The organism is Streptomyces sp. NPDC043685 (assembly GCF_056436585.1).
In genome coordinates, this window is the sequence record NZ_JBWKCH010000010.1 from 167,659 (window position 1) to 224,199 (window position 56,541).

Genomic DNA, 56,541 nt, shown 5'->3' on the forward strand with positions numbered 1-56,541 from the left:
GCGCAGCGGGCGTGAGCGCCATCGTGCCCGGCAGCTCGCGCCCGGTGACGTTCGGCGGGCGCCCGGGCATCACCGTCGCCAAGGGCGCGCAGGCGGTCAGCGATCCGCTGGACTTCGAGATCCGACCGGGCAGCAACCTGACCGTCACGCTCTACCTCGCCGACGGCCAGGCCTCCAGCTCCATCACGTCGCACCCCGGCTCGCGCACGACCTCCCACATGCTGGCCGGTGATCACCTCGACGACACCGATCTGCCGGGTGCCACGCGGGTCGATCACTGGTACTTCCTCAGCGGCGTGGAGGCATGGTCCACACGCAGCACCGCCGCGGCCGTGATGCTGGGTGACTCCCTCACCGACGGACGCGGCTCCACCACCAACCGGAACGACCGGTGGCCCGACCAGCTCCTGAACCGGCTCCAGTCACGGCCCGCCACCGCCGACGTCGCGATCCTCAACCAGGCGGCCGGAGGCAACCGGATCCTCCACGACGGCCTGGGCCCCAACGCCCTGGCGCGCCTCGACCGTGACGTCCTGGCCCAGAGCGGCGTCAGCTGGCTGCTCGTCTTCCACGGCATCAACGACATCCCCGGCGGCACCTCGGAGGCCTCCGCGCAGCAGGTGACGGCCGATCTGATCAACGCCTACCGGCAGATCATCACCCGAGCGCACGCACAGGGCATCCGCGTCTACGGAGCCACGCTCACGCCCTTCGGGGGAAACGGTTACGACGACGCCGCCGGCCTCCACGAGTCCTCCCGCCAAGCCGTCAACGCCTGGATCCGCACCAGCGGCCGCTTCGACGCCGTCATCGACTTCGACCGGGCGGTCCGCGACCCCCAGAACCCCCGCCGCCTCTCCCCCGCCTACGACGTCGGCGACCACCTGCACCTGAACCCGGCCGGCTACCGGGCCCTCGCCGACGCCGTCCCCACCACGCTCTTCCAGCAGACCCCGCCCCCCGCGGGCTTCCCTCTGCCCGAAGGCCGATGAGCACCGCTCGGCGGCGTGCGAAAACCAGTGGGACAGCGGACCCGTGCGCCCTTACCGTGTCCCACGACCGAGTCGTCTGAGCCAGGACGTGCCGTTGTACACCGTGTGAGACCTCCCAAGCGCTGATCTGTCGCGCGTCGCGCCTGCGCGCCGCGCTGCTTTTCGCTGCGGTCTTCTCACTGGAACCGGTGTACTTCTGTGCTCGAAAACTGGATGGTCATACCCACCTGCCTGCCGCTCGTTCGGCGCCGTTGCACCACATGCGCGTCCAGGCGGTTCCGGGCGGACGGCAAGTTCCGCGTCAACGCGAACCACAAGCTCATCGACGTGTGGCTCCTCGTGCTGTGCACGCTGTGCGGGGAGACGGCGAAGCTCACCGTCCTGGAGCGGACGCACGTGCGCTCCGTACGTCCCGAGCTGCTGGACCGGCTGCACGGCAACGACCCGGTCCTGGCAGCCGAGTTGCTCCAGGACCCCGTCGTGCGGCGCCGTAATCGCATCGCTCTCGACTGGGCGGCCGCCTGGCGCCTCGACACCGGCGGATCGGTGCACCGCAGCCGCGAGGTGATCGACGTCTCGGTCCGTTTCGCGGCACGGATCCCTGTCCGGCCGGTGCGGCTCATCGCCGAAGGATGCGGGCTCTCACGGTCCGAGGTCGAGAGGCTGCTCGCGGAAGGCGGGCTTGTCTCGGCGGTCCGGCTGAGCGGCAGGCTCTCCGACGACTTCACGTTCACGCTCAAGCGCTGAGCGCGAGTCAGGTACGAGGGCCGGCCCGGCTTGTTCGCCGGACCGGCCTCGGGGCCGAGGCCTTCGCTCCGGCGGGGGCCAAGCACCTATGGGCGGCTCCGTCCCCTGCTCAGGGGACGGAGCCGCCCATAGCCGCTCGGAGGTGTTCGCCTCAAGGGTTACGCGTGACGGTGCGAATGCCGGTTGCCGGTGACGAGGCGGTAGAGGGCGAGCAGGATGAGGGATCCGACGATCGCAGCGATCCACGTGGAGAGGTTGAAGAACCCGTCGACGGAGTCGACGCCGAAGATCACCTTGCCGAGCCAACCACCGAGCAGGCCGCCGGCGATGCCGATGAGCATGGTGATGATGATGCCGCCGGGGTCCTTACCCGGCATCAGGGCCTTGGCAATCGCGCCGGCGAGCAGCCCGATGATGATCCAAGCAATGATGCCCATGGTGCGTCTCCGCTTCGTCGTGTAAAGGATGTGTTAGTTCATCGGGTGCGCCGTTTCCGCCCGAACAAACATCTGCTCCTGCCGTCAGCTCGAAGTTGCGGCTCTCGCGTGCTCGTTGATCGTCGGCGGCGCTCCCTCCGTCACTTCCCCGCGGAATCGAAGGCGGCTGTCTCCCGCACGGCCGCCGCGATGGCCGGGTAGTCCTTCCTCAGGATCGCGCCGTGGTTGCTTGCGACCTTCACGCTGCGGATGTTGGCGTTGCGAGCGACGACCGCCTCCAGGCCGGTCCGTATGCGCTCCTGCTCGTCACCCCGGCTTCCGAAGGACGTCCCCGAGGCGATCACGTACCGCACCGGGACGGTGATGGCGTCCAGCACCGGTCCCAGCTCGCTCTCGCGGGAGAGCCTGCCGAGCTCGATGTTGCTGTCGGCCTGCTGTTCGGCGGTCATCCGGGGGGTCAGGCCGGTCGGACGCAGCAGCGGCATCACCCATCGCAGCCTCCGGAACAACGTGCGGATCCGCTGTTCCATGGCCTCGTCGAGCCAGTCGTAGGGGAACGCGCCGTCGACCAGAACCGCGCCCAGGGTGCGGTCCGGATTCCGGGCGGCCCAGTGCGCCGCGACGACGGCTCCGTAGGACCAGCCGACGACGAGCGCCCGCTCGACACCTCTGGCCGCGAGGACGGCGTCGACGTCCCGGACGGCCGCCTCGAAGGAGTAGTCCGCCGAGCGCTCCGACTTGCCGCGGGCTCTCTCGTCGTAGGTGATGTGGCGCCATTCCGGTCCCAGTGCGGCGATGGTCCGCCGCCAGTACCCCTGAGTGGCGAACTGGCCGTTGAGGTAGACCACGGGGACACCCGAACCGCCCGTGTCGGTGACGGCCAGAGCCGTGTCGTCGACCGGCACCATGCCGCTCCAGGCCGACCGGACCGGGGACGGGTCGTTCTGCTTCATCGCTTCCACCTGTTCCTCGTGAGAGTGGTCTGTTCGTGTGAGGCGCGGCCGGGGTCGTTCGGTCGGGCGCCCGTTTCAGAGGCTGCGGGCGGTGATGTCGCCGTGGGCGGTCGTGGCGTGGAGGGTGAGGGCGGCCGTGGCTCCGTCGGCGTTCTTGAGGGAGTTGTGGATGCGGCCGTGGCCGGTGCCGGCGTCCAGTGAGGCGGAGACGCCGTGGGCGGCGCCGACTTCGATGTCGCCGTGTTCGGTGCGCAGGGTGACGGCTCCGCGGACGGCCTGGGCGATGCGGAGGTGGCCCTTCTGGGTGCTGACGCGGGCCGGTCCGCCCAGGCGGCCGACGGTGATGTCACCGTCAAGCAGGCTCAGATGGGCGCTGCCGGTCTCGTCGAGCTTGACCGTGCCCTGTGCGGCCTCGAAGGTGACGTCGCCGAGGCGTCCGACACCGCGCAGTTCGGCGGTGGCCGCCTTGGCCTCGACGCGGGAGCCGGCCGGCAGCTGCACGGTGACCTCGACGGAGCCGGAGGGGCCGAGGACGCGGTTCCTGGCCGCCGGGGCCTCGATGCGCAGGACGCCGTCGGTGCAGGTGACCTCGATCTGCTCGGCGGCCTTGGTGTCACGGCCCTTGGCGGCATCGGCGGGAAGGACCTCGACGGTGGTGTCGGTGCGGTCGGCGGCGATGAACCGCAGGTGCCCGGCGGGGATGTCGACGACGGCGGTGAGGGGGGCGGCGGTGTCGAAGGTCTGCATCGGGTGCTCCTCGTTCGCGGGTCTGTTGTTTCCGATGACGGAAAAGCTACGTTGCATTCATGTTCTCAGCAACATATTCGTTGCGCGCACAAGGCGTATTAGCTGGTGAACGGCGGGAAATCAGTGCAATGAGCCTGTCGAGTAATGCAACAACCCCACTCTCACTCGTTGCAATGGCATGAGATTGAACGCTCTTCCGGCCCATCAGCGGCATGCACATAGGGGGCCGCCGTACCCTGACGGCATGCGCATGCGCCCCACCCTGAGTTGGACCCCGGCCGAGGATCTGCCGCCGGGCACCACAGACCTGGCGCCGGTCATCGACGCGCTGAGCAACCGCGGTGTGCTGGTGCTCAGCGGAGCGGGCATCTCGACGGAGTCGGGCATCCCCGACTACCGGGGCGAGGGCGGGAGCCTCAGCCGGCACACTCCGATGACCTACCAGGACTTCACCGCGAGCGCCCAGGCCCGGCACCGGTACTGGGCGCGCAGCCACCTCGGCTGGCGCAGCTTCGGCACGGCTCGCCCCAACGCCGGGCACCGGGCGGTGGCGGCCTTCGAGCGGCACGGCCTGGTCTCGCGAGTCATCACGCAGAACGTGGACGGCCTGCACCAGGCCGCCGGCAGTGCGGACGCGATCGAACTCCACGGGACCCTGTCCCGGGTCGTCTGCCTCTCCTGTGGCGCCTTCACCCCGCGCCATGAAGTCGCCCGGCGGCTGGAGGAGGCCAATCCCGGGTTCGAGCCCGTGGCCGCCGGTATCAACCCGGACGGCGACGCCGACCTGACCGACGAACAGGTCGGAGGCTTCCGCGTGGTGGCCTGCACGGTCTGCGGCGGCATCCTCAAACCGGACGTCGTGTTCTTCGGCGAGAGCGTTCCGCCGCGGCGGGTCGAGCAGTGCCGTGAACTGGTCCGTACGGCGACCTCGCTACTGGTCCTGGGATCCTCCCTGACGGTGATGTCCGGGCTCCGTTTCGTCCGTCAGGCGGCCCAGGAGGGGAAACCGGTGCTGATCATCAACCGGGACCAGACCCGGGGCGACCAGCACTGCCTGGTCAGGGTTTCGCTTCCGCTGGGCCCAGCCCTCACTGGCATCGCGGACCGGCTGGGCATTCCGGTCGACGCCGCACGCCCGTGAGACCGTGACCGTTGCGCGCCTTACCCGCACTCCCCCACGCCCCGCTCCTCCGCCCCTGCACGGCCCTGTTCACGGCGACCCGTACGGTCGGTGATCAGCGTGACTCGCTCAGGTCGCCGCGCGCGCACCGGCGTTGACAGGATCGTCGGAACCGGCCGCTTCGGACCGCACGTACCGCCCCGCACCGCGGCACCTTGACGGCCGGTCAGAACCGCGCCACCCCGAGGGAGCGGACGTCCCACTGACGCCCGCCCGAACACCCCCCGCTGCCGCCCCACTTCCGAACGGCGATGTGCGCGGAGTCACAGCCTTCAAGGCTGCCTAAGTTGTGTGCATCACAGCGGAAATGTCCATTTGGCGTGCATGCTCGATCCGGATGCCGGTGCCCGAAAAGAGGTTGTTCGACATCTTCTTGGGTCGACGTTCCCGAGTGACCCTTGGCACAGCGCTCGTCGCATTCCCCTGTTCCCCCCGGAAGGTGCACGATCATGGCCGCTTACCTCTGCCCACCTGCGGTGATACACGGCGAACACGCCGTGAGGACCAGTGACATTGTCGCGGAGGTGAGCGGCCGGCATCCGCATGCGCCGTGGGTGCCGCGGGTCGAGGGCATCGCGGCCAGTACGGGGATCGAGACCCGCGGCTGGATGCTGCCGCTGGAGACCGCCGTCGCGCCCGGCAAGGGCAACGGCGCGCGGGCCGTCGGCGTCGAGTCGGCCCAACAGGCCCTGATCCGCGACGGGTTCACCCGGCAGGACGTGGACCGTGTGATCGCCGCGCTCGAGACCATACCCGCCCCCCAGACCGTCCAGGAGCGCACCGCTCCGGCCTGGGAGGCCGTGCAGTCCTACGGGGAGCACGCCGCGCGCGGAGCTCTGCAGACGGCTGGGCTGGACCCCGCCGACGTCGACTGCCTGATCACCAGTCACTCCACCACCCCGGCGCTGCCGGGCCTGGACATAGCCCTGGCGAACAAACTCCCGCTCCGCAACGACGTGATGCTGCTGCCGGCCACGCAGTGGGCCTGCATCGCCGGGACCCGTTCCCTGGCGCTGGCTGCGGATCTCGTGGCCGCCGACCCCGACCGGGTGGTCCTGGTCGTGATCGCGGAGGCGCTCAGCACGACCTACCAGCCCGGGGACGACACCCTCGAGTCGCTGATCGTCCGGTTGCTGTTCGCGGACACCGCGGTCGCCGCGGTGGTCACGGGCCGCCCGAGGCCCGAGTCGGTGCTGCGCCTGGACGCCGCCTGGCACCACACCCTGCCCGGCACCCAGGACCTGCACCGCCTGGAGACCCGGGCGGACGGCACCCACTTCGTGATGGACCGGCGCGGGCCGCGCGCCGTACAGGAGACGGTCACCGCGATGTGGGAGTGGCTGCGCCTGCGGTACCGGGACGACCCCGACTCCTGGCACCCGGACGTACTGCTCGCGCACCCCGGCGGTACCCGGGTGCTGGAGTACATGGAGCAGACGATGCCCGACACGTGGCCGTCGGGGCTCCTGGACTACAGCCGGGACAGCTACACCACCGGCAACCGCGGCGGCGCCGCCGTGTTCGACATCCTGCGGCGGGCGCATGACGGCGGGCAGCAGAAGCCCGGCAACCGGGCCGTTCTGTACGCGGCGGCTCCGGGCCTCACCGCCACCGCCTTGGAAGGGGTGTGGCTGTAGCAGCAGGCACCGCGCTGCCCGTCGTCGGCGTCGCCGCCGGCAACGCTGAAGGGGCGGTGGGCGCCTCCGGGGCGGCAACAGCGCACGCGGCGCGTGCGGTCACCGCGCGTGACCGGGTCGAGGTGGTGGCACCGCGACCGAGGACGACGCCGTCGAGGCCGGCTGCTCTCACTGCGTGCGTGCCCCGGGGGATCCGCTCAGCTCGCGGGCCGGGCGCGCGGCCGCCTCATCGCGCGACTTCCGCCCAGACCACTTTCCCGGTGTCCGTCCACCGCACCCCCCATCGAGTGGTGAGCCGGTGCACGATGCTCAGGCCACGGCCGCCGTCGGCGAGCAGGTCGACCCGCCTCACCCGCGGTCTGCCGTTGCCGGTGTCGCCGACCTCGCACAGCAGGCCGTGCCCCGACCTGATCAGCCGGACCGTGACGGGGCCGGCGGCGTAGCGCACGGCGTTCGTGACCAGCTCGCTGACCAGCAGCATCATGCTGTACCTGGTGTCGTCGCGCGTGCGCCACTGCCTCAGCAGGGCGGAGACCTGGGCACGGGCGAGCGCGGGGGCGTCGCTGCGGGCGGGCAGCCGCCAGGTCGCCGTGTCCTCCTTGCGGTAGCCGATCATCCGGGCGAGCAGCAGGGTCACATCGTCACGCTGGCGCGCGGGAGCCACCGCGGAGACGACGTGCCGCGCCGCGTGCCGCAGCGTGTCCCAGGGGTGCACCACGGACACGGCAGCGGCCAGCCTGCCGATGCCCTCGTCGATCGACAGCGCGGGATCCTCCACCAAGCCGTCGGTGTACAGGGCGAGCAGGGAGCCCGGCGGCGCTGCGAACGTGTACACGTCGAACGGCTCCCGCAGTGCGAACTCGGCGCCGAGACCGGGGTGGGGGCGGACCGGGAGCGGGCCGGCGTGCCCGTCGGGGGTGACCATGACCGGGGGGAGATGACCGGCGCTTGACAGGGCCACGTCGTGCCGGACCGGGTCGTAGAGGGCGATGCAGCAGGTCGACCCGAGGGCGCTGTAGCCGGCCGCGAGCCCGGAGTCCGCGTCGTCCAGCAGGGACACGGTTTCGTCGAGGTGTTCCAGGACTTCGTCCGGTGCGAGTCCCGCGGACAGCAGTGCCCGGGCCTCCATGCTGAGCTGGCCCATGGTGGCCGCGGCTCCGAGGCCGTGCCCTACGACGTCACCGACCACCAGCGCGGTACGGCCGTCGGGCAGTGGAAAGCTGTTCACCCAGTCGCCGCCGACGCCCGCGCTGTCGGGGGTGGCGGGCTGGTAGACGCTGGCGATCTCGATGGTCGCGCCCCCGGTCCGCGGCAGCAGCCGGCGCTGCAACGCCAGCACCTGCGTGTGCTCGCGCTGGTGCTGGCGGGCCAGGTCGACGTGGTGGGCGGTCCTTGCCACCAGTTCTTGCAGGTCGAACAGCTCGCTGTCGCGGAAGGGGCTGTCCGCACGCCTCCAGACCTCCGCCACACCCAGGACGACGGGCGGTGTCCCGTCCAGGACCAGCGGTATGCAGGCCACACCCGCCGCCCGGTCGCTGGGCACCAGGGCGCGCGCCACGCGTGGGCTGCCGAAGACCCGCTCGACGGCCGCCCGGTCGGGGATGACGATGGTCTGCGGGGCGTCGTCCCGGAGGATCGCCTGGGCCAGCAGGCGGCTGGCGTCGCCGGGCAGGTCGTCGCCCGGTGTCACATAGCCCTCGGGCCAGGCCCGGTCGGGTACCAGGGCCGCACGCCGCAGCCGGATGCGTCCCAGGGCCCTCCCGGGGACTCCCTCGCCCGTCCAGACGGCGAAGTCGAGGTCGACGGCGGCGACGTCTCCCCAGGCCAGCAAGGACTGGGCCAAGGACTGGGCGGTCTCGCCGATGTCCAGTGAGGTGCCGATCGCGGTTTCGGCGGCGTAGAGATGCAGCCGCCTGGCCATCGCGATCACGGAGACGGTCAGGCCCTCCTCGGGTGCCGCGGCGGGCAGGATGCTCATCGAGACCACGATCTCGGACCCGTCGCCGCGCCGCAGGCGCTGGATACGGGCGACATGCGCCTCGCCCGTATCCAGGACCTGCCGCAACCGCCGGGTGACCGTCGGTACGTCGCCGGGGGGCAGCAGTTCGACGAACGGTTTGCCCGGCCCCGCCTCCAAGCCCGCGAAGACGGGGGCGTCCAGGTTGCAGCGGGTGATGGTCAGGTGCTGGTCCAGGTTGACCGCGCCGAGGATCTGCTCCTGCCGGTTCGCCGCCGGCTCGTCGGCGGCTCCCCGGCGCGCGGAGCGGTCCCCCGGGGGGTCGGCGGAACGGGCGGCCGCTGCCGCTCCACCGCGCGGGATGTACCGGCCCAGGGCGCGGCTGACCAGGTCGAACGCCGAGGAGGACGAGGGCGAGGGTGTGGAGTCCATACGGCTCTCTCAGCAATCCCCGGCACGGTGCCGGGGCGTTAAGCGGACCCGTGCGGCGGGGCCCCGAGATCCCTGACCGCACACCTCATTGAATAACACGGGGGGCCGGTTCGACCACAGCAGCGAACGGGGCGCCGAACGCGGAGAGTGAGGGGGCCCGCGAATGCGAGACCCGGAAACCGGCAATCCGCACCGCCCCCACCCTTGTGGCACTCAGTGCCATAGTGAGGGAGTGAACTCTTCGATGGCCGCGGGTGCGCGGCAGGCCTGGTCGGCACTGAGTGCCGATTCCTCGTTGCTCGACAGGGTGGAGTACGGCGGCCCGTCCGGGGGGCTGCCCGCCCGCCTGCCCGTCATGGAGCTGGCGCGAGCCACCGTGGCGGTCTGTTCCCTCGCGGCCGCCGAGCTGGGTTCCGCACGCACGGGACGGCCGGTGGCGCGGGTCGGTGTCGACGACGAGGCGGTCGCGACGGCGTTCCTCAGCGACCGGCTGGTGCGGGTCGACGGGCGGGCCTGGTCGGCCTTCGCACCGCTGTCACGGTTCTGGCGGGCGGCCGACGGATGGGTCCGCACCCACGCCAACTACCCCCACCACCGGGCCCGGCTGCTCTCCTGCCTCGGGGTGCCGGCAGATGCCGGTGACGAGGCGGTGCACGCGGTCGCCGAGGTGATCGCCGGGCGCACCGCACGGGAGGTGGAGCAGACCGTGTACGCGGCGGGCGGCCTGGCCGTCGCGGCGCGCGGCCCCGGGGAGTGGGCCGGGAGCGTGCAGGGAGTGCTGATCGCGGAGCAGCCCCTGGTCGCGACGGCGCGCATCGGCGACGCACCGGACCGGGTGCTCGGTGGCAGCGCACTGCCCTGTGCGGGGCTGCGGGTGCTGGATCTGACCCGGGTGCTCGCCGGGCCGGTCGCCACCCGCGCCCTCGCGCTGCTCGGCGCCGACGTGCTGCGGATCGACGCCCCGTGGCTGCCGGAGAGCCAGGAGGCGCACAACGACACCGGGATGGGGAAACGCTCGACCACCCTCGACCTCGGTGACGCCACCGGGCGTGAGGTGTTCGAGGCCCTGCTCGGCGAGGCGGACGTGGTGGTGACCGGCTACCGCCCGGGCGCGCTGGACCGCTTCGGACTGGCACCCGAGGCTCTGGCCGAGCGCCGGCCGGGACTGGTGATCGCCCAGCTGTCCGCGTGGGGCTTCCACGGGCCGTGGCACGAGCGGCGGGGCTTCGACAGCCTGGTCCAGGTGGCCACCGGCATCGCGGAGCTGGAGGGCGAGCCCAAGGCGCCCGGCACGCTGCCCGCGCAGGCGCTCGACCACGGCTCGGGCTATCTGCTGGCGGCCGGGGTGCTGCGCGCGCTCACCGAGCAGCAGCGCACCGGGGGCACCCGCCTGGTCCGTGTGGCCCTGGCCCGGACCGCGCACTGGCTCATGCACGAGCTGGCGCCCGCGCCGGGTGCGGAGGAGGGCTTCGACGCGCACCGCCGGCTGACCGAGACCGACAGCCCCATGGGCCGGCTGCGGCACGCGCTGCCGCCGGTGTCGTACGAGGGAGCTCCCGCGAACTGGGCACGTCCGCCGGGCCTGTGGGGCACGGACGCTCCCATGTGGGCCGACGACTGAGGGGCCGCGTCCGTTTGGCGCGTGGGACCGACCCGGAGGGCTGAAGACGAGCGGATGACGGCCGCTTCCCCGAACAGCACTCCGTCGCCCCTGTGTTGTGTCACAGTGCGAGACGGAGTCATCGCCGGTGTGGTGCGGACCTGGGGGGCGCGGTGGGGGTACGCGGGCTGCTGTCGTTCTCGGACGCGCTGGCCTTGCTGGGAGGCGACCCGCCCGCAGTCGCCGCGTTGGACCGGGCACTCGGCGGGGCGCTGAGCCTCGCGACGGGCGGGGCGAGCGACGGGATCCTGCGGATCGCCGACGCGCGTGGCAGCGTCCTGGCGCTCGGCCGTGGCGCCGTGCAAGGCCTCGGACGGCGTCTGGGCGTCACGGACGGCCGTGCCGAGCGGACGGAGATGCTGCACGCCGCCCACACCGTGATCGTCGTCCTGGCTTGGTTCCAGACTCTGGAGGAGCATCTCCCCTTGCGTCTCGAGGATCTGGAGCTGACCCGCCGCGAGCAGATCGGCCTCGCGGGGGCGCCTCTCGTGCAGGGGCGCGGCGCCGCGTTCGCCCGCTCGCTCGCCGCCGTCGACGCGCCGAGCCCCGCACCTCACCGGCCGCCCGAAACCGTGGCGGCCGACCTGCGACGCTGGTACGAGGCACTGTCAGCGCGGTTCCTCGACTTCGCCGAGGGACTCGAGGTCTGGGGCGCGCAGACGGAGACCGCCCAGGACGCGGCCCGGCGGGCCGTCCGTGCCGAGCTTCCCCGCGCGGCGGTCCGGCAGTACGAGTCCCTCTACGCACAGCTCGCCCAAGAGGCGCCGGAGTTCGGGTTCTGGACGACGCAGATCGAGCACCGGGCGACCCGTACCGAGGTGCGTCACTCCCTGGAGGGCGTGACCGAGCTGCTCGCCGAGCTGGCCCGCACGGCACGTCCCCCGGTGGACGTCGCAGCGGCTCTGGTGCGTGCCTCCGAGGCCGTGTTGTCCCGCACCGTTCTGGACGCCTCGTCCGGCCCCGAGGACATCCGGGTGCCGACGCTGCGGGAGATGTACCTCGATCCGGACTTCCGCGTGCGCGAGGTGGCCGGTCCCGGCGGCCCGGCCACCGAGTCGTGGTGGGCCGAGGTGCCCGTACGGCGCGACCTCACCGGATGCCTCGCGGGCGTGCTCACATCCGCCGGAGCGGCCGTCGCCCCGCTCCTCGTGCTCGGGCACCCGGGTGCGGGCAAGTCCGTCCTGACCCGGGTCCTCGCCGCCCGGCTGCCGTCCGCCGGCTTTCTCCCCGTCCGCGTGCCGTTGCGGGACGTCCACGCCGAAGACGACGTACAGACCCAGATCGAGCAGGCGGTGCGTACCGCCACCGGAGAGCGGGTGTCCTGGCCCGAGCTGGTTCGCTCGGCCGGGGGCGCCGTTCCGGTCCTGCTCCTGGACGGTTTCGACGAACTGTTGCAGACCACCGGTGTCCATCACAGTGACTTCCTCATGCGCGTCGCCCGCTTTCAGCAACGCGAGGCGGAGCAGGGCCGCCCCATTCGCGCCCTCGTCACGAGCCGCATCGCCGTCGCCGACCGCGCCCGTTACCCCGACGGCCTCGTCGCCCTGCGTCTGGAGCCCTTCCGGCCGGATCAGATCCGCGCCTGGCTCGCCCTTTGGAACGCGGCCAACGCCGATGGTTTCGCGGCGCGCGGTCTGCGACCGTTGAGGTGGGAGGTAGTGGAGCGCCACCAAGCGCTCGCCGCACAACCGCTGCTGCTGACGATGCTGGCGCTCTACGACGCCACCGACAACGCTCTGCACCGCGACACCAACAGCAACAACGACAGCCCACTCGACGAGGCCGAACTGTACGAGGAACTGCTCATCGCCTTCGCACTCCGTGAGATCGGCAAGACCGGCCCCGGCCCTGCCGCCGTACCGGACGACGAGGCCCGTGCCCGCGCCGAGAGGGAGCTGCAACGCCTTTCCCTGGTCGCCTTCGCCGTGCACAACCGGCGTCGCCAGTGGGTGTCGGCCGCGGAGATCGACGAGGACCTCACGGCCCTCCTCGGGCGAGCCCACGCCGAACCCTCGGGGTTCCGCGCCCCGCTCGACGCCGCCGAAGTGGCACTGGGCCGCTTCTTCTTCGTCCAGCGCGCCCAGTCCGTAAGGGACGGACGGGTGCTGGCCACATACGAGTTCCTGCACGCCTCCTTCGGCGAGTACCTGGTCGTACGCCTCGCGCTGCATGTGCTCACCGACCTTCTGCGCCACCGCCCTTCGCTGTCCGCGGCCGTGAGCAGCGTGGACGACGACCTCGCCTACACCCTGCTCTCGTACGCCCCGCTGTCCTCACGGCAGATGTTGCGGTTCGCCGGATCCATGGTGGGCCGGGTCCGGGTGGCTGAGCGCATGCGGCTGGCGACCCTGTTGACCCGTGTACTCGAGCAGCACGGCACCCGCGCGCACGAGCCCCACCCCGCCTACCGGCCCACCCGCTTCCCCACCTCCCCTCGGCTGCGGACCTCGGCCCGTCACGGCGTCTACGGGGCCAACCTGGTCCTGGTGATCCTGCTCCTGAAGGGCTGTGTCAGCACACGGGAGCTGTTTCCCCAGTGGAGCGACCATGCCGCTGCCTGGCACCGTCACGTCCTGCTCTGGCGATCCTCGTTCGACGAGGAACAGTGGACGGACTTCGCCCTGTCCCTCTCGGTCCGCCGCACCTGGTCGGAGGGCGGCCGGGACATGGAGATCACTCTTCGTACCGGCGCGGTGGACGTGCCCGATCCGCTGGACATGAACTGGCTGTTCGGACACTCCCGGGGAAACGACGGCCCCGGCTGGTCCCGTACCTACTGGAACGAACTCCGGCACAAACTCGACGTGTCCGGCGGCACGAACGACGGGGTCGTGCGGCACGCCATGGACCCGGTCTTCACCTGGCTCGGGCCCGCCGTCACGACGTTCCACACCTCACCGGGGCGGCCGGCCACGTCCTTGGCCCATGATCTGCTCCAGCTGCTGCTCGGTGCGGCGAGTCTGCCGCCCGAGGAGGTGAATGCCCTGCGTTCCCGAGTGCTGAGCGGCTTCGAAGAGCTTCCGTCCCATGTGAGGGAACCGGTGCACCATCTGCTCGCCGCGCTCCCGCAGCCTCCCCCGCGGGCCGGTTCCCGCGGTGACTCGGAGTCCGGTTCCTGACGCCCGGTGCGTTCATGGCCGGGGCGGCGATGGGAGGCGTAGTGCCGGCCTGGGCGGAACACGGAACCCGCTGCTCGTCACCGGGGCGCGGAAGCGGCACAGGGCAACCGCAAGGGCCTCCGAAGAAGAGGCCGGCCGCCTAGGGCGGGGCCCGCGGTTCGCGCTCGTCGGGCCGGGTCGGCAAGGATGGGGCCATGACCGAAATCCGTACCCCGCGTCTCGTCCTGCGCCGATGGCTCGACGACGACCTCCTCCCCCTGTCCGAGATCCACGCCGATCCCGTGGTGATGGGGGGCATCGGCGACGGCAGGCCGCGCTCGCTGGAGCAGACCGCCGAGGACATCGAGGCCTGGGAGGAGGAGTGGGACGAGGAGGGGTTCGGCGTGTTCGCGGTGGAGCTCCTGGGTTCCGGTGAGCTGGCGGGTGCCGTCGGCCTGTCGGTGGCGGAGGTTCCGGCCGAGGTCGCCGGTCAGGTGGTCATCGGGTGGCGGCTCGCGCGAGTGTTCTGGGGCCAGGGATACGCCTCCGAAGCGGCGCACGCCACGCTGGAGTTCGCCGTGCAGGACCGCGGTCTCGATCATGTGGCGGCGGTGTGCCGAGCAGGTGACCGGCGCTCCCTGAACGTCCTCGACAAACTCGGCATGGAGATGTCGGGCACCGCGCAGGACCCGGTCCAGGGTCACGACCTCGCGGTGTACGGCATCGACCTCTCCCAGTACCAGGGGTAGCGCGGCCCCTCGGGAGCGCCGGCCCCGTTCCGGGACGCTTGTCGCGGGAGGGTGACACTCGGCACGAGGTTGTCGCCGTGGCGGTGGACAACCGTCGGAGACGGTCGCCGGTCGTACTGGTCGTCATTCCGTTTCACGGGCCACGACCGACTCACGGGGGAAACCGATGTCACGCATGTCCCGCACTCACCGCGTCCTCACCACCACAGCGCTGGCGGCGACGGCCACCGCGACCCTGATGGCCGCCGCTCCCGGCGCATCGGCCACCTCTCAGGCCGCCTACAACGTCGCCTGCGGTTCCGGCTACACCGTCGTCAACTCCGCCCCTGTCGGCAGCAAGGGCACCGCCTATCTGACGTACAGCTCCGCCACCGGCGAGAACTGCCTGGTCATGATCCGCAACGCCGGCGGCGCTCCCGTCCCGATGGAGCTCTACCTGAACATCAGCGGGTCCGAGATCCACGACAACTACGACAGCGGCGACTACAGCTCGTACGCCGGTCCCCTCCGTCTCAACGCCAAGGGCCAGTGCGTCGACTGGTACGGGCGTCTGGACGGCGTGTGGTTCAACCAGCACGGCACCAACTGCGGTTGACCCCCTGGCGTGCCCCCGTCGGCAGTGCGCCGCTGCTGCCGGCCGGGCGCCGCATCACGTCGGCCAGGCGGATCCGGTGACACGCTCGACCATGGAGATGCGCCGGAAGTCGGGAACGAAGTGTTCCAGGACGTCGGAGTTCACGGTGCCGTACGTGGTGTCCGGACGGTTCTTGAGTCCGTCGACGAATTCCTGCAAGAACTCCCTTTTGAAGTCCCCGCGCGGATGGGCGGCGGTGATCTCCTCCACCTGTTCCCCGTCCAGGCCGTCCAGGCCCCAGCCGATCGCGTCGGTCAGCACGCCGAGATTCGTCGCAGCGATCTCCGGGCCCATTCGGCCGGGAATCCCCGGCGTCGAGTGGAGGGCCACCGCCTGCCACACCACGTCGGCGGCGCCTGGGGAGAACCCCCGGTCGAGCAGGAACCTGCGCGCGTGATCGGCGCCGTCGAGCTCGAATCGCTGCACAGCGTCGGAGAACGGCACCAGGAGACCGGTGTCGTGGAACATGGCGGCGATGTAGAGCAGTTCGGGATCCGGTCGCAGGCCCAGTGCGCGGGCGTGGAGCGTGCCGAAGAGGAAGACCCGCCGGGAGTGGTCGAACATGAGGGGGCTCATCATGTCCCGGACGTGGCGGGTGGCCTCTCCGGCCACCGTGGTCCCGGGGATCTCCACCCCGGCGACGATGTCAGTCATGGTGCGCTTCTTTCGGATGCCGTGTGCCACCGGCGCGGGCGCTCGCCGCGGTGGCCGCTGTGCCTTTCCTCCACCGTGCCGCGGTGCCGCGCCCGGCGCCGCTCGCGTACGGCCATGAGTCACCCGATTCGGGACAGGGCCGCGTCGCAGGGCCGGTGACGGCGCCGGTACGGCCGTGCCCGCGGCAGGACAATGTGCGGGTACGGGCTCTCGCGGGGAGCCGGGGATCGCTGAGGGTGAGGACGATGAAGCCGAGCGAGCACAGCGTCGGTGTACTCGTATTCGACGGCATGAAGATGCTGGATCTGACCGGGCCGGCCGAGGTCTTCAGCGAAGCGAACCGGTTCGGCGCCCGCTACCGGCTCAGTGTCGTGTCGGTCGGCGGGACCGCTGTGTCGTCGTCCATCGGGATCCGGGTGCCGGTCGACGGTGACGCCGCCGACGCTCCCGCCTTCGACACCCTGCTGGTGGTGGGCGGTGACGAGGTGCCGCAGGCGACGGTCGACCCGGACCTCGTCGCCGCCGCGCGGACTCTGGCCTCCCGTGCCGGCCGGGTCGCGTCGATCTGCACCGGCGCGTTCGTCCTGGGCGCGGCGGGCCTGCTCGACGGCAGACGGGCGACGACGCACTGGCGGCACACCGAGCTGCTGGCACGGCGCTGCCCGACCGCCCGCGTCGAGCCTGATGCGCTCTTCGTCCAGGACGGCACCCTGTACACCTCGGCCGGTGTCACGGCGGGCATCGACCTCGCGCTCGCGCTGGTGGAGCACGATCACGGCCCCGACCTGACCCGCGGTGTCGCCCGCTCGCTCGTGGTGTACATGCAGCGTGCCGGCGGGCAGTCCCAGTTCTCCGCCTCGCTCCAGGGGCCGGCCCCGCAGACGCCGGTACTGCGGCAGGTGCAGGACGCCGTGCAGGCGGACCCCACGGCCGATCACAGTCTGGAGGCCCTCGCCGCGCGGGTGCGGGTCAGCCCCCGGCATCTGACCCGTATGTTCCGTGCGGAGCTGGACACCACGCCGATGCGGTACGTGGAGCTGATCCGCTTCGACATGGCGAAGGCGCTGCTGGACTCCGGGCACAACGCGACGGAGGCGGCGGCGCGGTCGGGTTTCCCCAGCTACGAGAGCCTGCGCCGCGCGTTCGCCCGCCACCTGGGCCTCTCACCGACCAGGTACCAGCGCCGTTTCACCACGACGGGCGCCGGATCCCGCACCGGGCACCCCGCCCGGTGACGGGGCATGAGTGTGTTCCGGCTCCTCGACGTGGAGCAGCGCCGCGCGGTGTGAAGCCACGGGTCGAGGGAGGGCGTGGCCGTTTTCGAGGGTTTGTCGGCCGTCGGGGAGCGGCTGCGGGGGCCGCGGCGGGCCGAGGGTGGAGGGACATCGACCACCACCCCGAGGAGACCCCGTCATGAGTGAGAAGATCGCCGGCGTCGAGATTCCCGACAGCAAGCTTGTCCAGGACGCCACGGACCTGATCCGCACCACCACACCGCCGCTGATCTTCCACCACTCCCGGCGGGTGTATCTGTTCGGCAGTCTTCAGGCCGCGGCGCTGGGCATCCGTCCCGACCCCGAGCTGCTGTACGTGGCGGCGCTGTTCCACGACACCGGCCTGGTGGCGCCGTACCGCGGCGACGACCAGCGGTTCGAGATGGACGGTGCCGACCAGGCCCGCGCGTTCCTGCTGGCCCATGGCCTGTCCGAGGGCGACGCGGAGACGGTCTGGACGGCCGTCGCCCTGCACACCACGCCGGAGGTGCCCTACAAGCTGGCGCCCGAGATCGCGGCCACGACGGCCGGTGTGGAGTCCGACGTGCTCGGCCTGAACCTGGCCCACCTCACCCGGGCCCAGATCGACGAGGTCGTCGCGGCGCACCCCCGCCCGGACTTCAAGCGGCAGATCCTGCGCGCGTTCACGGAAGGGTTCAGGCACCGCCCGGACACCACGTTCGGCACGGTGAACGCGGACGTCCTGGAGCACTTCGTCCCCGGCTTCCGCCGCACCGACTTCGTCGAGGTCATCCAGAACTCCGCCTGGCCCGAGTGAGCACCCGGGCGTCACCGTGGCCGGGGGATACGGGCACCGGTCTTGGTCATGCCCGGTCAGCCGTGTCAGCCGTCCTGCTTCCGGCCGCGTCAAGCACGGGCCCGAGTTCCCTGGCCGTGGTCATGCCCGCTCAGCCGTCCTGCTTCCGCACGGCCGCGTCGAGGACGGGCCCGAGTTCCCGGGCCACGGTCGTCAGGGGCCGGACGTCCCGCTCGGCCCGGGCGAGCAGGATCGCCCCCTCCAGGCTGCTGATCATCAGCGTGGCGAGGGCCGGGGCCCGCTCCTCGGGCACGCCCAGGTCCGTCAGGGCGCGGGCGACCGCCCCGGTCCAGGTGGCGAACGCGGCGGACGCGGCCTCCCGTGTGGAGGGGACCGACTCGGCGCAGTCCACCGTGGCGGCCGCCACCGGGCAGCCGCCCGTGAAACCGGAGGCCTCGTACTCGTCGGTCCACTGACGCACCATCGCCGCGAACAACCCGCTCGGCGCCGGCTCGGGCAGCGCGGCCAGGAACCGGGCGACCCGGCGCGCCGCGTACCCGCCCGCCCAGCCCACCGCCTCGTCGACCAACTGCGTCTTGCCGCCGGGAAAGTAGTGCTGGAGCGAACCGCGTGGCGCCTGGGCGTCGACGGCGACCTCGCGCATGCCGGTGGAGGCGACTCCGTCACGCCTGATGAGCTGGGCGGCGCTGAAGACCATCCGCTCACGCGGTCCCCGCTCGGCCTTCGCCATCGTCGACCTCCGCACCCTTCTCGCATGCCACTACCGGATCCCACTCTATGACCGCCGTCATAATCGCGGCTACTATGACCGTGGTCATAGTCGAGGGTGACGACGGCGGCCCGGCTGCCGCGCGAGCCGGAGAGGGCGGTGCGTCATGCACGTCGGTTTCATCGGTCTGGGAGTCATGGGCCGGCCCATGGCGCTGAACCTCGCTCGCGCCGGGACTCCCCTCGTGGTCTGGAACCGCACCGCCGAGCGAAGCGAAGCCCTGCGCGCCGCCGGAGCCGAGGTGGCGACGGGCCCCGGGGACGTCTTCCGGCGCGCCGCCACCGTGTTCCTCATGCTGGCCGACGAGACGGCCGTGGACGCGGTGCTGGCGCGCGGCACCCCGGACTTCGCCCGGCGGGTGGCCGACCGGACCGTCGTGCACATGGGCACCACCTCGGCGGAGTTCTCCAGCGCCCTCCAGGACGACATCCGGGCCGCGGGCGGGCGCTACGTCGAGGCCCCTGTGTCCGGCAGCCGCGTCCCCGCCGAGCGGGGCGAACTGGTGGGGATGCTGGCGGGCGACGAGGACGCGACGGCCGCCGTACGGCCGCTGCTGGCCCCCGTGTGTAAGGAGACGTTCGGGTGCGGTGCCGTACCCGGCGCCCTGCTGCTGAAGTTCTCGGTGAACCTGTTCCTGATCACCGTGGTCACCGGGCTCGCCGAGTCGTTCCACTTCGCGGAGCGGCACGGCCTCGACCAACGCCTTCTGCGGGACGTCCTCGACGCCGGGCCGATGGCCAGCGCCGTCTCCCGGGGCAAGGCGCCGAAGCTGCTGGAGCGCGACTTCTCGGTCCAGGCGGCCGCCGCCGACGTGCTCAAGAACAACCGTCTGATCGCCGAAGCCGCACGCAGGACCGACCTTGCCTCCCCGCTCCTCGACGTGTGCCACGCCCTCTACGACGAGGCGGTGCGACAGGGGCACGGCGACGAGGACATGGTGGCCGTCCTGCACGCCCTGGAGGCCAGGACCGCCGGCACCCCTCTCCCGGCCGGCCGGGCCGCGGGCATGTCCGCTGAAGGCTCGCGCGAAGGTGAGCGATGAGTTCCGGGAGCGGACCGAGTCTGCCCCGGTATGACGCGCATCATCGCTGACATCTCCCTCTCCCTGGACGGCTTCGTCACCGGCCCCGACCCCGGCCCGGCCAACGGTCTGGGCACCGGAGGGGAGGCCCTGCACACGTGGGCGTTCTCCGACGACCCCGAGGACCGCCGGTTCCTGTGCGAAGGGACGGCACGCTCGGGGGCCGTCGTCCTCGGCCGCCGGCTCTTCGACGTGGTGGACGGACCGCACGGCTGGGACGACACGACCGGCTACGGCGCCCGCGAGGTCGGCAAGCCTGCGTTCGTCGTGGTGACGAGCGCGCCTCCCGAGTCGGTGCGGCTCTCCGGCCTCGACTGGACGTTCGTCACCACCGGCCTGTCCGACGCCGTCGCCGCGGCGCGCGTGCGGGCCGAGGAGGCGTCGTCGGCCCGCGGCGAGGACCTCGACGTGGTCCTGATGGGCGGCGGCGCCACGGTCGGCTCGGCGCTCGACGCGGGGCTGGTCGACGTGCTGTCGCTGCATCTCGCGCCGGTCGTGCTCGGCGCCGGCACGCCCCTGTTCACCGGTGGAGTGCCGCGCACGCTGGTGCAGCGCAGTGTCACCTCGACATCGACCGTGGCACACCTGACCTACGACGTCCTGCGGTGATCCGATGACCACCCTCGACATCAACGGGATCACCCTGGCCGTCGAGTCGTTCGGCCACGACGACGCGCCGCTCGTCCTGCTCGTCGGCGCGACGACGATGCTCTCCTGGCCGGACGGACTGTGCGAGCGACTCGCCGCCGGCGGGCGCCGCGTGGTGCGCTACGACCTGCGCGACAGCGGGGAGTCGACGACGGCGGACCCGCAGGCGCCCGCGTACACCCTGCGCGACCTCGCAGCCGACGCGGCGGCCCTCGCCGACGCGCTCGGAGGGCGGCCGGCACACCTCGCCGGGATCGGCGTGGGCGGGATGGTCGCCCAGGTGGCCGTGCTCGACCATCCGGGCGCGTTCTCGGCGCTCACCCTGGTCGGCACCCGCGCCGTCGCACCCGGCCCGCCCGACGCCGACCTCCCCGACCACGATCGGGCGACGATGAGCCGGCTGTTCGCGCGTCCGATGCCCGACTGGGCCGACCGTGAGGCGGTGGCCGAGTTCGCCGCCGAAGGCGCGGAGATCCTCGGCGACGATCCCGTCGCCGCCCGGGCGACCGCCGCCCGCGTCTGGGACCGCACGCCCGGCGACGCGCCCGCGGTCCGGATGGCCAACCATCTGGGCATGGTGTTCTCCAGGCTCGACTGCACACCCCGGTGGCGCGAGCGCCTGCCCGAGATCAGGGTCCCCACGCTGGTCGTCCACGGCCGTCACGACCGGTTCTTCCCCGTGGCCAACGGCGAGGCGCTCGCGCGGGCGATCCCGGGGGCCCGGCTGCTCGTCCTCGAAAAGGCCGCCACCGCGATTCCCGGCACGGCGGTCGGCGAAGTCGCCGAGGCGATGCTCACGACCGGGTAGTCACGCCCCCGAGCACGGTCACGCTCGTACCCGTCACCCGTCACCCGTCACCCGTCACCCGGATTCTCTGACTTCGGCGGTCTCGGAGGCTCCGGAGGCCGCGCCCACACCCGGCCGGGATGGTCCCGTCGGCGCCGCCATGCCTCGTCCTCGTGGCGGGGGTGTGGGGCGCCGAGGCCGGAGCGGGCACTCCGGCCTCGTCCCGGCCTCGCCGTCCCCAACGTCAGGCGTGGGACAGCGCGAAGGAGACCAGGAAACCGCTGACCGTGACCAGCCCGATCGCCAGATGGGCTTCCTCGAACGCCTCGGGGATCATCGTGTCGGCGATCATGGCCAGAATGGCGCCGGCGGCCACGGCCGTCACGCCCGCGATCACCGTGGCCGAGAAGCCGCCGAGGACGGCGTAGCCGAGGATCGCGGCGACGGTGCTCGCGACCGCGATGGCGCCCCACACCGCGAAGACGTAGCCCTTGCCGCGCCCGGCCTTCTTCATCCCCGCCGAGCTGGACAGGCCCTCGGGGATGTTGCTGATGAACACCGCCGCGACCGTCACGAGGCTGACCGCACCGCCGTCGAGCAGGCTGACGCCGATCACCGCGGACTCGGGCACTCCGTCCAGCAGCGCGCCCAGCGCCAGCGCCAGGCCCGAACCGCTCTGCTGCTGCTCGGACGGCTGCGCCTGCCCCGTGTGGTGGCCCGACCGCTTGCGGTGCCGGGCGCCACGGCGTGCCAGCCACAGGTTGCCCGCCGTGTAGGCCACCGCTCCGCCCAGAGTCCCCACCGCCGCCGGGCCCAGCCCGCCCTGCTCGTAGGCCTCGCCGACCAGCTCGAAGGAGACGGCCGACAGCAGCACTCCGGCGCCGAAGGCCATCACCAGGGCGATGACCTTCTGCGGCACGCGCACCCCGTAGCCGAACGCCGCTCCCAGCAGGAGCGCGCTTCCTGCCAGCAACCCCCACCCACCTGCTTGAATCACCTCGGACATGCCGCGCCGTGTACCCACCCGCGGGTGATCGGCACCTTAGGCGTCCGGTTGCCCTCACCACATCCCACGCCATGTCCTTCACCCGGCGACGGTGGTGCCGGGCGCGGACCGATCCGAGCCCCTGTGACCCAAGTCACTGCCGCATCTCGGGCGGAGCGACGGTTTTCCCTGCCGCGGCCGGTCTGTACAGCGACCGAACCCGCCACCACCACGGAGCTCGCCATGACCGACCTTTTCCGAACCGCCGTCGTGACCGGCGCCGGCCGTGGCTTCGGGCGCGCGATCGCCGCCGCGCTCGTCGCCACGGGCACCGGTGTCATCGGTATCGCCCGCACCGAGCGAGAGCTGCACGCCGTACGCGACGAGATCGGCGCCGGCTTCACCCCCCTCGCCGCCGATGCCACCGACGAAGCGCTCGCACACGAGGTGATCCACCGGCACCGGCCCGGGCTGCTCGTCCTCAACGCCGGCGTCACGCCGCACATGGCCCCCGTGCACGAACAGACCTGGGAGTCCTTCAGCCGCAACTGGCTCACCGACACGCGCCACGTCTTCGCCTGGACCCGGGCCGCTCTGCGCGAACCGCTGGCGCCGGGCAGCGTGGTCGTCTCGATGTCCAGCGGAGCCGTCCTGGGCGGCTCCCCGCTCAGTGGCGGATACGCCAGCGCCAAGGCGGCCATCCGCTACCTCCGCGGGTACGCGGCCGACGAGGCGCGGCGGGCGGACCTCGGCATCCGGTTCCACGTGCTGCTTCCCAACATGACTCCGGCCGGCGGTGTCGGCTCCGTCGCCGTCGACGGCTATGCCGCGCGCCAGGGCGTCGACCCGGCCGCCTTCCTCGCCGGCCGGGAGCAGCCGGTGCTCACCTCCGAGCAGTTGGCGAAGGCCGTCCTGGAGGTCGCCCGGAACCCCGGCAGCGACGCCGAGTACCGGGTGGCCGGAGCCGGGCTGCACCCGATCAGCTGAAGCCGCCTCCTACACACCCCGGAGAGACCACGATGTCATCGGACGACGACTTCGCCGCCCTGGCCGAGCCGTTCAGGCCGGAGCTGCTCGCCCACTGCTATCGGATGCTCGGCTCCATCCACGACGCCGAGGACCTCGTGCAGGAGACCTACCTGCGAGCGTGGCGCGGGTTCGACAGGTTCGAGGGCCGCTCCTCGGTCCGGCGGTGGTTGTACAAGATCGCCACCATGGCCTGCCTGACCGCGTTGGAGACCCGCTCGCGACGGCCGCTTCCGTCAGGGCTGGGGGCCCCATCGGACGATCATCGGGTGGCCGTCGCCGCTCGCGAGCCGTCGGTGGCGTGGCTCCAGCCGGCCCCCGACGCGCTGGTCGGGGCCGACGATCCCGCGGTCGTCGCGGTCCGCAGGACCGGGGTGCGGCTCGCCTTCATCGCCGCGCTCCAGCTGCTGTCGGCCCGGCAGCGGGCGGTGCTGACGCTGCGTGACGTGCTGGCGTTCCGGACGGCCGAGGTCGCCGCCATGCTCGACACCACGAGCGCGGCCGTCGACAGCGCCCTGCGGCGGGCCCGGGCCCGTCTGGCCGAGGCCGGACCGGCGTGGGACGACCTGCCCGAGCCGGACGAGGAGACCCGGCGGACCCTGCTGGACGGCTATGTCGACGCGTTCACCCGGGCCGACCCCGATGCGCTGGTCCGACTGCTGCGCGCGGACGTCGAGTTGGAGATGCCGCCGACCCCGACGTGGTTCACCGGCCGGCAGGCCGTCATCGGGTTCCTGGCTCACAGGGTCCTCCGCGAGAACCTGTGGCGCCTGCTGCCCACCCGCGCCAACGGCCAGCCCGCTCTGATCGCCCACCAGCACACGGGCGGGGGCCGCTACGAGCCGTACGGCATCCAGGTGCTGACCCTGGCAGGGGCCCGGATCGCCCGCATCACCGCGTTCAACGACCCCGGGCTGGTACCGACGTTCACTTCACCGTCCGCGCTCGTGGTCCGGCCCGGGCGTCCTGAGTGACTGTCCGATGTGCCGGGTGCCGTCTGTTCGTTCGTGTGTCTGTTCATCGGTGGTGGACGACATTAGGGTGAGCGGCCTTCGCGTCCTGGGAGGTCTCGTGAACGGGCTCCGCGCGGTCATCGTCTGCTTGGTCGTCGCCTGTGTCGCGGTGGTGTCGCCGGCTGCCGCCGTGACGCGGGGCTGGTCGGCGCTGCCGGTGCCGGCGGCCGTCCTGCCGGTCACCGTGTCCGATCTCGCCGCGCGCGGGCCGGGCGAGGCGTGGGCGACCGGGTTCGAGCAGGCTGCCGACGGACTGCGGCCGATGCTGTACCGGTGGGACGGCACGGCGTGGAGCCGGGACATGGCCTTCCCCGGTGCCGGTGAGCCGGGCCGGCTCGCCAAGGTGCAGTTCGTCGGCGAGGAGACGTGGATCTTCCACCAGCGCGCGGAGACGGGTGAGATCCTGCGCCGGTCGGCGGGAGGATGGTCCACTGTTCCGTTGCCGCGGACCCTGTGGACCTACCAGGACTTCGCCGCCGTTCCGGGGGCCGCGTGGGTGGTGGGTGAGGACGACACCGGGCTGAAGGTGCTGCACCACGACGGTTCCGGCTGGACCACGCAGTCCGCCCCGGACGGGGTGCTGTACTTCATGGGAATCACCGCGCGGACCGCCACCGACGCCTGGGCCTGGGCGGACACCAGCACCGGGACCGGCGTGCTGCGCTGGAACGGCACGGCGTGGCGGGACGCGAAGGTTCCGCTGCCGCCGAACAGCAACGTCCACACCATCCTGCTCGAACCGTCCGGCCGGGTCACGATCGGCGGCAGCCGGTACACCGACGGCGTGGTCCGCACCTACCTGCTGACCTGGAACGGCCATGCCTGGCGCACCATGTATCCGCCGCTGGGCGACACCTTCGCCGAGGCCATGGTGCGCGGCCCGGACGGCGCGCTGTGGCTGCCGGTGCGCAGTGACCGGGCGTTCGAGTCGAAGTACGCGCGCGTGGCGGCGGACGGCCGGCACACCTCCTTCTCCTACGGGCCGGAGCGCCCGAACGCGATCGACGTGACACCGCGTGCACTGGCGAGGAGCGGGTCCTCCCTGCTGTCCTTCGGCACCGTCGAGATCTACGGCTCGAAACCGAACCTGATGAGCGAGCGGCTGGGAGGCTGACCATGGCCCGCCGACTTCTCGTCACAGGTCTCGCTCTCGTCCTGGCCGTCATGGCCGCACTCGGCCCGGCCGCGGCGGACACGTCGTCGTGGCAGCACGTTCCGGTCCCGGCCCAGGTGCGCCCCCAGGCCGGGCTGAACGGGGCGGTGGCGTTCGGGCCGGACCGGGCCTGGGCGGTGGGAGTCGACGCGGTCGGCCGCCAGGCGCCGGGTTTCCCGCTGGTGCTGCGCTGGGACGGAACCGCGTGGCAGCGCCAGAGTCTGCCCGGCATCGGCTGGCAGGGAGAGCTGCTGTCCGTCGCCGCGACCTCGCCGGCCTCGGTGTGGGCGGTCGGCCGTGACGCGGCCGGCGGGGCCCGTCTGCTCCGTTTCGACGGCGCCTGGCACGACAGCCGGACGCCGCGCGGTGTCGTACCCACCGAGGTCGTCGCCGGCGGCGGGGAGACCTGGCTGCTCGGTTCGCGGGACGGCGCGCAGGTGTTGCTGCGCTGGGCGGGGCGCGGCTGGGGGGACGTGCCGGTGCCGCCGGGATCCGTCCACGGCCTGCACATCCTGGCGGCCGACGACGTCTGGGCGGCGGGTGCCACCGCGGCGGGCGCCGCCGTGTCGCACTGGGACGGGCAGGCGTGGCGGCAGACGATCGTGCACGGGTTTCCGCGGGCGGCCGTGGGCAGTGTGCTGGCGGTCTCGCCGACGGAGGTGTGGGCGGGCGGCACGGGCGGGTTCATCGGCGGCCCGGCGGGCAAGCCGATCCCTCCTCTGCTGGTCCGCTTCGACGGGCAGACCTGGAACCGGGTGGACCTGCCCGCGGACTTCGGCTCGGTCACCTCGCTGGCGCCCGGCCCGTCCGGCGAGCGGGTCTGGGTGGCGGTGGCCCGCTCGCAGAAGTGGGGCTCGCCGGGAAGCTCTCCGCCGCTCGTCCCCGGGCCCGACTTCCTTGCCTGGAACGGTCGGTCGTTCACCGAGTACAGCGAACCGGCGGTCGCCGGCGAGGGCGATTCCTCGCTGCTGCGGCTGGCTCCGGTGCCGGGCACCGCGACGGTGTGGTCGGTCGGACGCGCCGCCGGCCCCGAGGGAACCTTCGCCCCGCGCGTCCTGCGGTTCGGCTGAGAGGGCGCCGGAGTGGCCGGCCGCCCGGCCACACACGGCAGGACGGCGGCCCTCACCCGGTCCTGGCCTTTCGTCAGTTCCGGGCGACGAGGTACTCCTTCACTCCCGGTGCGGTGTGGGCGTCCTCCGCGTTGACCGCGGCCCCCACCGCGTCGGCGTCGGGCCGGTGGACATAGGTCGAGGTGCTCGCCGGCTGCGCCTTGTCGGAGAAGTTCTGCGCCGTGCCGAGGCCGACGTCGACACTGGACTGCGAGCGGTGGGCCTTGACCACGTCCTCGCGGGCGAGACTGCCGTTCTCGCAGGCCTTCTTCAGGTCGGTGCCCATCAGCCGGGCGGCGTTGTAGCCGGAGAGCACGCCGGAGTCGACGAGGGAGTCCGGGTACTTCTTCTTGTAGGAGGCGACCATCTTCCGCACCCCGGCCAGGTCCGAGCTGACCGCGGGCGCGGCGCTGACCACGTGCAGCATGGCCGCCAGCGCGGGGGCGGCCGGGGTCTTCATCAGCTGCGGGGCGTAGCCGGGGGCGCTGCTGACGACGGGCACCTTCAGGCCGCGGGAGGCCGCGACGCCGACCAGCGACGCGGTCTGGGCCGGTCCGGCGCTGACGAGGATCGCCTTCACGCCTTCCTTGCGCAGCGCGGAGACCTGCGCGGACAGATCGGTGTCGGTCGCCTTGATCTTCTGTCCGGCGATCTTCAGGCCGGCCTTCCTCGCGGCCCACCGGGACCCTTCGAGCGCGTTGGCGCCGTAGTCGCCCTCGAAGTACACGTGGCCGATGGTGTCGCCCTTGGCCAGGCCTTTGGTGCGGGTGAGGAAATCGACCGCGGCGATCATGTCGATGTCGTAGGTGGTGCCCAGGACCTGGACGGCCTCGCGGTCGAGCAGGGAGGCGGCCCAGGCCTGCGGGAAGGTGAGCACCTTGTCCCGCTCGATGTCGTCGAGCAGGGCTGCCATCACGGGCGAGCCGATGACCTGGGGCAGTGCCACGACGTCGGTGGAGAGGTCGGCGTAGGCGGTGACGGCCTTCTGGACGTCGTAGCCGTGGTCCTTGACGACGATCTCGACACGCCGGCCGCAGATGCCGCCGCGGGCGTTGACCTCGTCCGCCCACATCTGCTGGGCCTGCACGATGCTCTTGCCGAGGGTGGCGTAGGGGCCGGTGAGGTCCGTGAGGGCGCCGAGCCGGATGGCCTTGGCGGTCACCCCGGGGCCGGTCCTGACGCCGTCGGCGCCGTCGCTGGTGCTCCCGGAGGAGCCGGCCTTGGAGCTGCATCCGGTACCCGCGAGCAGCAGGGCCGCCAGGGCGGTGGCCACAAGCGTCGTGGTGCGGGGTGCGGTGTGGTGCGTGGGCTTCACGGGGTGGGCTCCTTGGCTCGTGCGGCCGATGTGTGCCGTCGGGACGGAGAGGTGGTGTCCGCGGGGGGTGAGGGGGCGGTTCGGCGATCGCGCGGGCGGGCGCGCAGCCGTCGGACCAGGCCGTTAAGTCCGTCGGGGGCGAACAGCAGGATCAGGACGATCGCCGCGCCGTAGAGGTAGCGGGCGGCCTCGGTGGGGCCGACCGTGCCGTCGGTCGTGCCGGGGGCGGCCACGAGGGGCAGTTGGTCGGCGTAGCGGGTCATCAGCAGCGGCAGCGCGGTGACGAAGACGGCACCGGCGGTGGCTCCGGCCACCGACCCCAGCCCGCCGATGACGATCATGGCGAGGTAGTCGACCGACAGCACGAGGCCGAAGTAGTCGGGCACCACGCGGCGGAAGGAGAGGGCGAGCATCACCCCCGCCAGACCGGCGTACATCGAGGAGACGACGAAGGCCGCCGCGCGGTAGCGGGAGACGTCGACGCCCATCACCGCGGCCGCGGTCTCGCTGTCGCGCAGCGCCACCAGGGCGCGTCCGGGACGGCCCCGGAGCAGTCCGCGGGCGGTGAACCAGGTGAGTGCGAACAGCGCCAGACCCACGTACCACAGTCGTTCCTCGGCGCCGAACGGCACGCCAAGCAGGGTCAGTTCGGAGTCGGCGGAGAAGGAGAACCCGCCCAGCTCCAGCGGCGGCACCGAGCGGCCGTTGAATCCGCCGGTGACGGAGTCCGCGGTGAGCAGGACGTGATGCCCGAGGAAGACCAGGGCCAGAGTGGCGACGCCCAGGTAGATGCCGCGCACCCGGCCGGCCACGGGACTGAAGAGGCCACCGGCGGCCCCGGCTAGCAGGACCGCTAGCACGGCGGCCGCGGCGGTCGGCAGCCCGGGTCCGGGTTCTCCGGCCAGCCATACGTAGCCGTAGGCGCCGACGGCCAGGAAGAAGGCGTGGCCGAGGGAGAGTTGGCCCGCGGTGCCGGACAGCAGGCCGAGGCCCACCGCGCCGATGGCCGCCGCCATCGAGAACAGTCCGATGCGCAGCCAGAACGCGTCGAGGTAGAAGGGCAGGGCGCACAGCACGGCGACGGCCGCGAGGATCCGGACCGGGCGGAGAGCGCGGGTGCGGGAGAGTCGCTCAGACACGGACCGCCGCCTTCGCTCCGAACAGCCCCGTGGGCCTGACCAGCAGCACCAGCACCATCACCGCGTAGGGGGCGACGTCGCCGAACCCCTCGCCCAGGACGTGCAGCTCGGACTGGTAGCCCGCGACGAGCGCCTCGGTCAAGCCGATGAGCAGGCTGCCCGCGAGGGCCCCGGGCGGTGAGGCCATCCCGCCGAGGATCGCCGCCGGGAACGCCTTCAGGGCGATCTGGCCCGTGGTGCGCTCCAGGCCGGGTGCGGGGAAGGCGGCGAGGAAGACCGCCGCCAGGGCGGCCAGCGCTCCGGCCAGGCACCAGGCGAGCATGCGGATCCGGGTCAGTCGCACGCCCATCAGGGAGGCCGCTTCGACGTCCTCGGCCGCGGCACGAAGCGACAGCCCCCAGGGGGTGTACCGGAACAGGGCGAAGACACCGGCGATGACCACGCCGGAGACCGCGATCGCGGCGATCCGGCTGTCCGCGACGGTCACCGGGCCGAGCCCGCTGACGGAGTCGCCCCAGGGGTCGCCGAGCGGGAGCAGGTCGCCGCCGATGCGCCGCGACAGGTCGGTGAGGACGATGATGTCGAGGCCGATGGTGACGATGGTCTGGACATGGGCGCCGTGCGGGTCCGCTCCCCCGCCGGCCTGGAGCAGGAAGCGGTCCATGGCGCCGGCCACGGCTCCGGTCGCCAGGACGGCCACGGCGAGGGCACCGGCGAAGCCGAGGTCGTCGTGGAGTACGGCGGTGAGGTAGCCACCGAGCAGGAGCAGGGAGCCGTGGGCGAAGTTCATGACGCCGGAGGCCTTGAAGATGATGACGAAGCCGAGGGCGACCAGGGCGTAGACCGCGCCGAGGGCGAGGCCGTTGAAAAGGTTGTCCAGGAGGGTGGTCATGCCGCCTCCTCCCCTTCCGCGCCGGTGCCGAGGTAGGCGCGCAGCACCTCGGGGTCGCGGCGGACCTCGTCCGGTGTGCCGTGGGCGAGGGCGCGGCCGAAGTCGAGGACGGTGACCTCGTCGGCGAGCCGCATCACCAAGCCCATGTCGTGCTCCACCAGTACGACGGACAGGCCGAGTTCGGCGCGTACGGCGTGCACGACCTCCACCGTGCGGGCGCGTTCGGCCGCGTTCATCCCGGCGACCGGTTCGTCCAGCAGCAGGACGCTGGGTTCCAGGCACAGGGCGCGGGCGAACTCGACGCGTTTGCGGTCGCCGTAGGAGAGCAGGGCGACGGGGCTGTCGAAGTGGGCGGCCAGGCCGGTGAGTTCGGCGATCTCGCGGGCGCGGTCGAGGTGTTCGCGCTGTTCGCGCCGGGCCTGGGGCAGGCGCAGCGCGCTGGCGGCGAACCCGGCGCGGGTCAGAGCGTGGCGGCCGAGCATGAGGTTGTCGGCGACCGTGCCCTGGGTGGTGACGATGTTCTGGAAGGTGCGGGCGACGCCCAGGGCGGCGATGCGGTGGGGCGCCAGCCGGGTCAGGTCGGCGTCCCCCAGCCGTACGGTGCCCGTGGCCGGGCGGCACAGCCCCGACAGCACGTTGAAACAGGTGGACTTGCCGGCTCCGTTGGGGCCGATGAGCGCGTGGACAGACCCCGGGGTGACGGTGAGGGACACCGCGTCGAGGGCGGTCAGCCCGGCGAACCGGACGGTCACGTCCGTCACGGCCAGTTCGGGGGGTGCGGTGGTGCGGACGGTCACGCGGCTCCCTGCCCCTCGGTGGTTCCGGCTCTCCGCGCGGTCGCGGTGCCTTCCTCGGTGCTCTCGCCCAGGTAGAGCCGCTTCACGGCGTCGGTGCGGGCGAGTTCGTCGGCGGGCCCGGAGAGCCGTACCTCGCCGACTTCCAGGACGTGGGCGGTGTCGGCGAGGGACAGCGCCATGCCGGCGTTCTGCTCGACGAGCAGGACGGCGGTGCCCTGGGCGTTGATCTCGCGGACGACCTCGGCGATGCGGTACACCATCTGCGGGGCGAGACCCAGGGAGGGCTCGTCGAGCAGGAGCAGGCGGGGTGCGGCCATGAGGGCCCGCCCGATGGCGAGCATCTGCTGTTCACCGCCGGAGAGGAGCCCCGCCGCCTGCCGGGTGCGTTCGGCGAGGCGCGGGAAGAGGGCGAAGACACGGTCCCGGGCCTCGGCGACCTGGTCCGGGCGGCGTCGCCCCAGGCCGAGGCCGCCGGAGCGGAGGTTGTCGTCGACGGTGAGTCCGGCGAAGACGCGGCGTCCCTCGGGGACCTGGACGACTCCGGCGCGTACCGCGGCCACCGGGTCCCGGCCGTCGAGTTCCGTCGTGCCGTAGCGGACGCGGCCGGCCGTGATCGCCCCGCGGTGCAGGCGCAGGGTGCCCGACACCGCCCGCAGCAGGGTCGTCTTGCCGGCGCCGTTGGCACCGAGCAGGGCGACGACTGCGCCGTGCGGGACGGTCAGGGACACGGAGCGCAGGGCGGACAGGGCGCGGCCGTAGGTCACGTCCAGGCCCTCGACGTTCAGGGCGGGCTCCTCGTCCGGTGGTGCTTCGGGCATCACGGCTCCTCGGATCCGTGCCGTCGGGCACGGGTGCTTCGGGGGAAGGGCAGCTCACGACAGCACGGGTGCGGGGGCGCGGTACAGCCGTTCTGGCGGGGTGGCTGCGCGGTCCCAACGCGGGTCGGCGGGGACTGTGCGGCTGCCCAGGGGGCGCCAGGGGCTGCGGTTTCCCGAAAGGAGCCAGGGTGAGGCGCGCAACGATCAGAGTCTCGGGACGGTTCGAAGGCCCGGGACAGTGACGGCCGGATGCCGTCTTTGCCGTCTCGGGGCGGATGCCGTCCGGGGTCGGCTGCTGTCCGGGGTCGGCTGCCGCCCGGAGTTGGCTGCCGGGGACCGGCGTTGGCCCTGCCGTGCGGGCACAGGCCGGCCCGGGCGGCGGTCAGCCGTGCGGGAGGCGGCGTGCCGTCAGTGCGAGGCTGATCTCCACCACGTCGAGCGGGCGCGCCAGGGAGCGGCCGATGAGCTGCTCGCAGCGGCGCAGCCGGTTCAGGACGGTGTTGCGGTGGCAGTACAGCCGTTCACCGGCGCGCTGGGCGGACCCCTCGCAGGTGAACCAGGCGACCAGGGTGTCCAGCAGGACGTCCCGGTCGGCCGGTTCCAGCCGCAGGAGGGGGCCGAGGACCCGCTCGGTGAGGTTCGCGCCGATCTCCGGGCAGGAGACGACCAGCGCCTTGGGCAGGTGCTCGGTCAGGCGGACCGTGCCGCCCTCGGGCGGGCAGATGCTCAGGGCCAGGTCGGCCAGGCGCCGGGCGTCGCCGACGGCGGCGAGGCCCGTCACGGCGGTGCCGACGCCGATGCGGCACCCCGTCGCCGTCTCGTCGCCGGGCAGGACCAGCGCCGCCAAGGGGTCCGGCCCGTCCGGTCCGTCCCCCTCCTGCGCTCCGTCTCCTCTCTCCCCGACCAGGACGATGCCGTGGTCGACGTCCGTCCCCGTGTGCCAGTACGCGGGGGTGCCGGACGCGCGGGCCCGGGCCGGGACGCCCGTGAGGTTCCGCGGCCGGACGCCGGCGACCGCCACGACGACGTACCGGCCCTGCTCCGGCAGTCCCAGTCCCTCTGCGGTCTCGGGCAGGTCGGCGATCCGGCTGGTGCCGTCGAGGAGTGCCGTCGCCAGCAGTCGCACCCGGTTCTCGCGCCGCCAGGCAAGCTGCCGCTCGGCCTGCCGGTAGGCGTCCGCGACGAGGGTGCAGTGCTCGTCGACGAAGTTCCACACGTCGGTGGCCACGTGCACGAGGAGCCGGATGTCCTCGGGTTCCGAGCGCGTGGTCTCCTCGACCAGCCGTTGCCACACCAGGGACCCGCCCAGCCGGAAGGCGTGCAGCAGGGCGTCCAGCGGCAGGCCCTGCTCGGCCCGTGCGACGCCGATCCGCCAGGTGCAGCGGTGGGCCGCCTCGCGGGTCCCGCGCGGGTCCAGCAGCGAGGTCACGCTGTGCCGCAGCGAGCGGTACGCCTCCTGCCAGGTGGCGGCGTGGTCGTTCTCCAGCGCGGTGCGGTACGCCGGTTCCTGCTCGCGCAGGACCTCCATCAAGCGGTCGGTCAGGTCCGGCAGGTCGTCGAGCAGAACACGGGCCGCACGGTGCAGTACGCGCAGCGCGTCGGCGTCGATCAGCGAGCGGATCCGCCGTGTCCGCGGCTGCGGAACGGGGGTCGGCGCGGTGCGGAACGTCGTGCGTGTGCGTGCGGCGGGATGCATCGCGGTCCTCCCCCGGCTGCGGCCCAACAAGTCCTGCCCCGAAGAATGACATACCGTCCGGTCGGTCCCCAGAGTCGTGCGGCACTCTTCTCGCCGCGAAGGGCACTTCAGCGGCTCTCCTGGTCGACCATGCGGGCCAGCTCGACGCGGGAGCGCACGCCGAGAGCGGCGAAGACGTTGCGCAGGTGGTAGTCGACCGTGCGGGTGCTGACCGCCAGCCGCTGGGCCACCTCCCTGTTGGTGGCGCCCTCGGCGACGTGGCGCGCGATCCTCAGTTGCTGCGGGGTCAGCCGGGACAGGCCCGCGGACGGCTCCGCGCCGGAGACGGCCCCGTTGGCGCGCAGTTCGCCGCGCGTCTGATCGGCCCAGGCGCCGGCGCCGCAGCGTTCGAAGGCGACCAGGGCGGCTCCGAGCCGGCCGCGGGCCTCCCGCAGCCGGCGTCGCCGTCGCAGCCAGCGGCCGTGGAGGAGTTCGGTGCGGGCCCGCTCGAAGTCGCCGCCCGACTCGTCGTGCAGGGCGAGTGCCCGCCGGTAGAGGCCGTCGGCCTCGGCGTCCTCGGCGGCGAGGAGGGCGCGGCAGCGCGCCAGCTGGGCGGGCGCGTGCGGATCGGCGCCGAAGGCCGCCCAGCGGGCGAGGTCGTCGAGGATCCCCCGCGCGTCCTCCGGCTGCCCGGCGAGCACCGCGGCCTCCACGAAACAGGGCACGGCGAGCATCCACACGGCGAAGTGACCGCGCCGGGGGCCGGGGCCGACGAGCGGGCCGAGCCGGTCGGCGGCTTCCAGGGGGCGGCCGCGGGCCAGGTCGGCACGGGCGATGGCCCACTCGGCCAGGGTCGCGGTCTGGGCCAGGCCGTGGCGCCGGGCGGTGCCCAGGGCGGCCGAGGCATGGCCGGCGACGGCCACGGTGTCCCCCTCGATCGAAGCGGCCAGGGCGAGCATCGCGTGGTGGCTGGCAGCGATGTTGCGGTGGCCGGCCAGCAGTGCCGTGCGTACCCCCTCCTCGGCGTGCGCGCGTGCCTGCGCGTGGCGACCGGCCCTCAGTTCGCCGTAGGCCAGGTACTCCAGGGCCCGCGCTTCCAGGGTGGAGCACTCCGCGTTGCGGGCGGCCGCGAGGGCGCGCGCCCCGGCCGCACGGGCCACTCGGACATCGCCGAGCAGCAGGGCCGCCGCGGCGGCGCGCAGCAGCCGCTCGGGGCTGCCCTCGGTGTGCGCCTGGTCCAATACGCGCCGCAGCGGCCGGGCGGCGTGCTCGGGCCGCCGGGCCAGCAGGGCCCGCATGCCGTCACGGTAGTCCCGGAGGAACGAGTCGCCGACCGGCTCAGGACCTGACGGCTCCGGCCGGGCGCCGCCCGCGGCAGGAACGGCCGGGTACGCGGGACCGGTGGGATGCGGTACGGCGGACGCGGACCCCCGCACCGGGTCCTCCATGCTGTCGAGAACGGTCAGACAGGCCAGGGCGTCGCCCGAGGCCCAGGCGGCGTCCACCGCGCAGAGGCGGGCGGCCTGCGCCGAGCCGGGGTCCTCGGCGGCCAGCAGGGAAGCCGCCAGCAGCAGGGACTCGCGCGCGTCGCCCACCGGCCCGTCGAACAACTGCCGTCTGCCACGCTCGAGTTCGGCCCGCCCGCGGTCCTCGGCGGCCGGCCGGGCGGCCTCCCGTCCGTTCCCGCGTCCCGCGCGGGGAGCCGTGCGCGGCCTGCTGCTGTTTCCGGTCATTTCACGGAGGCTACTTGCGCGTAACCAAGACCGGAAGGTTGACGTCCGTACGTCCTTGCGTCCAAACCCGCAGCTCCGCCCGCATGTGGGCGGCATGCGCCCGGCGGGCGGACTGTGCCGTCGCCCAACGGCGGCCCCTCTCGGCCGTGCCCGGGCACCCTCCGGTGGCGGACGCGTCGCACGCGTCCGCCACCGGTCCCCCGCTTCCCCCGGCCACCGCGGCTCCGCGGCCGGGGCGTCGGCGTCAGGAGCGGTGCGGGCAGTTGCCCCGGTACTCCTCGATGGTCAGGCTCGGCCGGGGCAGCGGGCACAGGAACTGCTCGTAGCGGGTGTCGTTGTCGATGAACCGCTTGAGCCAGGAAATGCTGTACTTCGCGATCGTCGTGTTCGACGAGTTGGGCGTGAAGTGCGTCGCCGAGTTGAGCTCAAGGTAGGCCCGGTCCAGCGACGAGGACAGGCCCGAGTAGAAGGGCTCGGCGTGGGAGGCGACCGGGGCGATGGTGTCCCCGTCGGCTCCGAAGATCAGGGTCGGGGTGGTGACCTCGGGCCAGGTCTTGTCGAGGTTCCACGGGGTCAGCGGGATCGCCGCCTGGAGGGACGGACGGGACTTGGCGGCCTCCAGGCTGCCACCGCCGCCCATCGAGTGGCCCATCACGCCGAGGCGGGAGGCATCGACGCGGCTGCGCACCGCACTGCGCTCGGTGAGGTAGTCCAGGGCGGCCAGGAGCTGTCGGCCTCGGGAGTCGGGCTGGTCGAGCGTGGTGAGGGTGTCGATGGTGAACACCACGAAGCCCTGCGAGGCCAGACGCGGTCCGAGCCACGCGATGGACGACTCGTAGGCGGTGTAACCGGGCGAGACGGCGATCGCGCCGAAGGTGCCGTCAGCGGTGGAGGTCGGGTAGTAGATGGTGCCGCCGCCGAACCCCGTGGCGGAGAGCGAGGAGACGGACGTCTGCGAGACGGCGTACGGTCCGCGCAGCGCCTCGATGCTGGAGGTGGTGGGGGCGGGGCCGCGCTCGTAGGGGTTGTCCGCGGCGTGGGCGCCCGGGCCGGACAGCGGGCCCAGACCGATGACGACGGCGAGTGCCGCGACGGCGCCGGACAGGCGTCCGGCCCGGCGCCCGCGTGAGCCGCGGGCGTGAGGGGGTGAGTCGGTGTGGGGGTGGAGTCGCACGACGAGTCGTCCTCTCTGTCGTGGCGGTCGGCCCCTCACGGGCACGCGGGACCTGGGGCGTCTGCCGCGCGCCCGCTACGGGCACCGCCATCGGGCTGGCCGTGCCACTGTCAGGGACCGGCCACCGCGCGCGGACCGGCAATGTCACCGGTCTCGTGGTGCCGCCGTGCGCGCGGACTCCGCCGCTCGGGACGCCGGTGGGCACGACGCCCGCAGTCCGTCCGAGCGGACGGTCGACAGGGGGCCGGTGACGTACGGGCTTCCCCGGCCGGAACAACATGGCCGCCAGGGAAGCCCGGGGTATGAAGCGCCGGCGGACCGTGTACGCCTACGCAGCCTGAGACGGACCGCGGATCAGACGGCTGAGACAGACCGATGACCGGGCCCGATGACCCGGCACCTCGTCCGCTCGGTGAACTGCCATCATGCTCGGATGGCCCACGACATCGTGTTCTTCCTCGCCCCCGACGACGAAGCGGCCGCTGCGACGCGTCTGAGGGGACCCGGCCAGGGCTATGAGTCGGTGACCTGCCGTTTCATCGAGCCGGACAGCGCCATCGCCGAGTGGGACATGTACTTCGAGGCGCCTTCGGCCAAGGCCCCGCCGCCCGAGCAGCTCCTCGCGTGGCCGTGGCCGGAGTGGGTCACCGCCCCCTTGAACGATGGCGTCGAGGTGTTCGCTCTGCCGAAGCGGCTGACCCGAGCGCTCGCCGAAGCGAGTTCCGCCCAGCTGGAAGAGCTCGCCGGCCGCTGGACCGCGCGGCTCCGGTCCGAGGACGGCGACGACATGACCGACGACGATCTACTGACCGTCCTGCAGGGCGTGGCCCGCCTCGCGGCGTCTGCGGTGAACACGGGCGGCGGCCTCTACAGCTGGAGCTTCTGACCGGTCCCCCGCGAGGGACGCTCGTTCCTGACGCCGTCTCACGCCAGGGCCCCGATACAGGGCACGGCCGTGCGCGGGGTCCGGGACCCCGTACACGGCCGCGACGGCTGGTGCGGGACGCCCGGGTTCCGCCGGGCGTCCTCCTCACGGGTGGCGCCAGGAGCGTCAGTCCACGATCACCCCGGCCGGCACCGCCGCGGCCCGCCCGGTGAGTGCACCGCCGAAGTTCCCCTCCACCTCCGCCTTCTCCGCCGAGTTCGGGTACGGGTTCTTGCACGAAGTGCCCGCGCTGGAACCGGACATCAGGCTTGTGCAGGGTCCGGGCTTGCGGTCCGGCAGGCCGAGGATGTGGCCGAGTTCGTGCGCGGAGATGCGGATCGTGTCGTAGCCCTGGTCGACGGCTTGGCGTCCGATGTAGACAGTCCCGTTGCCCAGGGTGCCGGGCAGGGCGCGCGGCCAGCCGTTGTCCGCGAGGATCCGGATGTTCGCTCGTTGCCCGGACGCGACGGGCCGCAGCTCCACGGTGTCGACGCTCTCGTTCCAGATGGCCGCGCCCCGGTTGACGGCGCTCTTGAACTCCGCGGCACCGGCGGCGTCGTAGGTCAGGACGCGAGCGGCCTGCAGGGCATCCGCTGCCCTGGGTGCGGCGGCGGCCTGACCACCGGTCAGGGACAAGGACACCAGACAGGCGGCGGCGAGGCCGCCGGTCAGCATACGGACGTGCATGATCGACCTCCTTGTGGGGGAAGGGGAGTCGTGCTCATGACATTCTTTAGCCCATTGCCCGGCGCGGTCACCACCGAATCCGTCAAACGGAGTACACCGACCGCCCGTCAGGCGACGGCCGCCACCGAGACGCCGATGGCGATGAACAGCCGGCCGGTGGCCAGCTCCCAGCGACGCCTGAGCGGCGTGCGGCGCGCCCTCGTGCGCGCCGCGCCTTTCCCGGACGGCCCGCCGGGCGGCGCGTACGGCCCGTACGCCGAGGTACACGAAGTAGGCCGAACCCATCAGTTTGACGGCGTCGTAGACCAGGGGTCAGCGGGTGGTGATCACCGAGAGACCGGCCGCGGCGGCCAGCATGTGCACACACAGCCCGGTCTGCGCGCCGAGCGCCGCGCCTCTGCCCTTCGAGGGGTCCTCGGCAGCGGATCCGAGCACGACGAGGAAGTCCGGGCCCGGCACCACGTAGACCACCAGTACGGCGCCGAGGAAACCCACCCGGTCGACCGTCATCCGCCCGCCACTCCCCCTGTGCCCCTGCCCAAGCGCCCACGATCGGAGGCCGGTTGGCACCCGTGCGCCCCGGTCACCGGGCGAAGGCCCCGCCGAGTACCCCCGTGCGGGCCGTTCGGACACCCTGGCCGACGAAGGCGGGTGAACGGCGCCCGGCCGGGTTGTGATCACCGTCGTTGACCTCGCCACCGGGGCATGCGCACAATCTGCGGGCCTGCGCCGTGCGCTGGCGAACCGGGGGAGGAACGATGTGCGACACGTGCGCTCACCGCGACACGATCGATGCCGTCGCGCGCAACCCGGCGGCGCCGGTCGATGTGTTGATGCGGCTGCTGTCCACGGAGGCCATCGCGGCCTGGGACACGCTGGCCTGGCGTGCCCTGCCGGACGAGGTGGTCGACGCGATCGTCGCCCATCCCGACCACCGGCTCCGGTCGGCCTTCACCGCGAACCCCTCGGCCACACCGGAACAGCGCGCCCGGCTCGTCGACGATCCCGACACACGGGTGCGCCACGCTCTGGCGTACGGGCCCGACTGGTTCCGCGTCCCCGTGGAGCCCCTCCCCCTGGCCGCGCAGAAGCGTCTGCTCTCCGACCCGGAAGCGCGGGTCCGCCGCAGCGCCGCAGAATGCCGGCACACCGCCGCGGAACTGATCGCCCCACTCGCCGGTCACCAGGACGCGAAGCTGCGGCGGGCAGCGTGCCGGGAGTGGGACCGGCTCTCCGAAGACACCCGGGACCGCCTCCTCCACGATCCCGACGAGGACGTGCGGCGGGCAGCCATGATGAAGGCCTGCCGCGACGACGCCCGGTACACCGACCTCCTGCTCGACGCCGGGCTCGGCACCTTCGAACGGCAGGAGGTGATCCGCTCCGGAGCGATGAGCACGGCGACCGCCGAACGGCTCGCGGCGAGCAGCGAAGAGGCGGAGCGGCGCGAGCTGGCGGCCAACCTCGACGTCTCCATCGACATCGTCCGCACGCTGGCCGACGACGACGCCCACAGCGTCCGGCTGGCCGTGTCGGTGCGCCCCGAGCTGACGGAGGCCGAGCGCGCCGCCGTCGACATCACCATCAGCCCGGCCGACCGGCTGTATCCGGTGGAGTGGGTGCGCCGCTGCGCCGATCCGGAAGCCCTGCGCGCATGCGCCCGTTCGGCCAACATCCTCCTGCGCCGCAGCGCCGCGTGCAGCCCGCACCTGCCCGCCGACGCCGTCGCCCTGCTCGCGAGGGACGACGACCACCCGGTGAGACTCCTCCTGTGTGAGAACCAGCCGACCGTCGACGGCGAAGTCGTGCTGCAGACCTATCTGGACTGCCAGGTCATCACCAAGGGCGCTCTCCTCGCCCACCCCGGGTTCCCGCGCGCCGGCGCCGGCCGGCGCTTCGCCGACGACCCCGATCCACAGAAGCGACGACTCGTCGGACTCGACCCCGAGGCCCCGGCCGACGTGGTGGCCCGGTTGCTCACCGACCCCGACGAACACGTACGGACCATGGCGGCCGCGCACCCCGCGCTGCCGGTCGACCTCATCGTCCGCAGCTGCGAGAACCCGGAGACGTCCTCCTCGGCCCTGCGCAACCCCGGTCTCCCCGTACGAGTCATGCACGGGTACCTGGACGCCTCGGGCGTCCCCCGCTGACCTCGCTGACCCCGCGGCGCTGACCCCGCGGCCGCCGAGGGGCGGTCCGGTCAGGCCGTGACCCTGGCGATGAACGCCGTGAGGTGCCCCACCGTCCGGTGGATCTTCTCCTCCAGCGTGAGCGACTCGGGGAGGCGGGCGCCGATCCCCGCGTCCTTCTTGCCCCGCAGATACAGGGAGCAAGACAGGTCGCTGCATATGTAGGCACCCACCGAGTTGCCCTGCTGCCCGGCCTTGCCGGCCCTCGCGGCGACCATGAGGGAGACGCCACCGGTGTGGGTGGTCATGCACATCGAGCACATACTGCGCCGCGTCTGCCATGACGAGGCGCTGGAGCAGCGCAGGGCGAGTGCCGTCGGGCGGCCGTCGAACTCGGTGACGAGGCAGGCCCGGTCGGGTGCCCGCGGGTCTCTCCAGCCGAGGAAGTCCAGGTCGTCCCACGGCCGTTCGGCCAGGTCGTGCGGGATGGACAGGCGCTTGGCCTCGCCCTTGGTGCAGTTCACGAAGGCGGTGCGGATCTCTCGCTCGGTCAGGGGTCTCATGAACCACAGGCTAATTTGCCTAAAGCCTATAGGCAAACGCATAATACCTATCGGCGACGAGGAGGCAGATCATGGCCAGAGTGGGTTTGACCCCTGAACGGCTGACGCGGGCGGGGGCGGAGCTGGCCGACGAGGTCGGCTTCGACCAGGTGACCGTGTCGGAGCTCGCCCGGCGCTTCGACGTCAAGGTCGCGAGCCTGTACTCGCACCTGAAGAACTCCCAGGAGCTCAAGACGCGGATCGCGCTGTTCGCCCTGGAGGAACTCGCCGACCGGGTCGCCGAGGCCCTGGCCGGGCGCGCCGGCAAGGACGCCCTGGCCGCTTTCGCGAATGCCCTCCGCGACTACGCCCGGGACCACCCGGGCCGTTACGCGGCGGCACGGCTCCGGCTCGATCCCGAGACGGCGGCCGCGAGCGCCGGGGTGCGGCACGCGCAGATGACACGGGCGATCCTGCGTGGCTACGACCTGGCGGAGCCGGACCAGACCCACGCGGTCCGCATGCTGGGCAGCGTCTTTCACGGCTACGTCAGCCTGGAACTGGCTGGGGGTTTCGACCACAGCGCTCCCGACGCCCGGGAGTCCTTCGCCTGGATCGTGGATTCCCTCGACACCCTGCTGCGCAGCCGGGCCACCGCGGAGCGGCCGGGAGCGCCGCACACCGACACGGCCAGCGCGACGACGACACCTCCATCGACAGGCTGAGGCGATGAGCACCGAGCACGACCTGATCACCACCCCCGTCACCGCGGATTTGCTGCGCGGCCACCTGGACGTCGAGACGACCGCGCACGGCCTGCTGCCGCACCGGCTGCCCGCCAAGGCGCGCCGGCAGATCCCGGACCTCCAGCTGGCCACGGCCGAGGCCCAGCCCTCGGGCGTGCGGCTGGCCTTCCGCACCCGGGCCACCAGGATCGAACTGGACACCCTGCCCACCAAGCGTGCCTACCGTGGGTTCCCGGCTCCCGCTGACGGTGTGTACGACCTTGTGATCGACGGCCGGCTCACGGCGCGGGCCACCGTGGCCGGGGGCAACCTCCGCACGATCACCGACATGGTCACCCAGACGTCCGAACTGTCGGAGGGGCCGCCCGGCACCGCCCGGTTCACGGAGCTGCCGGCGGGTGACAAGGACGTGGAGATCTGGCTCCCGCACACCGAGGTCACCGAGCTGATCGCGCTGCGCACCGACGCACCCGTCGAGCGGGCGCCGGACAGGGGGCGCAGGGTGTGGCTGCACCACGGCAGTTCCATCAGCCACGGCTCCAACGCCGCACACCCGACCGCCACATGGCCGGCCCTGGCCGCCGCGCGGGGCGCGGTGGAACTGGTCAACCTGGGCTTCGGCGGCAGCGCGCTGCTCGACCCGTTCACCGCCCGGGCGATGCGGGACACCCTGGCGGACCTGATCAGCGTCAAGATCGGCATCAACATCGTCAACGCCGACGCCATGCGCCTGCGCGTCTTCGCGCCCGCGGTCCACGGCTTCCTCGACACCCTCCGCGAAGGGCACCCCACCACGCCACTGCTGGTCGTGTCGCCCCTCCTGTGCCCGGTCCAGGAGGACACCCCCGGGCCTCTCGCACCCGACTTCGACGGCGGCACCCTACGGTTCAGGGCGACGGGCGGTCCGGCCGAACGCGCCGCCGGGCGCCTGACCCTCAACGTCATCCGCGACGAACTCGCCCGGATCGTCGCACAGCGGGCGGCCGACGATCCCCATCTGCACCACCTCGACGGCCGCGCCCTCTACGGCGAGAACGACTACACCGCACACCCGCTGCCCGACGGCATCCACCCCGACCCGGCCGGACACCACCGCATCGCGGAGAACTTCGCGCGGCTGGCGTTCGGTGCGGGAGGCCCGTTCGCGCCCGGGACCCACCAGACGCTCTGACCACCGAGCGGTCCCGTCCCAGTGAGCCGAAGCTCAGGAGTTGTCACCAGCGGGATCGGCTGAGCTGGCGAATGGGGACGGTCGAGGCAGCCTGGTTGTCACCAGCGAGGCATCCGACTTGTCACAGACGCTCATTCAGCAGTCCTTCTGTCACCAGAAACGAAGATCGGGAGCATGAGGTTCTCCACGGCGCTTCGATGAGCTCATGGCCGCTACACACGCTGGGTCGGGAAGGGTAGTCGAAGCCGCTGACACCGGGTCCGTCTGGTCGCATCAGTGCAGCTGGGAGGAGTGTCTGGACCCGGGAGCGGCACAACGTCTTCCACTGGCTCCGCAAAGCCGACCACCAGCCCTACTACGGCGCCCTCAAGCCGCTGCTCGAAGACCACGCCGAGCACCTGACCAAGGCGATCGACAGACGCTGAGCCTGAGCGTGATGGGCAAGGTCAGGACCGCGCGGTCCGGAACGCCAAATACCGACAGAAGGCTTCATGGCTGTCGGGGGTGAAGCGCCACTCCAGCAGGGCCGACCGCAGCTCCGGCTCGGTCAGCCAGCCATGCCAGGCGACCTCATCGGGATCGGGGACCACGGCGTCCGGCACCACGGCTTCGTGCACGCCGAGCCAGTAGGGGCTCAAGCCGCTGCGGTTGATGAACGTGCACAGCAGGCGCGGCAGCGCACGAATGCCCAGCTCTTGGGCCAGCTACCTCGCGGCGGCCTGTTCATAGGAGTCGCCGACATTTGCGGCACCACCGACCTCGACCTCATGGAGCCCGGGGAAGCGCGATACCTGCTCCGACCGTCGGTGGACGAGGAACCGTCCACGCTCATCACGACACACCGTCACGGCGACTCGGTGGAGCCCACCCTCCTGGATGGCCTGCCGGCGGCTGACCACCATCCCCAGCACACGATCTTGATCGTCGACACGCTCCACCAGTTCATCCACGACGCACACCCTGGCAGAGCCCACTGACACTGACGCTTCTCTGAGCCCGCAGAGGCCGACCCAGGAGAACCAGAACTGGGACGGACACGGATCACCACAGTTGTCGACCTGTTGTCCTATCGCACTGCGTCTGGCGTGTGATGGGCAGCCGACCTGCGCGGTTGCCAGGGCAAAATCGCCAACCGTATCCGCCGGAGATCGCCGTTCTCCATGGTGCTGCTGTGTGGAAAGCCCCGAACCCGCCCTCGCGGCCTTGGATCTGCACGTGGTGATGTGCTGTGCGATGTGCACCATTACCTGTACGCGATGCTGAGCTGCACTGTGTTGATGGGGAGTCGAACCCCCGCGTTGCTCTTCACGCGCCAGGAGTGGGCTGGAAAACCGCCAACCCTCGGTGCGTGCACGCCTCCGAAGCCGCTACCTGCTCCACATCGTCCCAGCTTGCTGGACTACTCAGTCCAGCAGATCGACTTCCCAGTTCGTACGCTGGATCCGCACATCAACCTCGCGGAGTTCCCGGGCGAGCGCATCCGCCTGACTGCGCAGTTCCGCGACCGGTAGCGCGGAGAGCATCAGCAGCTCGGACCGAAGTTGCCGACCGTATCCCCGCTCGCCCTTACCCGCCGCCGCGTCCGCCGCCGCGGTGACCACAGCGTGACGCAACCGCAGGACATCCCGGCGTGCGAGAGCATCGGTGAGCGTGCCGTCCGGACCCATCTCCACGGTGGCATTGGTCCGGTTGATCCGCCGGATCAACGTTTCCAGAGCGTCCAGCACCTCACCGGCCTCAGCCAACAGCTGAGCTGCATCCTCGGCGGGTGTCTCCCCTTCCTGGTACCGCGCATTGCTGACGACGCGCGCTCGCAGTTGTTCTACACGGCGCGTCGCCTCCGCACGTTCTGCCAGTGCCTCAGCAAGCTTCACTATCTTCACCTCCCCCTCCATGAGCTCGCACGAGTATACGAGTGCGAACCAGCTCACGCGCACTGGATTTTGATCCGTCGGAGCCCTGACCAGCACGGACTTCCCAGTCCGCCGCCTTCGGCGTCGGCCCCCTCGACATTGACCAGCCCCAAGTCCGTCGCCACCCCGGCTCGCTGTACGTTGACAACCAGCCTGCCTATGTGACAACTATCGTGCTTCGGCTCACCCAGACATGAGTGACCGTCCGCCGCTTCCGGCCGTCAGTAGTCGAGGTCCAGGTAGTCGATGTCGTTGAGGGCCACGTTCGACAGGTCCATCGCGCGGGCTCCGCCGTCCTGGAAGTACACGTCCTTCAGTCCGTCCGCGATGATCTGCCGCAAGTCCTGGTCGGCGGCGCCGGCGTCGCGGGCCTCGAAGAGACGGCGGGCGTGTTCCGGCGGAAGGTGCACCGTGAGACGGCGGAAGCGGCCGTCGTCGGTGGTGCCGACGGGTGCGGTGTAGCCGAACCGGGCCCTCGTCTCCACGGTGATTCCGCCCGTGGCGGCGGCGTGTCTGCGCCGTCGCCTGCGGACTTGAGGTTGCCAGCGGGCCCGTACGGCTGTGTCGATCCGCCGCTGGATGTCCTTCGGCGGATGTTTGCGCTCGCCCTTGCGGTAGCGCTCCACCGACCGCTGGCTCACCCCGAGTTCCGCCGCCACCGCACGGGTCGTCTTGAGCTGCCTCATCAGGAAGTTGATCTGACCCCTGAGGGTCGTGGGCGGCTTCCGGGTGAAGGCCTCCTGGTCGGCGCGCTCGATGGCGTCCTCGATCTCTCCCACGGTGTCAGTTCCCTTCGCGGGCCGGGCCCGAAGCGGTGAGGCCGGGCAGTCGCGCGGTCACAGCCCTACTCCCCTTCGTCCAGGACGGCGTCGCCGCCCTTGATGTGGCGGGCGGGGTTGTAGCCCTTCTCCATCAGGTCGACCGCCCAGAGCATCTCCTGAACGCCTTCCAGTTTCGCCAGCCCCGGGCTGGGGCCGAGGCGGAAGCCGCCGGGCTGGGGCTTGCCGGAGGCGGCGTAGGGCAGGAAGTCCAGCGGTGAGGGGCCGGGGCTGGGGTAGACGACGCAGTCGGACAGCACCGCGAGCGGGTACAGGCCCGTCATGCGGGACATGTTCAGCAGCTTGCGGTGCATGTTGACCCGTGCCTTGGAGATGACGGCGGCACGGATGTCGGGGCGCCAGGTCGGACGCTCGAGCGCCGGCCACCGCTCCCCTTCCTTGTAACGCCGCCCCTGGGGGCGCTCGCGCAACTTGCCGACGCCGCCCTTGACGGTGGCCTTGATCGCCGCGAGGACGGCGGCCAGGGCGGGGTCGGCGTCCTTGTGCCGCTCCATCGCCAGCAGGAACTGCTCGTCGTCCAGGTCCCGGGTGACGCCGAGGTCGGCGAGGGTGTCGAGGTAGGCGGTCTTGAGCCGGTCGTGCCAGGGGTCGAGATACGCGCCGGTCTCGCGCCGCAGGTACGCCTCCAGCGGCTGCACGTTGTAGCCGAGTTCCTGTGCGTAGGCGACGGTGTGCGTCTGGTACCAGGCGGGGCCGACGGGCCGCTCGCCGGTCGGTGTGAACGGGCTGGGCAGGCGCGGGTCCAGCTCCACGTGGGAGAGGTCGACCCGCCAGGAGCCGGGGATCTTCGGGTTGAACTGGGGGGTGTGGAAGTGGTCCGGCGCCGACAGACCCACCGTGAGCCGGGCGGCGGCCGCGAGGAACGCGGTGTTCAGGTCAAGGCCTACCGCGTAGGGCAGGTGGCACTCCTCGTCGGTCAGCAGGTCGACGTCGCGGACCCACTGGTAGGCCTCCTCATTGAGGAAGCCGCCCTGCCAGCCGGTGTCGACGACGACGGGGTGCTCCGGGGTGGCCTCCGGGGGTGCCGGGTCCATCGGCTCCGTGCCGAGGCTGCCGGGCTGGTGGCCGGGGATCCAGTTGCCGGTCTTCTCGTCGCGTACCGCGCGCGTGGGCGGGCGCAGGGCCGTCATCAGCTCCAGGCCCGTAACGGCCGTCGAGCCACGCGGGGTGATGACGCGCCGGGCGTAGACGCCGAGGACACGGGCGATGTCGGCGGGCTCCATGCCGACGAGGCCGGGCCAGGACCGCTCGTCGAAGGCGTCCCAGGACAGGAGGGCAAGTTGCACGCACTGCCGCCGGGCGCCCTGCGCCGTGCGGTAGATCCGCGCCCACGGGCCGAACCCGCGCTGGGTGAGCTGCCACTTCGCCTTCGCCACCTGACGCACGACCGGATGGTCGTCGGGCAGGCGCAGCGAGCGGCGCTGCTCGTGGCCCTCCAGGCGTTCGGGCAGCCCGAGCTTCACGGCGGCGGCGGCCGTGAGGACGACCAGCGGGTCGGAGTCCTTGCCGTTGCGGTGCAGGCGCGGTGCGCCGAGGCCGGACTCGCGCACGGCCCACTCGGCCAACTCCGGCACGGAGGCGGCGGGGCAGTCGAGGACGAGGCCGTCGACGCCGTACGCGCAGCCGTCCGCGTCCAGAACGGCCAGCGGACCGTGCGGAAAGCGTGCATCGGCGTCGGACCGGGGGGACTGTCGCTGAGCCGCCCGCCCCGAGGGCGTCACCGGGCGGCGGTGGGCGGGGCGCTGGGGGGTGACCCGGGTGGCGGAGGCCAGTGCGGGAGCTGTGCCGCCCGGCTGGGAATCACCGGGCGCAGGCGGAGCGACGGCCGCCGACGGCTCCGGCCGGGTCGTCGCGGCCGGAGCCGTGCCGCTGTGTGCGGGGTATTTCTCGGCCCAGCCGCGCAGCAGACGCTGGTAGGCCTCCAGGCGTGGCGACTTCGGCTCGGAGCGGCCGTTCTCGTAGTTTTTCACTGTCTGTGTCGTGGTCTTCAACGCCTGGGCGAGACGGGCCTGGGTGACACCCGCGGCCTCCCTCAGCCGGGCCCGCTCCGCCGGGGGCGGGAGCTGCGGCTCCTCTTCCAGCAGAGCCTCCACGTTGGCGAACAACTCTTCCTCGGATGCCATGTCGGTCCGCCTCCCGCGCCGACCCTACCAGTGTTTACCCCGTAAATTAACCTGTTCCTTTAACCCGGTCGGACGTTACGCCCGGACCTACCCGGACCACCCGGACCTACCCGGACCTGCGTAGGCCGCGTGTCGGCCGCACCGCGGAAGTGCACCACGCGTAGAGCGCGTCAAGGCGTCGGAGCCGATCGAGACGCCTCCGACGCTGTTCAGGGAAACCGGCCAGGGCCGGCCTAAGGGGAAATCGTCCAGCGGGGGGCCGTCCTCGCCCAGGCGCTTTCCCACGCGGCGAGGTTGTGGTGCTGGATGACGCGGTGAAGCGCGGCGTAGGCGGCGGCCGCCGCGGTGTGGACGCCGAGGACGGCGATGAGGGCCGAGCCCATGGCACGGCTGTGGACCTGGTCGGGTGTCAGGGGCGGGTCGGTGAGCCGTCCACCGGTGTCCGTCCAGACGCGGACGGTGCTGCCCTTGGCCAGCGCAGGCTGCACGTCGGCACGGGCCGTGTGGGTGTGCCCGTCGGGGTCGGTGTAGCGGACCTTGGTGGGATACAGCGTCTGCCTCGCTTCCGCGGAGCCGGGCTCGGGATGGCTCGGGGCGTCTTCGAGGAGCACCGCGACGGTGTGGTGCCGGGTGGCGGCCTGCCGCTCCGCGGTGCGGGAGTAGTGACGGTGGGCGGCGTCGCCGACGAGGAACAGGGCTAGTGGGGTGGCGGCCAGCACCGCGAGGGTCAGGCCGAGGCCGATCCACGCCTGGATCAGGTCGGTGCGGCGGCGCAAGGCGTTGCGCCGCAGGCGCCAGAACATGACCCGGGGCAGTTCCCGAGGGGGCGGTGGGGTCTTGGACGTACCGCCGGGCATGTGTCCTCCTTTCGGTGGTGGACGCGGCGCATGCGGAAGTGGCCGACCGGGTGCGGAGCGGGTCGCGGCCGGGGCGTGCGGGGAGTCGTCGTCCGTCCGTGGCGGCGGAGCGGGTTCCGCGGCGTCCTGATGTGTGGTCCCCGGGTGCCGGGCGTCGCGGGTCGGGCAGCACCGCGCGGGCGCCACCCGGTGTGCACGGGCGACGGACACGGACGGGACTGCCCCCTCTCTTTCGCCCGGGAGACGGACGGGCCGCTCCGGCAACGGCCCTAGTGGGGACGGGCGGCAGAGGGGTGGGTGTGGGCGGACCGCAGGAACTCGGCCGCGCCCCGGACCGCCGCCGTGTGCGGGGCCGGGACGATGCGCACCGGCGCCTTGAGGCGAGCGGTGAGGCGGTGGGTGAGGTCGGCGTGCAGGGCTCCCCCGCCGGCCAGGAGGAGGCCGCGCCGCAGCGCTTCGGCGGCCAGTGAGGTGCGGTCGTGGCGGCGGATCGCGGTCAGCATGGAGACCACCGCTTCGACGAGTTGCCCGGGCCCGGTCGTCCCGTCGAGGTCGTCGGTGCCCACCGTGGCCCGGTGCGCATCGGTGACGGCCCCGTCGCACAGCAGCACCACCTCGGTGAGGTGGGCGCCGATGTCCACCACGATCACCGGCCGGGACATGTCCTCGTCGGCGGCCAGTGCGATGCTCCGGGCGCTGGGAACGGTCAAGACGCTGCGCGGCCGCAGCACCTCGACCACGGCGCGGGCACGGGCGCGGTAGGCGACGCCGTCCAGGACCGGGGTGGTGACGACGACCATGGGGCGGGTGAGACGGGGCAGGCGATGGCCGAGCAGGCGTTCCAGCATCCGGGAACACCCCGCCGAGTCGACGATGGTGCCGCGCCGCACGGGATGGACCGCGCCGGTGCCGGGGAAGGTGACGGTCGGCACGTCGATGACGGTGCCCTTGCCGGCGAGCCAGACGCGGGTGCGGGCACTGCCCATGTCCAGGGCGATGCCGTAGCAGCGCCGGCACAGGGGCCACGGCCGGTGGCGGGCCTCGCCCTGCAGGTCGTGTGTGCCGGTCATGGCTGCCCCTCCTTGACCTGCTGGCAGCGGGCGCAGTAGCGGGCCTGCGGCACGATCATGAGCCGTTCCCGTTCGACCGGACGCCGGCACAGGTGGCAGGCGCCGTACGAGCCCTCGTCCATGCGGGCGAGAGCCGCTTCGACGTCGGTGAGGACCATGCGGGCGGAGCCGGCGAGTTTGACGCGGACCTCGATCTGCGCGGCGGCCCGCCGCCGGAGCCGGTCCTCCGTCCGGGAGACGACCGGTCCGGCGAGCAGGCGCAGTTGCTCCTGGCGGAACAGCCGCTGCTCTTGGAGGTTCTCGCGCAGCGCGGCGAGGTCCTCGGCCGACAGCGGTGTCGTGCTCTCGTCGATGGTCTGGTGGTTCACCACGTCACCCCTTTGCGGCAGGGCGTAGGAGGTCGGTACGGCCGGGGTCGTCAGGCGGTGCGGCGCTGGCAGGCGACGCAGTGGCGGGTGTAGGGCAGGATCTCGAGCCGTTCCGCGGGGACGGGCTTCGCGCAGCCCACGCAGGTTCCGTAAGTACCGTCGTCGATGCGGGTGAAGGCGTCCTCGATCTCCTTGAGGACCCGCTGCATCGCGTTCTTCTGCTCGGACAGCAGGTGGTCGTCGGAGCTGTGCGCGGTCTCCTCCAGGGCACGAAGCTGGGCCAGCCGGGAGGCCCGGGCGTGCTCCAGACGCGTGCGGGCCTCGTGCGGGTGGGGTTCGGCCCGGCTGACATCGAGCGACATGGTGGGTCCCTTCTCGGCGGCGGCGGCGTACGACGGCTGCGCGCTCGCCTGGGTCGGTCATGCGCGGCGGGCGGCCCGGCGGCGCTGCCGGGCCGCCCGTCGGCTGTCGGGTGGTCGTGTGTTCTCCACCCTGGCCCGGTCAGCGGCGGATACCTATCGGGCGTGGGCCCCATTTACACCGGGTCGGGGGACCCATGCGGTCGCGCGATGGGTGCTGCGTGCCCGGGGAAATGGGGGTCAGGTCCCATGGACGGGACCCGGGGTGAGCGGGGAGCCTGATCGCAGGCTTGCTCAGGCGCCCGGGCCGCGAACGCGGTGGGCCGCGCGATGCCCGACAGTGGAGGTGAGACCGAGGTTCTCGGAAGGGGAGGCGCGGGGACGGTGTCCTTGTTCTGGCGGATCTTCGCCCTCAACGCCGTGGTGCTGGGCACAGCCACGGCCCTGCTGCTGTGGGCGCCGGTGACCGTCTCCGTGCCGGTGCTGCTGACCGAGGCGATCATCCTGGTCGGCGGTCTGGCGGTCATGCTGGTCGCGAACGCCGCCCTGCTGCGGTTCGGCCTGGCCCCGCTGGACCGGCTCACCAGGCTGATGACCACCGTGGACCTGCTGCGCCCCGGCCAGCGCCTGCCCGCTTCCGGCGGCGGCGGTGTCGCCGAACTGATCCGTACGTTCAACGCCATGCTGGAGCGGTTGGAGCAGGAGAGGGTCGCCAGCAGCGCCCGTGCCCTGCTGGCCCAGGAGGCGGAGCGCCGCCGCATCGCCCAGGAACTGCACGACGAGGTTGGCCAGAGCATGACCGCGATCCTGCTGGGGCTCAAGCGCTCCGCGGACGACGCGCCGGAGCCGTTGCGCAAGGAGCTCCAAGAGCTTCAGGAGATCACCCGGGAGAGCCTCGACGAGGTCCGTCGTCTGGTGCGCCGGCTGCGGCCCGGGGTGCTGGACGACCTGGGCCTGGTGAGTGCGCTGACCTCGCTCAGCGAGGACTTCGCCACCCACACCAGGCTGCTGGTGACGCGCCGGTTCGACGCCGACCTGCCCCCTCTGGCGCCGGAGACGGAGCTGGTCCTCTACCGCGTCGCCCAGGAGTCGCTGACCAACGTCGCGCGCCACGCGGACGCCGGGCGGGTCACCGTCGCCCTGCGTCACACCGGAGACAGCGTGGTGCTGACGGTGACCGACGACGGCAGCGGCATCGGGGCACCCCGCGAGGGGGCGGGCATCCGCGGCATGCGTGAGCGGGCCCTGCTCGTCGAGGGCAGCCTGGAGATCACCCCGGCACCGCACACCGGCACCCGCGTCCAGCTCACCGCGCCCGTCGCAAGGAAGCAGTCCTGACCATGTCCGACACGGCCACTCCCGCCCCGACCCCGTCGCGCGCGATCCGCATCCTGCTCGCCGACGACCACGCGCTGGTGCGGCGCGGGGTGCGGCTCATCCTCGACCAGCAACCGGACCTCAAGGTGGTCGCCGAGGCCGGTGACGGGGCGGAGGCCATCGAGCTGGCCCGCACCAGCGACGTCGACCTGGCCGTGCTCGACATCGCCATGCCGCGCCTGACCGGGCTGCAGGCGGCTCGCGAACTGGCCGCCCTCAAGCCGGGGCTGCGGATCCTGATGCTCACCATGCACGACAACGAGCAGTACTTCTTCCAGGCGCTGAAGGCCGGTGCGAGCGGGTACGTGCTCAAGTCCGTCGCCGACCGGGACCTGGTCGCCGCGTGCCGGGCCGCGATGCGGGACGAGCCCTTCCTGTACCCGGGCGCGATCACCGCCCTGATCCGCAATTACCTCGACCGGGCCCGCCACGGCGAGGAAACGCCCGACCAGATCCTCACCCCCCGCGAGGAAGAGGTCCTCAAGCTGGTCGCCGAGGGCCACTCGTCCAAGGAGATCGCGGATCTGCTGTTCATCAGCATCAAGACCGTCCAGCGCCACCGCGCCAACCTCCTGCACAAGCTCGGCCTGCGCGACCGCCTCGACCTGACCCGCTACGCCATCCGCGCCGGACTGATCGAGCCCTGACCCACCGGCTGCCCGCGTTCCGACCGGGAGCCGGGCCCGGCCCGCACGCCACGACGAGAGGGGGGACGGTGCCTGACGGCACGCGCTCGGCGCACACCGCCGCCCGCTCCCCCGCCGGCGCGATGCTGGCCGCACTCGTCCTGGCGCTGCTCGCCACCCTGGGCATCGCCACCGCGTCGCCCGCCCCCTCCGCCACCGCCTCGCCCGCCCCCTCCGGCTCGGGGGTGGCGAGCGCGCCCGTGGCGGCGGACCATCACCGCTACGACGGCACGCGCGCCGACGACGGGTGCGACGCCGTCTGTGTCGTACGGGCGGCCACCCGGCTCGAGCCGCACGGCGAGCACCCGGCCCCGCGCGGACACCTCGGCACCTGCGGCCGGAGCCTGCGGACGCCGCCGTGCCGGGCCGCGCGCCCGTACAGGGCTCCGGCCGGGCAGGTGCCCTCCTCGCAGCCCCACACGGTCCAGGATCAAGGGCGGGCGCCCCCGGTGTGCTCCGGCACCTGACGCCCCTTCCCTCATCCGACTCGCCCCGCGGCGGCCCACGACGGCCGTCCTCGTGGCGTGCCCGCCGGAGGCTCCTGTTGAACCCTTCCCTGCGCGTGAGGGCGTTGTTCGCCCTCGCCGTGCTCGCCCTGTCGCTGTACATCGCCGCCACCGTGCCGGTCCGGCTCGGACTGGACCTGCGCGGCGGTACGCAGATCGTGCTCGAGACCCGCTCCACCCCCACGGCCGACGCCGACCGCGCGGCCACCGACCGCACCCTGGAGGTGCTGCGCGGACGCATCGACGCGCTCGGCGTCGCCGAACCCACCCTGGTGCGCTCCGGTGACCACCGGATCATCGTCGAACTTCCCGGCGTCCAGGACCCGAAGAAGGCCGCCGACGTCCTGGGCCGTACCGCACAACTCACCTTCCACCCCGTGCTCGGCGCCGCGGACGGAGCCGACGACGCCTCCCGGGCGCTGCCGAAGCGGCCCCGGGAACGCGTCCTGCCCGACGAGTCCGGCACACCGCTGCGCCTCGGCCCCACCTCCCTGACCGGCGAGGACGTCAAGGAGGCCGCCGCCCGGTTCGACCAGCAGGGCGGTGCCGGATGGCACGTCACCGTCGGCTTCGAGGGCGACGGCCGCGCCGGCTGGGCCCGTCTGACCGGCGAGGCCGCCTGCCACGCCGCGGGCGATCCGGCGCGCCGGGTCGCGATCGTCCTCGACGACAAGGTCATCTCCTCCCCGCAGGTCGACCCCTCCGTCACCTGCGGGACCGGCATCCGCGACGGCGCCACCCAGATCACGGGCTCCTTCGGTCCCGAAGAGGCCCGCGAACTCTCCCTGCTCATCAACGGCGGGGCTCTGCCCGTCCCCGTCGAGACCGTCGAGCAGCGCACCGTCGGCCCCACCCTGGGCGCGCAGGCCATCACCGCCAGCGCCTGGGCCGCTGCCCTCGGCACCGCGCTGACCTCGCTGTTCATCATCGTCGTCTACCGGCTGATGGGCGCTCTGGCCGCCGTGGCCCTGGCCTGTTACGGCCTGGTCTCCTATGCCGCCCTGGCCGCTCTCGGAGCCACCCTGACCCTGCCGGGCCTGGCCGGGTTCGTCCTGGCCATCGGCATGGCGGTGGACGCCAACGTGCTGGTCTTCGAGCGGGCGCGCGAGGAGTACGGGGTCCGGCGACGGCCCAGCATCCGCTCAGCCCTGGCGGCCGGTTTCCGCAACGCCTTCAGCGCGATCGCCGACTCCAACATCACCACGCTGATCGCGGCCGCGCTGCTGTTCTTCCTGGCCTCCGGGCCGGTGCGCGGCTTCGGTGTCACCCTCGGCATCGGTGTGCTCGCCTCCATGTTCAGTGCCCTGGTCATCAGCCGGGTGCTCGCCGAGTTCGCGGCGGGCCGGCCGGGTGTGCGCCGCCGGCCGGGTCTCACCGGCATCGCGGCCACCGGCGCGCTCCGCGACCGTCTGACCCGCCGCAACCCCCGGTTGATGCGTCGCCCGTGGCGCTGGCTGGCCACCTCCGCGGCCGTGCTCGTGCTGGCCGGTGCGGGCATCGTGGTGCGTGGTGTGGACCTCGGGGTGGAGTTCACCGGGGGCCGCCTCATCGAATACACCACGAGCCAGACCGTGGATCCCGGCCGGGTACGGGCCGCCCTCGCCGACGCCGGGTTTCCGCGAGCGGTCGTGCAGTCCTCCGGCGACACGGGTCTGACGGTGCGCACCGATCCGCTGACCGAGGCCGAGGAGGCCGGGGTCACCGGCGCGCTGCGCGAGGTGGCCGGCGGGGCGGACAAGGTGCGTGACGAACTGATCGGTCCCAGCCTCGGCGAGGAGCTGCGCCGAGGTGCCCTGATCGCGCTCGCCGTCGCCCTCGGAGCGCAGTTCGTCTACCTGGCGGCGCGCTTCCGCTGGGTCCTGGGCTCCGCGGCGGTCGTCGCCCTCGTCCACGACGTGGTCATCCTCCTCGGGGTCTTCGCCTGGCTCGGCAAGCCCGTGGACGGAGTGTTCCTGGCGGCTCTGCTCACCGTCATCGGCTACTCCGTCAACGACTCCGTCGTGCTCTTCGACCGCGTCCGGGAGCTGGTGCGGCGCCGTCCGAAGCCGCCGTTCCCCGAGACGGTGTCCCAGGCGATCCTGCAGACCCTGCCCCGCACCGTGAACACCGGTATGGGTGCCGCGTTCATGCTCACGGCCCTGACGGTGCTGGGCGGCTCCTCGCTCACGGACTTCGCCCTCGCGCTGCTCATCGGCCTCGCGGTCGGGACGTACTCCTCGGTGTTCACCGCGGCTCCCGTCGCTATCGGGCTTCACCACCGGTTCCCGCCCGGGAAGGGGTCGCGCGCCCGCTGACCCGGCGGGCGCCGGGCCCCCGGTTCCTGTCCGCGCCGGACCGGTCAGGAGGTGAGCCGGTGCAGCTCGGCCAGGACCGGGGCCACGCCGTCCTCCGCGGCCAGGACCCGGGCCAGCTCCCGGGCGCGGGTGCGGTGGTGAGGCTCGTCGGTGGCGCGGCGCAGGGCGCAGGCGAGGGTGTCCGCGGTCAGGCGCCGCAGGGGAACGGTGTCGGGGGCCGTCCCCAGGGCGACCAGGCGTGCCGCCCAGAAGAAGCCGTCGAACTGCACCGGCACCGGGATCGTCGGGACGCCGGCGCGCAGGACCGCGGCGGTGGTTCCGGCTCCGGCATGGTGGACCACGGCGGCCGTGCGGGGGAACAGGGCCTCGTGCGGCACATCGCCCACCGTGATCATGTCGTCGCCGGCCGGGGCTGCCAGGTTCGCCCATCCCCGCTGGATGATGCCGCGCAGTCCCACCGCGCGCAGCGCCCACACGATCTCCCCGCTGAGGTGCTCGGGGTCCGGCACCGTCGCGCTGCCCAGTCCGACGAACACCGGCGGGGGCCCGGCGGCCAGGAAGTCCTCCAGTTCGCCGGGCAGCGTACGCGGGTCGTGCGGCCACCAGTACCCGGCGATCTCCAGTCCGGGGCGCCAGTCCTTCGGGCGGGGCACCACCTGTTCGCTGAACCCGTGCAGCACGGGCCAGTGGGCCCGCTCGTGGGCGCGGCGGCTCGCGGAGAGGCCTGGCAGGGTCATGCCGTGCCGGGTGCGCAGTCGGCGCATGGCCTGCGTGAAGACCCGGTCGACGGCGGAGATGACGGCCCGTCCGCCCAGGTGGTTGCCCAGGGGGCCGAGGGAACGACCGCCGAGCATGGGAGCCCCGAACTCGCGTGTCGGGTGCTGGGGTTGGAGGAACAGGCCCAGGCTGGGCAGGCTCAGTCCCTCGGCGATGGCGCGCCCCAGCGGCGCCACGGCTCCGGCGGCCAGGACGATGTCGGCGCCGCGGGCCGCCTCGACCAGGGCGTCGGTCATCTCCTCGGCCACCGACCTGGCCATCGACGCGGCGCGCAGCAGTTTGCCGAGGCCGGTCGTGCTGGCGTGCAGATCGCGTCCGCGCTCGGAGTGGGACACGGCGTGCGGGTCGACCGGGGTGGGGTGGAAGCGCACCTGCGACCCGGCGGTCAGGGGCTCGAAGAGGGCGTGGGTGGCGAGCGTGACCTCGTGCCCGCTCCGCGCCAGCCCCGCACCGAGGCCGGTGTACGGCGCCACGTCGCCGCGCGATCCCGCCGTCATGATCACTACGCGCATGCTGCCAGTGTGGACCGGCCCGGCGGGCGACAAGCGGTGCAGGGCCGTACCGGGCCGGAATGCGCCCGTGCTGCCGCTTCTTTCGGAACGGATCTGCTCACTTCGGCTCGGTGTGCAGTGCGTCGAGGAGGCGGATGGCCGCCTGGCGCAGTCGTGGGGAGGGGTCCGCGGTCAGGGCGGTCAGCCGGCTGTGGGCCCCGTCGCTGTCCGGTGGGAGGGAACCCGTGGCGCCGGCCCAGCGTTCGAGCCCGAGGACGGCTTCGTGGCGGACCGGTTCGTGCGGGTCGTCGAGGCCACGCAGGAAGCGCCGTGCGTCGGCACAGGCGTGTTCGTCGGCCGGGTCGTCGCCGTCGAGCAGGGACAGGGCGGCGGCCAGGACCTCGCCGGACGGAGCGTGGTCCGCGAGGCGCCGCACATCGGGCAGGGCCTGGGCCAGACCCTGGAGGGCGTTGCGGGTGCGCCAGACGTGCCGTTCGTCGGTGGCCAGGTGGGCGACCAGGGCCCAGGCCACGGGGTGGCGCTCCCAGGGGCGGAGGCCGTGGTCGACGAGCGTCTCCAGGCCGTCGAGCGCGCCCGCGCGCAGGTCGTCGTCCGGGTCGTCCAGGAGGGGCAGC

The 56,541-nt window shown here is 72.5% G+C and carries 51 protein-coding genes and 2 pseudogenes (2 of these 53 cut by a window edge); 25 read left to right on the forward strand and 28 right to left on the reverse strand.

The genetic code is table 11. The annotated features are described in order from the left end of the window. Nucleotides 1-992 carry the 3' portion of an SGNH/GDSL hydrolase family protein gene (locus AC0665_RS30320; RefSeq protein WP_478706211.1) on the forward strand. The gene continues 364 nt to the left of window position 1, outside the view, so only the last 992 of its 1,356 coding nucleotides appear in the window; the start codon falls outside the window, past its left edge; it ends in the stop codon at nt 990-992. Between the two features lie 213 nt (nt 993-1,205). Next, nucleotides 1,206-1,739: a DUF1062 domain-containing protein gene (locus tag AC0665_RS30325; protein ID WP_478706212.1), complete on the forward strand. Its 534-nt coding sequence runs from the start codon at nt 1,206-1,208 to the stop codon at nt 1,737-1,739. 158 nt (nt 1,740-1,897) lie between these two features. Here the strand turns inward: AC0665_RS30325 and AC0665_RS30330 are convergent, their stop codons facing one another. From AC0665_RS30330 to AC0665_RS30340, 3 genes are all read right to left on the reverse strand, one after another. Then, nucleotides 1,898-2,176 (reverse strand): GlsB/YeaQ/YmgE family stress response membrane protein, encoded by a 279-nt coding sequence (locus AC0665_RS30330; protein ID WP_468413970.1) that lies wholly within the window; start codon nt 2,174-2,176, stop codon nt 1,898-1,900. A 140-nt stretch (nt 2,177-2,316) separates the two neighbouring features. Further along, nucleotides 2,317-3,129, reverse strand: coding sequence for an alpha/beta fold hydrolase (locus tag AC0665_RS30335; RefSeq protein ID WP_478610301.1), 813 nt, complete (start codon nt 3,127-3,129; stop codon nt 2,317-2,319). 75 nt (nt 3,130-3,204) lie between these two features. After that, nucleotides 3,205-3,876, reverse strand: coding sequence for a DUF4097 family beta strand repeat-containing protein (locus tag AC0665_RS30340; protein ID WP_478706213.1), 672 nt, complete (start codon nt 3,874-3,876; stop codon nt 3,205-3,207). Nucleotides 3,877-4,120: 244 nt separating this feature from the next. Between AC0665_RS30340 and AC0665_RS30345 the strand changes: the two genes are divergently transcribed. After that, complete coding sequence (locus tag AC0665_RS30345; protein ID WP_478610418.1) at nt 4,121-5,017, forward strand: NAD-dependent protein deacetylase; 897 nt, start codon at nt 4,121-4,123, stop codon at nt 5,015-5,017. Between the two features lie 488 nt (nt 5,018-5,505). After that, a complete protein-coding gene (locus tag AC0665_RS30350) occupies nt 5,506-6,693 on the forward strand; it encodes a beta-ketoacyl-[acyl-carrier-protein] synthase family protein (protein ID WP_478706214.1) in 1,188 nt (395 codons plus the stop codon). 226 nt (nt 6,694-6,919) lie between these two features. On the opposite strand, the gene AC0665_RS30355 is transcribed toward AC0665_RS30350, so the two are convergent. Next, nucleotides 6,920-9,082, reverse strand: coding sequence for a SpoIIE family protein phosphatase (locus AC0665_RS30355; protein WP_478610419.1), 2,163 nt, complete (start codon nt 9,080-9,082; stop codon nt 6,920-6,922). A gap of 244 nt (nt 9,083-9,326) precedes the next feature. Here AC0665_RS30355 and AC0665_RS30360 point away from each other — a divergent pair, with 244 nt between their 5' ends. From AC0665_RS30360 to AC0665_RS30375, 4 genes are all read left to right on the forward strand, one after another. Continuing rightward, entirely contained in the window at nt 9,327-10,703 is a 1,377-nt protein-coding gene (locus AC0665_RS30360) for a CoA transferase (RefSeq protein ID WP_478706278.1), read from the forward strand. Nucleotides 10,704-10,855: 152 nt separating this feature from the next. Then, nucleotides 10,856-13,861 (forward strand): NACHT domain-containing protein, encoded by a 3,006-nt coding sequence (locus AC0665_RS30365; protein ID WP_478706215.1) that lies wholly within the window; start codon nt 10,856-10,858, stop codon nt 13,859-13,861. A gap of 194 nt (nt 13,862-14,055) precedes the next feature. Further along, nucleotides 14,056-14,589, forward strand: a complete 534-nt coding sequence (locus AC0665_RS30370) for a GNAT family N-acetyltransferase (RefSeq protein ID WP_478706216.1) — start codon at nt 14,056-14,058, stop codon at nt 14,587-14,589. Between the two features lie 175 nt (nt 14,590-14,764). Continuing rightward, the gene (locus tag AC0665_RS30375; RefSeq protein ID WP_478706217.1) at nt 14,765-15,184 is read left to right on the forward strand and encodes a spore-associated protein A; all 420 of its coding nucleotides are present in this window, start codon (nt 14,765-14,767) and stop codon (nt 15,182-15,184) included. A gap of 54 nt (nt 15,185-15,238) precedes the next feature. Here AC0665_RS30375 and AC0665_RS30380 read toward each other — a convergent pair whose 3' ends face one another. Next, nucleotides 15,239-15,877, reverse strand: coding sequence for an HD domain-containing protein (locus AC0665_RS30380; RefSeq protein ID WP_478706218.1), 639 nt, complete (start codon nt 15,875-15,877; stop codon nt 15,239-15,241). Between the two features lie 245 nt (nt 15,878-16,122). On the opposite strand from AC0665_RS30380, the gene AC0665_RS30385 reads away from it, so the two are divergent. Beyond that, complete coding sequence (locus tag AC0665_RS30385; RefSeq protein ID WP_478610423.1) at nt 16,123-17,112, forward strand: GlxA family transcriptional regulator; 990 nt, start codon at nt 16,123-16,125, stop codon at nt 17,110-17,112. Between the two features lie 178 nt (nt 17,113-17,290). Further along, nucleotides 17,291-17,929 carry an HD domain-containing protein gene (locus tag AC0665_RS30390; RefSeq protein WP_468413950.1) on the forward strand — a complete coding sequence of 213 codons (639 nt, stop codon included), beginning with the start codon at nt 17,291-17,293 and terminating at the stop codon, nt 17,927-17,929. Between the two features lie 130 nt (nt 17,930-18,059). On the opposite strand, the gene AC0665_RS30395 is transcribed toward AC0665_RS30390, so the two are convergent. Then, on the reverse strand, nt 18,060-18,659 hold the full coding sequence (locus AC0665_RS30395; RefSeq protein WP_478610425.1) for a TetR/AcrR family transcriptional regulator: 600 nt from the start codon (nt 18,657-18,659) through the stop codon (nt 18,060-18,062). Between the two features lie 145 nt (nt 18,660-18,804). On the opposite strand from AC0665_RS30395, the gene AC0665_RS30400 reads away from it, so the two are divergent. Genes AC0665_RS30400 through AC0665_RS30410 form a run of 3 tightly spaced genes read left to right on the forward strand, consistent with a single transcriptional unit; the run spans nt 18,805 to nt 21,235 of the window. Beyond that, nucleotides 18,805-19,740, forward strand: coding sequence for an NAD(P)-dependent oxidoreductase (locus tag AC0665_RS30400; RefSeq protein ID WP_478511098.1), 936 nt, complete (start codon nt 18,805-18,807; stop codon nt 19,738-19,740). Between the two features lie 30 nt (nt 19,741-19,770). Beyond that, a complete protein-coding gene (locus tag AC0665_RS30405) occupies nt 19,771-20,388 on the forward strand; it encodes a dihydrofolate reductase family protein (protein WP_478610426.1) in 618 nt (205 codons plus the stop codon). Between the two features lie 4 nt (nt 20,389-20,392). Next, complete coding sequence (locus AC0665_RS30410; protein ID WP_478610427.1) at nt 20,393-21,235, forward strand: alpha/beta fold hydrolase; 843 nt, start codon at nt 20,393-20,395, stop codon at nt 21,233-21,235. A gap of 223 nt (nt 21,236-21,458) precedes the next feature. Here the strand turns inward: AC0665_RS30410 and AC0665_RS30415 are convergent, their stop codons facing one another. After that, the gene (locus AC0665_RS30415) at nt 21,459-22,220 is read right to left on the reverse strand and encodes a ZIP family metal transporter (RefSeq protein WP_468413940.1); all 762 of its coding nucleotides are present in this window, start codon (nt 22,218-22,220) and stop codon (nt 21,459-21,461) included. Between the two features lie 222 nt (nt 22,221-22,442). On the opposite strand from AC0665_RS30415, the gene AC0665_RS30420 reads away from it, so the two are divergent. The 4 genes from AC0665_RS30420 to AC0665_RS30435 all read left to right on the forward strand — a co-directional run bounded on the left by AC0665_RS30420 (nt 22,443) and on the right by AC0665_RS30435 (nt 26,461). After that, a complete protein-coding gene (locus AC0665_RS30420; RefSeq protein ID WP_468413938.1) occupies nt 22,443-23,186 on the forward strand; it encodes an SDR family oxidoreductase in 744 nt (247 codons plus the stop codon). Nucleotides 23,187-23,218: 32 nt separating this feature from the next. Beyond that, nucleotides 23,219-24,199: an RNA polymerase subunit sigma-70 gene (locus AC0665_RS30425; RefSeq protein ID WP_478511092.1), complete on the forward strand. Its 981-nt coding sequence runs from the start codon at nt 23,219-23,221 to the stop codon at nt 24,197-24,199. Nucleotides 24,200-24,296: 97 nt separating this feature from the next. Beyond that, on the forward strand, nt 24,297-25,352 hold the full coding sequence (locus AC0665_RS30430) for a hypothetical protein (RefSeq protein ID WP_478706219.1): 1,056 nt from the start codon (nt 24,297-24,299) through the stop codon (nt 25,350-25,352). Nucleotides 25,353-25,354: 2 nt separating this feature from the next. Beyond that, a complete protein-coding gene (locus tag AC0665_RS30435; protein WP_478706220.1) occupies nt 25,355-26,461 on the forward strand; it encodes a hypothetical protein in 1,107 nt (368 codons plus the stop codon). 73 nt (nt 26,462-26,534) lie between these two features. On the opposite strand, the gene AC0665_RS30440 is transcribed toward AC0665_RS30435, so the two are convergent. The 8 genes and pseudogenes from AC0665_RS30440 to bdeA form a co-directional block, all read right to left on the reverse strand. Then, a complete protein-coding gene (locus AC0665_RS30440; protein WP_478706221.1) occupies nt 26,535-27,815 on the reverse strand; it encodes an ABC transporter substrate-binding protein in 1,281 nt (426 codons plus the stop codon). Next, nucleotides 27,812-28,954 carry a branched-chain amino acid ABC transporter permease gene (locus AC0665_RS30445; protein ID WP_478610433.1) on the reverse strand — a complete coding sequence of 381 codons (1,143 nt, stop codon included), beginning with the start codon at nt 28,952-28,954 and terminating at the stop codon, nt 27,812-27,814. Before AC0665_RS30445 ends, AC0665_RS30440 begins: the two co-directional genes overlap by 4 nt. Next, complete coding sequence (locus AC0665_RS30450) at nt 28,947-29,846, reverse strand: branched-chain amino acid ABC transporter permease (RefSeq protein ID WP_478706222.1); 900 nt, start codon at nt 29,844-29,846, stop codon at nt 28,947-28,949. Before AC0665_RS30450 ends, AC0665_RS30445 begins: the two co-directional genes overlap by 8 nt. Beyond that, a complete protein-coding gene (locus AC0665_RS30455; RefSeq protein WP_468639332.1) occupies nt 29,843-30,643 on the reverse strand; it encodes an ABC transporter ATP-binding protein in 801 nt (266 codons plus the stop codon). Before AC0665_RS30455 ends, AC0665_RS30450 begins: the two co-directional genes overlap by 4 nt. Continuing rightward, nucleotides 30,640-31,461: an ABC transporter ATP-binding protein gene (locus AC0665_RS30460; protein WP_468413922.1), complete on the reverse strand. Its 822-nt coding sequence runs from the start codon at nt 31,459-31,461 to the stop codon at nt 30,640-30,642. Before AC0665_RS30460 ends, AC0665_RS30455 begins: the two co-directional genes overlap by 4 nt. A gap of 382 nt (nt 31,462-31,843) precedes the next feature. Beyond that, a complete protein-coding gene (locus tag AC0665_RS30465; protein ID WP_478706223.1) occupies nt 31,844-33,157 on the reverse strand; it encodes a PucR family transcriptional regulator in 1,314 nt (437 codons plus the stop codon). A 107-nt stretch (nt 33,158-33,264) separates the two neighbouring features. Then, nucleotides 33,265-34,785, reverse strand: a pseudogene (locus AC0665_RS30470) (LuxR C-terminal-related transcriptional regulator); the annotation flags it as partial. A 328-nt stretch (nt 34,786-35,113) separates the two neighbouring features. Further along, nucleotides 35,114-36,043, reverse strand: a complete 930-nt coding sequence (bdeA, locus tag AC0665_RS30475; protein WP_468413918.1) for a bis(hydroxyethyl) terephthalate hydrolase — start codon at nt 36,041-36,043, stop codon at nt 35,114-35,116. Between the two features lie 433 nt (nt 36,044-36,476). On the opposite strand from bdeA, the gene AC0665_RS30480 reads away from it, so the two are divergent. Further along, nucleotides 36,477-36,929: a hypothetical protein gene (locus AC0665_RS30480; protein ID WP_478706224.1), complete on the forward strand. Its 453-nt coding sequence runs from the start codon at nt 36,477-36,479 to the stop codon at nt 36,927-36,929. A 165-nt stretch (nt 36,930-37,094) separates the two neighbouring features. Here AC0665_RS30480 and AC0665_RS30485 read toward each other — a convergent pair whose 3' ends face one another. Then, nucleotides 37,095-37,655, reverse strand: a complete 561-nt coding sequence (locus AC0665_RS30485; protein ID WP_478706225.1) for a snapalysin family zinc-dependent metalloprotease — start codon at nt 37,653-37,655, stop codon at nt 37,095-37,097. Between the two features lie 312 nt (nt 37,656-37,967). Next, nucleotides 37,968-38,165: a hypothetical protein gene (locus tag AC0665_RS30490; RefSeq protein ID WP_478706226.1), complete on the reverse strand. Its 198-nt coding sequence runs from the start codon at nt 38,163-38,165 to the stop codon at nt 37,968-37,970. 248 nt (nt 38,166-38,413) lie between these two features. Between AC0665_RS30490 and AC0665_RS30495 the strand changes: the two genes are divergently transcribed. After that, complete coding sequence (locus AC0665_RS30495; RefSeq protein ID WP_478610440.1) at nt 38,414-39,808, forward strand: hypothetical protein; 1,395 nt, start codon at nt 38,414-38,416, stop codon at nt 39,806-39,808. Nucleotides 39,809-39,858: 50 nt separating this feature from the next. Here AC0665_RS30495 and AC0665_RS30500 read toward each other — a convergent pair whose 3' ends face one another. After that, nucleotides 39,859-40,350: an FBP domain-containing protein gene (locus tag AC0665_RS30500; protein ID WP_478706227.1), complete on the reverse strand. Its 492-nt coding sequence runs from the start codon at nt 40,348-40,350 to the stop codon at nt 39,859-39,861. 71 nt (nt 40,351-40,421) lie between these two features. Here AC0665_RS30500 and AC0665_RS30505 point away from each other — a divergent pair, with 71 nt between their 5' ends. Both AC0665_RS30505 and AC0665_RS30510 read left to right on the forward strand, forming a co-directional pair. Next, nucleotides 40,422-41,054, forward strand: a complete 633-nt coding sequence (locus AC0665_RS30505) for a TetR/AcrR family transcriptional regulator (RefSeq protein WP_478706228.1) — start codon at nt 40,422-40,424, stop codon at nt 41,052-41,054. Between the two features lie 4 nt (nt 41,055-41,058). Then, the gene (locus tag AC0665_RS30510) at nt 41,059-42,246 is read left to right on the forward strand and encodes a GDSL-type esterase/lipase family protein (RefSeq protein ID WP_478706229.1); all 1,188 of its coding nucleotides are present in this window, start codon (nt 41,059-41,061) and stop codon (nt 42,244-42,246) included. A gap of 446 nt (nt 42,247-42,692) precedes the next feature. On the opposite strand, the pseudogene AC0665_RS30515 reads toward AC0665_RS30510, so the two are convergent. The 8 genes and pseudogenes from AC0665_RS30515 to AC0665_RS30550 form a co-directional block, all read right to left on the reverse strand. Then, nucleotides 42,693-43,148, reverse strand: a pseudogene (locus AC0665_RS30515) (NUDIX domain-containing protein). A gap of 501 nt (nt 43,149-43,649) precedes the next feature. Beyond that, nucleotides 43,650-44,120 carry a DIP1984 family protein gene (locus tag AC0665_RS30520; protein WP_468414154.1) on the reverse strand — a complete coding sequence of 157 codons (471 nt, stop codon included), beginning with the start codon at nt 44,118-44,120 and terminating at the stop codon, nt 43,650-43,652. Between the two features lie 260 nt (nt 44,121-44,380). Then, nucleotides 44,381-44,938, reverse strand: coding sequence for a telomere-protecting terminal protein Tpg (tpg, locus tag AC0665_RS30525; RefSeq protein ID WP_478610444.1), 558 nt, complete (start codon nt 44,936-44,938; stop codon nt 44,381-44,383). Nucleotides 44,939-45,003: 65 nt separating this feature from the next. Next, the gene (tap, locus tag AC0665_RS30530; protein ID WP_478706230.1) at nt 45,004-47,121 is read right to left on the reverse strand and encodes a telomere-associated protein Tap; all 2,118 of its coding nucleotides are present in this window, start codon (nt 47,119-47,121) and stop codon (nt 45,004-45,006) included. Nucleotides 47,122-47,354: 233 nt separating this feature from the next. Further along, nucleotides 47,355-47,978: an Rv1733c family protein gene (locus AC0665_RS30535; RefSeq protein ID WP_478706231.1), complete on the reverse strand. Its 624-nt coding sequence runs from the start codon at nt 47,976-47,978 to the stop codon at nt 47,355-47,357. A gap of 269 nt (nt 47,979-48,247) precedes the next feature. Beyond that, nucleotides 48,248-49,048: a rod shape-determining protein gene (locus AC0665_RS30540; protein WP_478706232.1), complete on the reverse strand. Its 801-nt coding sequence runs from the start codon at nt 49,046-49,048 to the stop codon at nt 48,248-48,250. After that, a complete protein-coding gene (locus tag AC0665_RS30545; RefSeq protein WP_478706233.1) occupies nt 49,045-49,419 on the reverse strand; it encodes a TraR/DksA family transcriptional regulator in 375 nt (124 codons plus the stop codon). The genes AC0665_RS30540 and AC0665_RS30545 overlap by 4 nt, the downstream gene beginning before the upstream one ends. A gap of 47 nt (nt 49,420-49,466) precedes the next feature. Continuing rightward, nucleotides 49,467-49,778: a TraR/DksA family transcriptional regulator gene (locus AC0665_RS30550; RefSeq protein WP_468413897.1), complete on the reverse strand. Its 312-nt coding sequence runs from the start codon at nt 49,776-49,778 to the stop codon at nt 49,467-49,469. A gap of 381 nt (nt 49,779-50,159) precedes the next feature. Here AC0665_RS30550 and AC0665_RS30555 point away from each other — a divergent pair, with 381 nt between their 5' ends. The 4 genes from AC0665_RS30555 to secD all read left to right on the forward strand — a co-directional run bounded on the left by AC0665_RS30555 (nt 50,160) and on the right by secD (nt 54,638). Further along, nucleotides 50,160-51,113 carry a sensor histidine kinase gene (locus AC0665_RS30555; protein ID WP_478706234.1) on the forward strand — a complete coding sequence of 318 codons (954 nt, stop codon included), beginning with the start codon at nt 50,160-50,162 and terminating at the stop codon, nt 51,111-51,113. Between the two features lie 2 nt (nt 51,114-51,115). Beyond that, nucleotides 51,116-51,799: a response regulator gene (locus AC0665_RS30560; protein WP_478706235.1), complete on the forward strand. Its 684-nt coding sequence runs from the start codon at nt 51,116-51,118 to the stop codon at nt 51,797-51,799. A 68-nt stretch (nt 51,800-51,867) separates the two neighbouring features. After that, a complete protein-coding gene (locus tag AC0665_RS30565; RefSeq protein WP_478706236.1) occupies nt 51,868-52,305 on the forward strand; it encodes a hypothetical protein in 438 nt (145 codons plus the stop codon). Between the two features lie 77 nt (nt 52,306-52,382). Next, nucleotides 52,383-54,638 (forward strand): protein translocase subunit SecD, encoded by a 2,256-nt coding sequence (secD, locus tag AC0665_RS30570; protein WP_478706237.1) that lies wholly within the window; start codon nt 52,383-52,385, stop codon nt 54,636-54,638. Between the two features lie 44 nt (nt 54,639-54,682). Here secD and AC0665_RS30575 read toward each other — a convergent pair whose 3' ends face one another. Both AC0665_RS30575 and AC0665_RS30580 read right to left on the reverse strand, forming a co-directional pair. Beyond that, nucleotides 54,683-55,927, reverse strand: a complete 1,245-nt coding sequence (locus tag AC0665_RS30575) for a glycosyltransferase (RefSeq protein ID WP_478706238.1) — start codon at nt 55,925-55,927, stop codon at nt 54,683-54,685. Between the two features lie 97 nt (nt 55,928-56,024). Next, nucleotides 56,025-56,541 carry the 3' portion of a HEAT repeat domain-containing protein gene (locus tag AC0665_RS30580; protein ID WP_478706239.1) on the reverse strand. The gene runs 974 nt beyond the window's last position, so 517 of the gene's 1,491 nt are visible here — the last part of the coding sequence; its start codon lies off the right edge, out of view; the stop codon is at nt 56,025-56,027.

Bases quoted from the DNA above. Each gene is read 5' to 3' on its own strand.
- AC0665_RS30325 (WP_478706212.1), top strand. From the start codon at position 1,206: ATGGTCATACCCACCTGCCTGCCGCTCGTTCGGCGCCGTTGCACCACA.
- AC0665_RS30330 (WP_468413970.1), bottom strand. From the start codon at position 2,176: ATGGGCATCATTGCTTGGATCATCATCGGGCTGCTCGCCGGCGCGATT.
- AC0665_RS30335 (WP_478610301.1), bottom strand. From the start codon at position 3,129: ATGAAGCAGAACGACCCGTCCCCGGTCCGGTCGGCCTGGAGCGGCATG.
- AC0665_RS30340 (WP_478706213.1), bottom strand. From the start codon at position 3,876: ATGCAGACCTTCGACACCGCCGCCCCCCTCACCGCCGTCGTCGACATC.
- AC0665_RS30345 (WP_478610418.1), top strand. From the start codon at position 4,121: ATGCGCATGCGCCCCACCCTGAGTTGGACCCCGGCCGAGGATCTGCCG.
- AC0665_RS30350 (WP_478706214.1), top strand. From the start codon at position 5,506: ATGGCCGCTTACCTCTGCCCACCTGCGGTGATACACGGCGAACACGCC.
- AC0665_RS30355 (WP_478610419.1), bottom strand. From the start codon at position 9,082: ATGGACTCCACACCCTCGCCCTCGTCCTCCTCGGCGTTCGACCTGGTC.
- AC0665_RS30360 (WP_478706278.1), top strand. From the start codon at position 9,327: ATGGCCGCGGGTGCGCGGCAGGCCTGGTCGGCACTGAGTGCCGATTCC.
- AC0665_RS30370 (WP_478706216.1), top strand. From the start codon at position 14,056: ATGACCGAAATCCGTACCCCGCGTCTCGTCCTGCGCCGATGGCTCGAC.
- AC0665_RS30375 (WP_478706217.1), top strand. From the start codon at position 14,765: ATGTCCCGCACTCACCGCGTCCTCACCACCACAGCGCTGGCGGCGACG.
- AC0665_RS30380 (WP_478706218.1), bottom strand. From the start codon at position 15,877: ATGACTGACATCGTCGCCGGGGTGGAGATCCCCGGGACCACGGTGGCC.
- AC0665_RS30385 (WP_478610423.1), top strand. From the start codon at position 16,123: ATGAAGCCGAGCGAGCACAGCGTCGGTGTACTCGTATTCGACGGCATG.
- AC0665_RS30390 (WP_468413950.1), top strand. From the start codon at position 17,291: ATGAGTGAGAAGATCGCCGGCGTCGAGATTCCCGACAGCAAGCTTGTC.
- AC0665_RS30395 (WP_478610425.1), bottom strand. From the start codon at position 18,659: ATGGCGAAGGCCGAGCGGGGACCGCGTGAGCGGATGGTCTTCAGCGCC.
- AC0665_RS30400 (WP_478511098.1), top strand. From the start codon at position 18,805: ATGCACGTCGGTTTCATCGGTCTGGGAGTCATGGGCCGGCCCATGGCG.
- AC0665_RS30405 (WP_478610426.1), top strand. From the start codon at position 19,771: ATGACGCGCATCATCGCTGACATCTCCCTCTCCCTGGACGGCTTCGTC.
- AC0665_RS30410 (WP_478610427.1), top strand. From the start codon at position 20,393: ATGACCACCCTCGACATCAACGGGATCACCCTGGCCGTCGAGTCGTTC.
- AC0665_RS30415 (WP_468413940.1), bottom strand. From the start codon at position 22,220: ATGTCCGAGGTGATTCAAGCAGGTGGGTGGGGGTTGCTGGCAGGAAGC.
- AC0665_RS30420 (WP_468413938.1), top strand. From the start codon at position 22,443: ATGACCGACCTTTTCCGAACCGCCGTCGTGACCGGCGCCGGCCGTGGC.
- AC0665_RS30425 (WP_478511092.1), top strand. From the start codon at position 23,219: ATGTCATCGGACGACGACTTCGCCGCCCTGGCCGAGCCGTTCAGGCCG.
- AC0665_RS30435 (WP_478706220.1), top strand. From the start codon at position 25,355: ATGGCCCGCCGACTTCTCGTCACAGGTCTCGCTCTCGTCCTGGCCGTC.
- AC0665_RS30450 (WP_478706222.1), bottom strand. From the start codon at position 29,846: ATGACCACCCTCCTGGACAACCTTTTCAACGGCCTCGCCCTCGGCGCG.
- AC0665_RS30460 (WP_468413922.1), bottom strand. From the start codon at position 31,461: ATGCCCGAAGCACCACCGGACGAGGAGCCCGCCCTGAACGTCGAGGGC.
- AC0665_RS30465 (WP_478706223.1), bottom strand. From the start codon at position 33,157: ATGCATCCCGCCGCACGCACACGCACGACGTTCCGCACCGCGCCGACC.
- AC0665_RS30480 (WP_478706224.1), top strand. From the start codon at position 36,477: ATGGCCCACGACATCGTGTTCTTCCTCGCCCCCGACGACGAAGCGGCC.
- AC0665_RS30485 (WP_478706225.1), bottom strand. From the start codon at position 37,655: ATGCACGTCCGTATGCTGACCGGCGGCCTCGCCGCCGCCTGTCTGGTG.
- AC0665_RS30490 (WP_478706226.1), bottom strand. From the start codon at position 38,165: ATGACGGTCGACCGGGTGGGTTTCCTCGGCGCCGTACTGGTGGTCTAC.
- AC0665_RS30495 (WP_478610440.1), top strand. From the start codon at position 38,414: ATGTGCGACACGTGCGCTCACCGCGACACGATCGATGCCGTCGCGCGC.
- AC0665_RS30500 (WP_478706227.1), bottom strand. From the start codon at position 40,350: ATGAGACCCCTGACCGAGCGAGAGATCCGCACCGCCTTCGTGAACTGC.
- AC0665_RS30505 (WP_478706228.1), top strand. From the start codon at position 40,422: ATGGCCAGAGTGGGTTTGACCCCTGAACGGCTGACGCGGGCGGGGGCG.
- AC0665_RS30510 (WP_478706229.1), top strand. From the start codon at position 41,059: ATGAGCACCGAGCACGACCTGATCACCACCCCCGTCACCGCGGATTTG.
- tap (WP_478706230.1), bottom strand. From the start codon at position 47,121: ATGGCATCCGAGGAAGAGTTGTTCGCCAACGTGGAGGCTCTGCTGGAA.
- AC0665_RS30535 (WP_478706231.1), bottom strand. From the start codon at position 47,978: ATGCCCGGCGGTACGTCCAAGACCCCACCGCCCCCTCGGGAACTGCCC.
- AC0665_RS30540 (WP_478706232.1), bottom strand. From the start codon at position 49,048: ATGACCGGCACACACGACCTGCAGGGCGAGGCCCGCCACCGGCCGTGG.
- AC0665_RS30550 (WP_468413897.1), bottom strand. From the start codon at position 49,778: ATGTCGCTCGATGTCAGCCGGGCCGAACCCCACCCGCACGAGGCCCGC.
- AC0665_RS30560 (WP_478706235.1), top strand. From the start codon at position 51,116: ATGTCCGACACGGCCACTCCCGCCCCGACCCCGTCGCGCGCGATCCGC.
- AC0665_RS30575 (WP_478706238.1), bottom strand. From the start codon at position 55,927: ATGCGCGTAGTGATCATGACGGCGGGATCGCGCGGCGACGTGGCGCCG.